At 72.8% G+C, this 56,806-nt stretch carries 48 protein-coding genes and 1 pseudogene; 37 read left to right on the top strand and 12 right to left on the bottom strand.

The window, feature by feature from the left end; translation table 11 throughout:
- The first annotated feature begins 167 nt into the window (after positions 1-167).
- The 5 genes from rpsM to truA all read left to right on the top strand — a co-directional run bounded on the left by rpsM (position 168) and on the right by truA (position 3,746).
- Positions 168-548 carry a 30S ribosomal protein S13 gene (rpsM, locus tag IE096_RS23155; RefSeq protein ID WP_126914676.1) on the top strand — a complete coding sequence of 127 codons (381 nt, stop codon included), beginning with the start codon at positions 168-170 and terminating at the stop codon, positions 546-548.
- A 71-nt stretch (positions 549-619) separates the two neighbouring features.
- A complete protein-coding gene (gene rpsK, locus IE096_RS23150; protein WP_003956432.1) occupies positions 620-1,024 on the top strand; it encodes a 30S ribosomal protein S11 in 405 nt (134 codons plus the stop codon).
- A 161-nt stretch (positions 1,025-1,185) separates the two neighbouring features.
- Positions 1,186-2,208, top strand: a complete 1,023-nt coding sequence (locus tag IE096_RS23145) for a DNA-directed RNA polymerase subunit alpha (protein WP_004946635.1) — start codon at positions 1,186-1,188, stop codon at positions 2,206-2,208.
- A 144-nt stretch (positions 2,209-2,352) separates the two neighbouring features.
- Complete coding sequence (rplQ, locus tag IE096_RS23140) at positions 2,353-2,817, top strand: 50S ribosomal protein L17 (RefSeq protein WP_126914675.1); 465 nt, start codon at positions 2,353-2,355, stop codon at positions 2,815-2,817.
- A gap of 74 nt (positions 2,818-2,891) precedes the next feature.
- Positions 2,892-3,746 (top strand): tRNA pseudouridine(38-40) synthase TruA, encoded by an 855-nt coding sequence (gene truA / locus IE096_RS23135; RefSeq protein ID WP_189454746.1) that lies wholly within the window; start codon positions 2,892-2,894, stop codon positions 3,744-3,746.
- 135 nt (positions 3,747-3,881) lie between these two features.
- Here truA and IE096_RS23130 read toward each other — a convergent pair whose 3' ends face one another.
- Complete coding sequence (locus tag IE096_RS23130; RefSeq protein ID WP_189454744.1) at positions 3,882-5,984, bottom strand: glycosyltransferase family 4 protein; 2,103 nt, start codon at positions 5,982-5,984, stop codon at positions 3,882-3,884.
- Between the two features lie 240 nt (positions 5,985-6,224).
- Here IE096_RS23130 and IE096_RS23125 point away from each other — a divergent pair, with 240 nt between their 5' ends.
- On the top strand, positions 6,225-7,007 hold the full coding sequence (locus IE096_RS23125; RefSeq protein WP_189454742.1) for a hypothetical protein: 783 nt from the start codon (positions 6,225-6,227) through the stop codon (positions 7,005-7,007).
- Between the two features lie 24 nt (positions 7,008-7,031).
- Here the strand turns inward: IE096_RS23125 and IE096_RS23120 are convergent, their stop codons facing one another.
- A complete protein-coding gene (locus tag IE096_RS23120) occupies positions 7,032-8,189 on the bottom strand; it encodes a hypothetical protein (protein ID WP_229820530.1) in 1,158 nt (385 codons plus the stop codon).
- Positions 8,190-8,244: 55 nt separating this feature from the next.
- Between IE096_RS23120 and IE096_RS23115 the strand changes: the two genes are divergently transcribed.
- The 4 genes from IE096_RS23115 to glmM all read left to right on the top strand — a co-directional run bounded on the left by IE096_RS23115 (position 8,245) and on the right by glmM (position 12,706).
- Complete coding sequence (locus IE096_RS23115) at positions 8,245-9,864, top strand: ABC-F family ATP-binding cassette domain-containing protein (RefSeq protein ID WP_189454741.1); 1,620 nt, start codon at positions 8,245-8,247, stop codon at positions 9,862-9,864.
- A gap of 250 nt (positions 9,865-10,114) precedes the next feature.
- Complete coding sequence (rplM, locus tag IE096_RS23110) at positions 10,115-10,561, top strand: 50S ribosomal protein L13 (protein WP_189454739.1); 447 nt, start codon at positions 10,115-10,117, stop codon at positions 10,559-10,561.
- A gap of 40 nt (positions 10,562-10,601) precedes the next feature.
- On the top strand, positions 10,602-11,105 hold the full coding sequence (rpsI, locus tag IE096_RS23105) for a 30S ribosomal protein S9 (RefSeq protein WP_126914669.1): 504 nt from the start codon (positions 10,602-10,604) through the stop codon (positions 11,103-11,105).
- Positions 11,106-11,347: 242 nt separating this feature from the next.
- The gene (gene glmM / locus IE096_RS23100) at positions 11,348-12,706 is read left to right on the top strand and encodes a phosphoglucosamine mutase (protein WP_189454737.1); all 1,359 of its coding nucleotides are present in this window, start codon (positions 11,348-11,350) and stop codon (positions 12,704-12,706) included.
- Positions 12,707-12,766: 60 nt separating this feature from the next.
- On the opposite strand, the gene coaA is transcribed toward glmM, so the two are convergent.
- The gene (gene coaA / locus IE096_RS23095; protein ID WP_126914667.1) at positions 12,767-13,747 is read right to left on the bottom strand and encodes a type I pantothenate kinase; all 981 of its coding nucleotides are present in this window, start codon (positions 13,745-13,747) and stop codon (positions 12,767-12,769) included.
- 252 nt (positions 13,748-13,999) lie between these two features.
- On the opposite strand from coaA, the gene IE096_RS31575 reads away from it, so the two are divergent.
- From IE096_RS31575 to IE096_RS23080, 3 genes are read left to right on the top strand one after another with little or no spacing between them, the layout of a single operon-like run.
- Complete coding sequence (locus IE096_RS31575; RefSeq protein ID WP_229820529.1) at positions 14,000-14,299, top strand: hypothetical protein; 300 nt, start codon at positions 14,000-14,002, stop codon at positions 14,297-14,299.
- A gap of 38 nt (positions 14,300-14,337) precedes the next feature.
- Positions 14,338-16,191, top strand: a complete 1,854-nt coding sequence (glmS, locus tag IE096_RS23085; protein ID WP_189454735.1) for a glutamine--fructose-6-phosphate transaminase (isomerizing) — start codon at positions 14,338-14,340, stop codon at positions 16,189-16,191.
- On the top strand, positions 16,188-16,556 hold the full coding sequence (locus IE096_RS23080) for a holo-ACP synthase (protein ID WP_189454733.1): 369 nt from the start codon (positions 16,188-16,190) through the stop codon (positions 16,554-16,556). The genes glmS and IE096_RS23080 overlap by 4 nt, the downstream gene beginning before the upstream one ends.
- 151 nt (positions 16,557-16,707) lie before the next feature.
- Here the strand turns inward: IE096_RS23080 and IE096_RS23075 are convergent, their stop codons facing one another.
- Positions 16,708-17,331, bottom strand: a complete 624-nt coding sequence (locus IE096_RS23075) for a histidine phosphatase family protein (RefSeq protein ID WP_189454731.1) — start codon at positions 17,329-17,331, stop codon at positions 16,708-16,710.
- Between the two features lie 136 nt (positions 17,332-17,467).
- Here IE096_RS23075 and IE096_RS23070 point away from each other — a divergent pair, with 136 nt between their 5' ends.
- Positions 17,468-18,412, top strand: coding sequence for a helix-turn-helix domain-containing protein (locus tag IE096_RS23070; RefSeq protein ID WP_189454730.1), 945 nt, complete (start codon positions 17,468-17,470; stop codon positions 18,410-18,412).
- Positions 18,413-18,521: 109 nt separating this feature from the next.
- Positions 18,522-21,080 carry a serine protease gene (locus IE096_RS23065; RefSeq protein WP_189454728.1) on the top strand — a complete coding sequence of 853 codons (2,559 nt, stop codon included), beginning with the start codon at positions 18,522-18,524 and terminating at the stop codon, positions 21,078-21,080.
- A 25-nt stretch (positions 21,081-21,105) separates the two neighbouring features.
- On the opposite strand, the gene IE096_RS23060 is transcribed toward IE096_RS23065, so the two are convergent.
- On the bottom strand, positions 21,106-22,545 hold the full coding sequence (locus IE096_RS23060) for an NAD(P)H-hydrate dehydratase (protein ID WP_189454726.1): 1,440 nt from the start codon (positions 22,543-22,545) through the stop codon (positions 21,106-21,108).
- Positions 22,546-22,783: 238 nt separating this feature from the next.
- On the opposite strand from IE096_RS23060, the gene alr reads away from it, so the two are divergent.
- The 4 genes from alr (at position 22,784) to IE096_RS23040 (ending at position 26,175) form a co-directional block, all read left to right on the top strand.
- The gene (gene alr, locus IE096_RS23055) at positions 22,784-23,971 is read left to right on the top strand and encodes an alanine racemase (protein WP_189454724.1); all 1,188 of its coding nucleotides are present in this window, start codon (positions 22,784-22,786) and stop codon (positions 23,969-23,971) included.
- A 1-nt stretch (position 23,972) separates the two neighbouring features.
- On the top strand, positions 23,973-25,205 hold the full coding sequence (locus IE096_RS23050; protein ID WP_189454722.1) for an alpha/beta fold hydrolase: 1,233 nt from the start codon (positions 23,973-23,975) through the stop codon (positions 25,203-25,205).
- Between the two features lie 117 nt (positions 25,206-25,322).
- Positions 25,323-25,859, top strand: a complete 537-nt coding sequence (gene tsaE / locus IE096_RS23045; protein WP_189454720.1) for a tRNA (adenosine(37)-N6)-threonylcarbamoyltransferase complex ATPase subunit type 1 TsaE — start codon at positions 25,323-25,325, stop codon at positions 25,857-25,859.
- 148 nt (positions 25,860-26,007) lie between these two features.
- Positions 26,008-26,175, top strand: coding sequence for a hypothetical protein (locus IE096_RS23040; RefSeq protein WP_189454718.1), 168 nt, complete (start codon positions 26,008-26,010; stop codon positions 26,173-26,175).
- 5 nt (positions 26,176-26,180) lie between these two features.
- On the opposite strand, the gene IE096_RS23035 is transcribed toward IE096_RS23040, so the two are convergent.
- The gene (locus tag IE096_RS23035; RefSeq protein ID WP_189454716.1) at positions 26,181-26,771 is read right to left on the bottom strand and encodes a hypothetical protein; all 591 of its coding nucleotides are present in this window, start codon (positions 26,769-26,771) and stop codon (positions 26,181-26,183) included.
- A gap of 248 nt (positions 26,772-27,019) precedes the next feature.
- Here IE096_RS23035 and tsaB point away from each other — a divergent pair, with 248 nt between their 5' ends.
- The 3 genes from tsaB to tsaD are packed head-to-tail and all read left to right on the top strand — an operon-like array spanning position 27,020 to position 29,380.
- Positions 27,020-27,688 (top strand): tRNA (adenosine(37)-N6)-threonylcarbamoyltransferase complex dimerization subunit type 1 TsaB, encoded by a 669-nt coding sequence (gene tsaB / locus IE096_RS23030; RefSeq protein ID WP_126914653.1) that lies wholly within the window; start codon positions 27,020-27,022, stop codon positions 27,686-27,688.
- 56 nt (positions 27,689-27,744) lie between these two features.
- Positions 27,745-28,239, top strand: coding sequence for a ribosomal protein S18-alanine N-acetyltransferase (gene rimI, locus IE096_RS23025; RefSeq protein WP_189454821.1), 495 nt, complete (start codon positions 27,745-27,747; stop codon positions 28,237-28,239).
- Positions 28,223-29,380 carry a tRNA (adenosine(37)-N6)-threonylcarbamoyltransferase complex transferase subunit TsaD gene (tsaD, locus tag IE096_RS23020; RefSeq protein WP_189454714.1) on the top strand — a complete coding sequence of 386 codons (1,158 nt, stop codon included), beginning with the start codon at positions 28,223-28,225 and terminating at the stop codon, positions 29,378-29,380. Before rimI ends, tsaD begins: the two co-directional genes overlap by 17 nt.
- A 22-nt stretch (positions 29,381-29,402) precedes the next feature.
- Here the strand turns inward: tsaD and IE096_RS23015 are convergent, their stop codons facing one another.
- On the bottom strand, positions 29,403-30,605 hold the full coding sequence (locus IE096_RS23015; protein ID WP_189454711.1) for a THUMP-like domain-containing protein: 1,203 nt from the start codon (positions 30,603-30,605) through the stop codon (positions 29,403-29,405).
- Between the two features lie 96 nt (positions 30,606-30,701).
- On the opposite strand from IE096_RS23015, the gene IE096_RS23010 reads away from it, so the two are divergent.
- From IE096_RS23010 to groL, 3 genes are all read left to right on the top strand, one after another.
- Entirely contained in the window at positions 30,702-31,577 is an 876-nt protein-coding gene (locus IE096_RS23010) for a polysaccharide deacetylase family protein (protein ID WP_229820540.1), read from the top strand.
- Positions 31,578-31,829: 252 nt separating this feature from the next.
- Complete coding sequence (groES, locus tag IE096_RS23005; protein WP_083105757.1) at positions 31,830-32,138, top strand: co-chaperone GroES; 309 nt, start codon at positions 31,830-31,832, stop codon at positions 32,136-32,138.
- A gap of 119 nt (positions 32,139-32,257) precedes the next feature.
- Complete coding sequence (gene groL, locus IE096_RS23000; protein ID WP_189454709.1) at positions 32,258-33,880, top strand: chaperonin GroEL; 1,623 nt, start codon at positions 32,258-32,260, stop codon at positions 33,878-33,880.
- A gap of 100 nt (positions 33,881-33,980) precedes the next feature.
- Here groL and IE096_RS22995 read toward each other — a convergent pair whose 3' ends face one another.
- Both IE096_RS22995 and IE096_RS22990 read right to left on the bottom strand, forming a co-directional pair.
- Positions 33,981-34,754, bottom strand: a complete 774-nt coding sequence (locus tag IE096_RS22995; RefSeq protein ID WP_189454707.1) for an SDR family NAD(P)-dependent oxidoreductase — start codon at positions 34,752-34,754, stop codon at positions 33,981-33,983.
- A complete protein-coding gene (locus IE096_RS22990; protein ID WP_189454816.1) occupies positions 34,751-35,515 on the bottom strand; it encodes an MOSC domain-containing protein in 765 nt (254 codons plus the stop codon). The genes IE096_RS22995 and IE096_RS22990 overlap by 4 nt, the downstream gene beginning before the upstream one ends.
- 104 nt (positions 35,516-35,619) lie before the next feature.
- On the opposite strand from IE096_RS22990, the gene IE096_RS22985 reads away from it, so the two are divergent.
- Positions 35,620-36,531 (top strand): LysR family transcriptional regulator, encoded by a 912-nt coding sequence (locus IE096_RS22985; RefSeq protein WP_189454705.1) that lies wholly within the window; start codon positions 35,620-35,622, stop codon positions 36,529-36,531.
- Positions 36,532-36,655: 124 nt separating this feature from the next.
- Here IE096_RS22985 and IE096_RS22980 read toward each other — a convergent pair whose 3' ends face one another.
- On the bottom strand, positions 36,656-36,982 hold the full coding sequence (locus IE096_RS22980; RefSeq protein WP_126914647.1) for a WhiB family transcriptional regulator: 327 nt from the start codon (positions 36,980-36,982) through the stop codon (positions 36,656-36,658).
- Positions 36,983-37,389: 407 nt separating this feature from the next.
- Here IE096_RS22980 and IE096_RS22975 point away from each other — a divergent pair, with 407 nt between their 5' ends.
- The 5 genes from IE096_RS22975 to IE096_RS22955 all read left to right on the top strand — a co-directional run bounded on the left by IE096_RS22975 (position 37,390) and on the right by IE096_RS22955 (position 43,068).
- Positions 37,390-38,001 (top strand): response regulator transcription factor, encoded by a 612-nt coding sequence (locus IE096_RS22975; RefSeq protein WP_003948568.1) that lies wholly within the window; start codon positions 37,390-37,392, stop codon positions 37,999-38,001.
- A gap of 390 nt (positions 38,002-38,391) precedes the next feature.
- Complete coding sequence (locus IE096_RS22970) at positions 38,392-38,967, top strand: sigma-70 family RNA polymerase sigma factor (protein WP_206279852.1); 576 nt, start codon at positions 38,392-38,394, stop codon at positions 38,965-38,967.
- A gap of 133 nt (positions 38,968-39,100) precedes the next feature.
- On the top strand, positions 39,101-40,603 hold the full coding sequence (gene guaB, locus IE096_RS22965; protein WP_189454703.1) for an IMP dehydrogenase: 1,503 nt from the start codon (positions 39,101-39,103) through the stop codon (positions 40,601-40,603).
- A gap of 121 nt (positions 40,604-40,724) precedes the next feature.
- The gene (locus IE096_RS22960) at positions 40,725-41,852 is read left to right on the top strand and encodes a GuaB3 family IMP dehydrogenase-related protein (protein ID WP_189454700.1); all 1,128 of its coding nucleotides are present in this window, start codon (positions 40,725-40,727) and stop codon (positions 41,850-41,852) included.
- A gap of 121 nt (positions 41,853-41,973) precedes the next feature.
- Complete coding sequence (locus IE096_RS22955; RefSeq protein ID WP_189454698.1) at positions 41,974-43,068, top strand: rod shape-determining protein; 1,095 nt, start codon at positions 41,974-41,976, stop codon at positions 43,066-43,068.
- Between the two features lie 42 nt (positions 43,069-43,110).
- On the opposite strand, the gene IE096_RS22950 is transcribed toward IE096_RS22955, so the two are convergent.
- Positions 43,111-44,379: a nucleotide sugar dehydrogenase gene (locus IE096_RS22950; protein ID WP_189454814.1), complete on the bottom strand. Its 1,269-nt coding sequence runs from the start codon at positions 44,377-44,379 to the stop codon at positions 43,111-43,113.
- 325 nt (positions 44,380-44,704) lie between these two features.
- Between IE096_RS22950 and IE096_RS22945 the strand changes: the two genes are divergently transcribed.
- The 3 genes and pseudogenes from IE096_RS22945 to IE096_RS22935 all read left to right on the top strand — a co-directional run bounded on the left by IE096_RS22945 (position 44,705) and on the right by IE096_RS22935 (position 51,233).
- Positions 44,705-46,411, top strand: a complete 1,707-nt coding sequence (locus tag IE096_RS22945) for a glycerol-3-phosphate dehydrogenase/oxidase (RefSeq protein ID WP_189454697.1) — start codon at positions 44,705-44,707, stop codon at positions 46,409-46,411.
- 307 nt (positions 46,412-46,718) lie between these two features.
- A pseudogene (locus tag IE096_RS32245) lies at positions 46,719-47,571 on the top strand (serine/threonine-protein kinase); the annotation flags it as partial.
- Between the two features lie 1,040 nt (positions 47,572-48,611).
- Entirely contained in the window at positions 48,612-51,233 is a 2,622-nt protein-coding gene (locus IE096_RS22935; protein WP_189454693.1) for a serine/threonine kinase C-terminal domain-containing protein, read from the top strand.
- Between the two features lie 59 nt (positions 51,234-51,292).
- On the opposite strand, the gene IE096_RS22930 is transcribed toward IE096_RS22935, so the two are convergent.
- Positions 51,293-52,888, bottom strand: coding sequence for a class I adenylate-forming enzyme family protein (locus tag IE096_RS22930; protein WP_189454690.1), 1,596 nt, complete (start codon positions 52,886-52,888; stop codon positions 51,293-51,295).
- Between the two features lie 132 nt (positions 52,889-53,020).
- On the opposite strand from IE096_RS22930, the gene IE096_RS22925 reads away from it, so the two are divergent.
- Genes IE096_RS22925 through IE096_RS22915 form a run of 3 tightly spaced genes read left to right on the top strand, consistent with a single transcriptional unit; the run spans position 53,021 to position 56,478 of the window.
- Positions 53,021-54,250, top strand: coding sequence for an amidohydrolase family protein (locus IE096_RS22925; RefSeq protein WP_189454688.1), 1,230 nt, complete (start codon positions 53,021-53,023; stop codon positions 54,248-54,250).
- A 5-nt stretch (positions 54,251-54,255) separates the two neighbouring features.
- Positions 54,256-55,425, top strand: a complete 1,170-nt coding sequence (locus IE096_RS22920) for an acyl-CoA dehydrogenase family protein (RefSeq protein WP_189454686.1) — start codon at positions 54,256-54,258, stop codon at positions 55,423-55,425.
- A 9-nt stretch (positions 55,426-55,434) separates the two neighbouring features.
- Positions 55,435-56,478 carry an acyl-CoA dehydrogenase family protein gene (locus IE096_RS22915; protein WP_189454684.1) on the top strand — a complete coding sequence of 348 codons (1,044 nt, stop codon included), beginning with the start codon at positions 55,435-55,437 and terminating at the stop codon, positions 56,476-56,478.
- The last annotated feature ends 328 nt before the right edge of the window (positions 56,479-56,806 follow it).

Below are 56,806 nucleotides of genomic sequence, written 5' to 3'. Positions count from 1 at the left end.
GTTTCTTCGCGCGACGCGAGCAATACATGTACATACGCAGCGCCCACCTAGCCCCGACTCGGGGTCGGTGACACCTCCGGCGGGGGCCGGGGACCTGGTCCGTACCTGGTACGGCGGCCACGGAATGGCATTGCGGAAGACCCCCGAACACCAACAGGAGCCATTCAATGGCACGCGTTTCCGGTGTTGACATCCCGCGCGAAAAGCGCGTGGAGGTCGCACTCACCTACGTCTTCGGCATCGGCCGCACCCTGGCGAAGGAGACCCTCGCCTCCACCGGTGTGAACCCGAACACCCGCGTTCGTGACCTGTCCGAGGAGGACCTGGTCAAGATCCGCGAGTACGTGGACGCCAACATCAAGACCGAGGGTGACCTCCGCCGTGAGGTTCAGGCCGACATCCGCCGCAAGGTTGAGATCGGCTGCTACCAGGGTCTGCGTCACCGTCGCGGTCTGCCGGTCCACGGTCAGCGCACCAGCACGAACGCTCGTACCCGTAAGGGCCCGCGTCGCGCCATCGCCGGCAAGAAGAAGCCGGGCAAGAAGTAGTCCACAGCGGACGCTCATCAGCGGTCTTCGCTGTAGGACCGACCACCTCCCTCTCCATTCAGGAGTAAGACATGCCCCCCAAGGGTCGTCAGGGCGCTGCCAAGAAGGTGCGCCGCAAGGAAAAGAAGAACGTCGCTCACGGCCACGCGCACATCAAGAGCACGTTCAACAACACCATCGTTTCGATCACCGACCCTTCGGGCAACGTGATCTCCTGGGCCTCCGCCGGCCACGTCGGCTTCAAGGGCTCGCGCAAGTCCACCCCGTTCGCCGCGCAGATGGCCGCCGAGTCGGCTGCCCGTCGCGCGCAGGAGCACGGCATGCGCAAGGTTGACGTCTTCGTCAAGGGCCCGGGCTCCGGTCGTGAGACCGCCATCCGTTCGCTCCAGGCGACCGGTCTCGAGGTCGGCTCCATCCAGGACGTCACCCCGACCCCGCACAACGGCTGCCGTCCCCCGAAGCGCCGCCGCGTCTGACGCTGCGCCGTTTCGCACGGTTGTTCGTAAGGTGCCGGGCGGTACGGCTCCCCTTCACGGGGGCCGTGCCGCCCGTACCCTTGCACAGTGACAACATCGGACTACCGTCCGGTGGCAGAGGGCGTCAAATAGCGGGCGCCCATGACTGAAGGATTCGCAACATGCTGATCGCTCAGCGTCCCTCGCTGACCGAAGAGGTCGTGGACGAGTTCCGTTCCCGGTTCGTGATCGAGCCGCTGGAGCCGGGCTTCGGCTACACCCTCGGCAACTCCCTGCGTCGTACGCTCCTCTCCTCGATCCCGGGTGCGGCTGTCACGTCCATCCGCATCGACGGTGTCCTGCACGAGTTCACCACCGTGCCGGGCGTCAAGGAGGACGTCACCGACCTCATCCTGAACATCAAGCAGCTGGTCGTCTCCTCGGAGCACGACGAGCCGGTCGTGATGTACCTGCGCAAGCAGGGCCCGGGTCTGGTCACCGCCGCGGACATCGCCCCGCCGGCCGGCGTCGAGGTGCACAACCCCGACCTGGTCCTGGCGACCCTGAACGCCAAGGGCAAGCTGGAGATGGAGCTGACCGTCGAGCGCGGTCGCGGCTACGTCTCCGCCGTCCAGAACAAGCAGGTGGGCCAGGAGATCGGCCGTATCCCGGTCGACTCCATCTACTCGCCGGTTCTCAAGGTCACCTACAAGGTCGAGGCGACCCGTGTCGAGCAGCGCACCGACTTCGACAAGCTGATCGTCGACGTCGAGACCAAGCAGGCCATGCGCCCGCGCGACGCCATGGCGTCCGCCGGCAAGACCCTGGTCGAGCTGTTCGGTCTGGCCCGCGAGCTCAACATCGACGCCGAGGGCATCGACATGGGCCCGTCCCCGACGGACGCCGCCCTGGCCGCCGACCTGGCGCTGCCGATCGAGGAGCTCGAGCTCACCGTTCGCTCCTACAACTGCCTCAAGCGCGAGGGCATCCACTCCGTGGGTGAGCTCGTCGCCCGCTCCGAGGCCGACCTGCTCGACATCCGCAACTTCGGTGCGAAGTCGATCGACGAGGTCAAGGCGAAGCTGGCCGGCATGGGCCTGGCCCTCAAGGACAGCCCGCCCGGATTCGACCCGACCGCCGCCGCCGACGCCTTTGGCGCGGACGACGACGCGGACGCGGGTTTCGTGGAGACCGAGCAGTACTGATCGGTTTTCGGCGACCGGCCCGCTGTGGCTGGTCGCGCCGTTCCCCGCGCCCCTTGGGGCGCGGGGTCTCCGACGGGCGACCGCCCGCTCGGATACTGACTCCGGTACCTGATACGGCCGGGGCAGACCTCTAGGAGAAATACCATGCCGCGTCCCACCAAGGGTGCCCGTCTGGGCGGCGGTGCCGCGCACGAGAAGCTGATGCTGGCGAACCTCGCCAAGTCGCTCTTCGAGCACGGCCGCATCACGACGACCGAGGCCAAGGCCCGCCGCCTGCGTCCGGTCGCCGAGCGCCTGATCACCAAGGCGAAGAAGGGCGACATCCACAACCGTCGCCAGGTGCTGCAGACGATCACGGACAAGGGCATCGTGCACGTGCTCTTCACCGAGATCGCTCCGCGCTTCGCCGAGCGTCCGGGTGGCTACACCCGTATCACCAAGATCGGCAACCGTCGTGGCGACAACGCCCCGATGGCTGTGATCGAGCTGGTCGAGGGTGAGATCGCCAAGAAGGCGACCGTCGCCGAGGCCGAGGCCGCCACCAAGCGTGCGGTCAAGGAGACCGAGGCCGCCGCCGAGGCTCCGGCCGAGGAGTCGAAGGACGCCTGACGCGTCTGACGTGTCAGTGACGGGCCCGTCCCTTAGGGGGCGGGCCCGTCCCGCATTCTGAGAGGAAACACTCGGTGAGTGACGAGGTTGAGCCCGGTTTCGTACGGGTGCGGCTGGACCTGTCGTACGACGGCAAGGACTTCTCCGGCTGGGCCAAGCAGCGCGAGGGCCAGCGCACCGTGCAGGGTGAGCTCGAGGACGCGATCCGGACCGTGACCCGGTCCAAGGAGACGTACGAGCTGACGGTCGCCGGCCGTACGGACGCGGGCGTCCACGCCCGGGGCCAGGTCGCGCACGTCGATCTTCCGGCGGAGGTTTGGGCCGAGCACGAGGACAAACTGTTGCGCCGGCTGGCCGGACGGCTGTCGCACGACGTCCGGGTCTGGCGTGCGGCGGAGGCCCCGGCCGGGTTCAACGCGCGGTTCTCCGCGATCTGGCGGCGGTACGCCTACCGGGTCGTCGACCACCCGGGCGGGGTGGACCCGCTGCTGCGGGGTCATGTGCTGTGGCACGACTGGCCGTTGGACGTGGAGAAGATGAACGCGGCGTCGCAGGCGCTGCTGGGCGAGCACGACTTCGCCGCCTACTGCAAGAAGCGCGAGGGTGCGACGACCATCCGTACGCTCCAGGAGCTGAGCTGGGTGCGGGACGCGTCGGGTGTGGTGACGGCGACCGTGCGGGCGGACGCCTTCTGCCACAACATGGTGCGGTCGCTGGTGGGCGCGCTGCTGTTCGTCGGCGACGGGCACCGGGGCGTGGACTGGCCGGGCCAGGTGCTCGCGGCCGGGGTGCGGGATTCGGCGGTGCACGTGGTGCGGCCGCACGGGCTGACGCTGGAGGAGGTCGGGTACCCGGCGGACTCGGAGCTCGCCGCGCGGAACCTCGCGGCGCGGAACAAGAGGTCGCTGCCCGGGGCGGGTTGCTGTTGAGCCCTGCGGGCGGCCGGCCCCGGTCCCGCCCTTTCCCCGTTTCTCAGGGGGCTGCCGCCCCCTGACACCCCCGCAGAGGTCAGGGGGCCGGGGCCGGAGCCTCGGGAAACGGTGAAAGGGCGGGACCGGGGCTCTCTACCCCTCGGCGCCGGTCGCCGTCACGGCCAGATCGCTGGTCACCGTGAAGTACGGCCGCATGCCCGCGACCGTCGGATGAATGTCCGTCTTGTTGCGGTCGACGATGTCCCCCACGAGGCGGCCGATCCTGATCGGCGCCGCGTCGGGGGCGAGCCGTAGCGCGAGGTCCCACGTCGCGCTCTCCTCCCCGGTGCGGGCCGCGCGAAGGCGGTCGTACGGCAGCGTCGCCCTGAAGGCCGCGCCGTTCAGGATCTCGATTTCCGCTGTCACCTCCGAGGCCGCCTCGCCACGTGGGGTGCCGACCAGCGCGGGCGCGGGCTTCCCGTCGGTGAACTCCGCGCCGTACAGCGTGCCTTCGACCGTCAGCGCCTCCTCCGTCGTCCTCAGCGCGCGCGCCTCCGCGTGGCCGTCGCGGTGCCAGGCGCGCAGGGCGAGGTAGCCGTCGACGGTGGAGTAGGGAATCCACCAGGTGAACGGTGAGCCCGGGAGCGGTTCCAGGGTCAACAGGCGGCGGCCTTCGGGGAGATGGGCGACGACACGACGGCGGGCGCGGTCGTCGGCGCGTACGACGTGGAGGTCCCAGCGGCCTTCGCCCAGGCGGAGTTCGGTCCGCTTCAGGACGGCGGTCCAGGGGGCGTCTGCTTCGGATGGTGGCTTCAGGGGTACTGCGGCCGGCTTGTTCTCCTTGCGTCGTGTGACGGTCAGGGAGAGGTTTTCCCCGCTGACGCCCTTCGGGTCCACCGAAACGACGATGTCTCCCTCGGAGTTGACGCGGCAGGAGGCGACCGGGCGCAGCGGCTTGCGGACGACGATGTCCTTGAGGACCTTCTTCTCGCGCGGGGGCGCGGCCTGGCGGCGCAGTGGCCGGACGATCCTGCCGACGGTCCGGCGCAGGCGCCGGCTGAGCGGGGGCCGGGCCGGTCTCGTGGTGGCGGTGGCCTGTTCGTCGCCGGTGCGGCGGGGGCCGCCGAGGTCGTCGATGAGCTCCAGGTAGGCGTCGGCGATGCGTTCGGGCGCGTAGCGCCGGGCGGAGACGAGCGCGGCGGCGCCCATGGCGCGGCGGAGTTCGTCGTCCTCGATCAGTTTGAGCAGGCCCTTGGCGATGGCGTCGCTGTCGCCGACGGGGACGAGCAGGCCGTCCTCGCCGTCGCTGATGATCTCGCCGGGGCCGTGGGGGCAGTCGGTGGCGACGACGGGGACGCCGCAGCCCATGGCCTCGACGATCGTCATGCCGAAGGACTCCTCGCGGGAGGTCACGGCGGCGATGGAGCCCTTGGCCCATTCGGTTTCGATGGGGGAGTGGGCGCCCATGAGCGTCAGTGACTCGTTGAGGCCGAGTCTGTCGATCTGGGCGCGGAGTTTGGCCTGTTCGGGGCCGCGGCCGTAGAGACGGAGCTTCCAGTCGGGGTGGGCGGCGGCGACGGAGGCCCAGGCGTTGATCAGCAGGTCGTAGCGCTTGACGGGGATGAGCCGTCCGGCCGCGACCACCAACTTGCTGTCCGGGTCGGCTGGTTCGACCTCGGACGGCGGGCAGCCGTTCGGGATGCATACGATCTTCGTTTTGATGCCCGGGAGTTGCTCCCGGTGGGTGACGGCGTCCGCCTCGGAGACGGTGGTGTGGGCGTCGAGGTGGGGGATGGACGCGTCCTGGTAGGCGCGGATGGCGGCCTCGTGGGTGCCGTAGATCCGGTGCTCCTGGCCGATCCGCAGATAGCGGTCCTGGCCGAACTCGGCGAGGTACATCACGAGTCCGGGGCGGGTGGCGATGACGACGTCCGCGTCGGTGGCGGCGAGGTGCGCGGCGACCCGCTGGTCGGTGAGCGCGCTGAAGTGCGCGCCCTTGGCCTCGACGGGCGGGATGTACCGGCTGTCCTGGCCGAGGAGGGGGTCGTCGAGGTCGGCGCCCTTGTCGGGGCGCTGGTCGATGAGGCACCGCAGCCGTACTCCGGGGTGGAGGTTCAGCCGGGGCTTCTCGCCGCTGCGGATGACGGACACGATCTCGACGTCGTGGCGGGCGGCGAGGGCGCCCGCCACATTGAAAGTGGAGCGGATGGTTCCGCCGATGCCGTAGGCGTTCTGCAAAAGGAAAGAGATCTTCATGGCGCCCTTGGGTGTTCGGCCCGACCGGACGGGGCTCCGTGCGGCTCGAACCGCCGGTGGGACCGTAGGGAGGGGCTTCCGTTGGCTGCGCAGCCTACATTGTGGCCTGGGTCACGTCGCAAGGAGCCATGAGGGGCGCCGCTCGGCGAGCGCCGCGAACTGGAGGGCAGGGCGGACGTCATGAGGGTGGACCTGGTGAGGGTGAAGGGTAAACGGAGACTGACGGCTTCCCCCGTAGGGGTGTTGACGGCCCTCCTGTTGCTGACCGGCTGCGCCGGCGTCGGCGGAGGCAGGCCCGGTGAGGGCAAGGACGAGGCCCGGAGCGCCGAAGCGCCGTCGGTCGTCCGGGTGTTCAGCGCCGATCAGCTCAAGCACGTGGCGCTGGACGCCCGTGAGGTGCCCGGTTTCGTCCTCGAACGGGCCTCCGAAGGCAGCGCCGGGCACGGGTTGCCCGGCACGGACCGGCCCGCCTGCCGGCCGCTGGTGCTGGCCCTGGGGCCCCGGCAGGAGCCCGCGCCCATGGCCTCCCTCGTACGGACGTTCTCCAAGTCCTCGCGGGAGCACGGCTTCCAGGGTCTGCTGGGGACGGTCCGGGTGTCCACCTACGCGGACGACGGGGCGCGCGTCACGCTCCGGGAGCTGCGCCGGGCCGTGTCCGACTGCGCGGGGGGCTTCGCGATGCGCACGGGGGAGGGGCAGCCCCAGCGGTTCGAGGCGGTGAAGGAGCTGCCCGCGCCCCGGCTCGGGGAGGAGGCGCTGGCGTACCGCATGGTCAACGCGGCGGAGGGGGCGCCGACCCTGGTGACGGTGGTGCGCAGCGGATCCACGCTGTCGATGTTCTTCGCCACCCACCTTTCCGACCCCGGGGCGGTGGAGATCCCGCCGGCGCTGGTCGCGGCGCAGGTCGCGAAGGTCGAGCGGCTGCTGCGGGCGGAGCGCCCGCCCACCGTGCCGCCCGCGGGCGGCGACCCGGCGGAGGGCGGCGAGGGCGCCGAGGAGGGGGACGGCGAGGTCCAGGAGTGAGGAGCGGCGGTCGGGCCTGGCTCGTCAGGCCTTGTTCTTGGGCGAGTCCGACGGCTTGGCCGTGGGGTTCCCGGACGGCTTGGGCGAGGCCGCCGCGGCCGCCTGGGCGTTGGCGCGGGCCATGATGCGGCGGAAGGTGTAGCCCGCGACGTCCCGCCCGGCCTGGAGGGCCTTGGTGTCGTCGGGTGTGACGGCGGAGCCGTTGGTGAACCCGGCGATGGTGAAGTACGCGTAGCGGCCCTCGGCGTTGGCGCTCAGCCTGCAGGCGGTGCCCTGGCAGAAGGACGCCGCGTCGTCCCCGGTGAGGGGGGCGATGTTGCCGGTGGACTGCTCCTTGGCCTTGTCGGCGGCGGCCTTGGTGTCGAAGACGGCGACGCCGACGGTGACGGCGACCCCGTCCCGTACGTAGGTGGAGCGCAGCACCTGGCGGCAGCCGTTGTCGGCGAGGACCTGGCCCAGGCCGCCCTGGGCGACGGAGGCGCAGTCGGTGGCGGTGTCCTGGGCCGCGCGCTTGTAGACGCGCTTGTCCAGCGACGGCTTGGAGTGCGGGAAGAGCGTCTTGACGGTGAGCGGGGCGGTGTCCTTCTCCTGGCTGGATATGAACTCGCGCGGGTTGGGCGGCGGGGTCACGGCCTTGGAGAACGTCGGCTCGGGGGTGCCGGCGGAGGCGCTGGGCAGCTTCTCGGCGGCGGGGAGGTTCTTGTCGCCCTTGTCGGACAGCACCACGGCCGTGGCGACGATCGCGGCGACAGCGGCGGTGGCCAGCGCGCCGCCGCCGATCAGCAGCCACTTGCGGCGGCGGTCCCGGTCGGCGGTGTCGGCCAGCGCGGCCCAGTCGGGCGTGCCGCCGCCCTGCGGCTGAGCCCAGGGCGATGGCGCCTGCGGCTGTGCTCGGGTCGGCTGCTGGGCGGGCGCATACGGCTGCTGGGGCGGCAGCGGGGCGGCCTGCGGGGCTGCTGGGGCGGGGTGCCCCGGCTGCGGCGGCTGGGGTTGCACCGGCTGCTGCGGCTGGGGTTGCGCCGGCTGCTGCGGCGGCAGCGCCGGAGCCGGCTGCCCGGGGGGCGGCCCGAACTGCCCGGGCTGGGGCTGCCCGGGCTGCTGGGGCGGCGGCGCCCCCCACGGCGTGGTGTGCGGCCCGGAATCCCCCTGGGCCCCGTACGGCCCACCCTGCCCAAAGCTCATGGCGTGCATCGTAAACCGGTTGGTCGCCGCCCCGGGAGCGGCGAGAATCGCCCTCATGGGACATGTGGAAGCGGCACACCTCGAGTACGACCTCCCCGACGGGAGGCGGTTGCTCGACGACGTGTCCTTCCGGGTGGGGGAAGGGGCCGCCGTGGCCCTCGTGGGGGCCAACGGCGCCGGCAAGACCACCCTGCTGCGGATGATCTCCGGCGAGCTCAAGCCGCACGGCGGCTCGGTCACCGTCTCCGGCGGCCTGGGCGTGATGCCGCAGTTCGTGGGCTCCGTCCGGGACGACCGTACGGTCCGTGACCTGCTGGTCTCCGTCGCCCAGCCCGGCATCCGGCAGGCCGCGCGGGCGGTCGACGAGGCCGAGGCCGCGATCATGGAGCGCGACGACGAGGCCGCGCAGATGGCCTACGCCCAGGCGCTCAGCGACTGGGCCGAGGCCCGGGGCTACGAGGCCGAGACCACGTGGGACATGTGCACCATGGCCGCCCTCGGCGTCCCCTACGAGAAGGCCCAGTGGCGCCAGGTACGCACCCTCTCCGGCGGTGAGCAGAAGCGGCTCGTCCTGGAGGCCCTGCTGCGCGGCACGGACGAGGTCCTGCTGCTGGACGAGCCGGACAACTATCTGGACGTCCCCGGCAAGCGCTGGCTGGAGGAGCGGCTGCGCGAGACCAAGAAGACCGTCCTCTTCGTCTCCCACGACCGCGAGCTGCTGGCCCGCGCCGCCGAGAAGATCATCAGCGTCGAGCCGGGCCCGGCCGGCAGCGACGTCTGGGTGCACGGCGGAGGCTTCGCCACGTACCACGCGGCCCGCAAGGAGCGCTTCGCCCGCTTCGAGGAGCTGCGCCGCCGCTGGGACGAGAAGCACGCCCAGCTGAAGAAGCTGGTGATCACGCTGCGGCAGGCGGCGGCGGTCAGCCATGAGATGGCCTCCCGCTACGCCGCCGCCCAGACCCGGCTGCGGAAGTTCGAGGAGGCGGGCCCGCCGCCGGAGCCCCCGCGCGAGCAGGACATCCGGATGCGGCTGCGCGGCGGGCGCACCGGCGTCCGGGCCGTGACCTGCGCCGGGCTGGAGCTGACCGGTCTGATGAACCCGTTCGACCTGGAGGTCTTCTACGGCGAGCGGGTCGCGGTGCTGGGCAGCAACGGCTCGGGCAAGTCCCACTTCCTCCGCCTCCTGGCCGGGGAGGACGTGGCGCACACGGGCACCTGGAAGCTGGGCGCCCGCGTCGTGCCCGGGCACTTCGCCCAGACCCACGCCCACCCCGAGCTCATGGGCCGCACGCTGGTGGACATCCTGTGGACGGAGCACGCCAAGGACCGGGGCGGTGCGATGTCGGTGCTGCGCCGGTACGAGCTGGAGAAGCAGGGCGACCAGGCCTTCGAGAGGCTCTCCGGCGGCCAGCAGGCCCGCTTCCAGATCCTGCTCCTGGAGCTCTCCGGCACCACGGCGCTGCTGCTGGACGAGCCGACGGACAACCTGGACCTGGAGAGCGCGGAGGCCCTCCAGGCGGGGCTGGAGGCCTATGAGGGGACGGTCCTGGCCGTCACCCACGACCGCTGGTTCGCTCGCGCGTTCGACCGCTTCGTGGTCTTCGGGGCGGACGGGCGGCTGCGGGAGGTGCCGGAGCCGGTGTGGGACGAGGCCCGGGTGGCCCGGGCGCGCTAGTCCGATGGCCGGGTCCGGGCGCCGGTGGGACCATGTGTTTTGACCCCAACGGTCGGGTCCCGGTACTCTACGAGTTCGTTATGCGTATTGGCTTGGTCGTTCTCACGCGAGGGGCCCTTACGCTGGTCTGCCGGTCTGATCGCCAGCGGCCTGCACGCGGGTTGCGTCCCCGTTGTGCGGCCCCTGCTGTGTGATCTCCTCTGGCGGATTGTGTCAGGACCCACTCACTGAAGAAGCGAAGGCTACGACCGTGCGTACGTTCAGCCCCAAGCCCGGCGATGTCCAGCGCCAGTGGCACATCATCGACGCGCAGGACGTCGTCCTGGGCCGTCTGGCCTCTCAGGCTGCCTCCCTGCTGCGCGGCAAGCACAAGCCTGTGTACGCCCCGCACATGGACATGGGTGACTTCGTCGTCATCATCAACGCCGACAAGGTGCACCTGTCCGGCAACAAGAAGACCCAGAAGATGGCGTACCGCCACTCTGGCTTCCCGGGTGGTCTGCGCTCCGTCCGTTACGACGAGCTGCTCGACAAGAACCCCGAGAAGGCCGTCGAGAAGGCGATCAAGGGCATGCTGCCCAAGAACTCCCTCGGCCGTCAGATGCTCTCGAAGCTGAAGGTGTACTCGGGCTCCGAGCACCCCCACGCTGCCCAGCAGCCGGTTCCGTTCGAGATCACCCAGGTCAAGCAGGGCTAAGTCCCGGCCACCGCCGAACCAGAAAGTCTGAGGAGAACCAGTGGCTGAGACCACCGCCGAGATGCCGGTCGAGGGCGTCGAGGAGTACACCACCGAGACCGAGGTCGTTGAGTCGGAGTACACCTCCGAGTCCCTCGCGTCCCGCTTCGGCGACCCGCAGCCGGCCGCCGGCCTGGGCCGTCGCAAGAACGCCATCGCCCGCGTCCGGATCGTTCCGGGCACCGGCAAGTGGAAGATCAACGGTCGCACCCTTGAGGACTACTTCCCCAACAAGGTGCACCAGCAGGAAGTCAACGAGCCCTTCAAGGTGCTCGAGCTCGACGGCCGCTACGACGTCATCGCCCGCATCGCGGGTGGCGGTGTCTCCGGTCAGGCCGGTGCCCTGCGCCTCGGCGTGGCCCGCGCGCTGAACGAGGCCGACGTTGACAACAACCGCGGCCCGCTGAAGAAGGCCGGCTTCCTCAAGCGCGACGACCGTGCGGTCGAGCGCAAGAAGGCCGGTCTCAAGAAGGCCCGCAAGGCTCCGCAGTACAGCAAGCGCTAAACAGCGGCTTCGCTGCATTGCTCGAACGCCCCGGCGACACGGTTCCGTGCCGCCGGGGCGTTCGGCCATTGTCGGGCCGGGGCGAAATACGGCGTTGGCGCCATGCGGGCGCCGTAGGCGTAAATACGCCGGATGCGGCGTATATCTGATGACTGGAGGCGCCGCCCCGGTCCAGGACTCGACACCTCAAGCAAGGGGGCTCGTACCGGGCCCCGCACTCCCGCGTTTTTCGGAGGACACCAGTGGGACGACTCTTCGGTACGGACGGTGTGCGCGGCGTCGCCAACGCGGATCTGACGGCCGAGCTCGCGCTCGGTCTGTCGGTGGCGGCGGCGCACGTGCTCGCCGAGGCGGGCACGTTCGAGGGGCATCGCCCGGTGGCGGTGGTCGGCCGTGATCCGCGGGCGTCCGGGGAGTTCCTGGAGGCCGCCGTGGTGGCCGGTCTCGCCAGCGCGGGCGTCGACGTGCTGCGGGTGGGCGTGCTGCCCACGCCGGCCGTCGCCTACCTGACCGGCGCCCTCGGCGCCGACCTCGGCGTGATGCTCTCCGCGAGCCACAACGCGATGCCCGACAACGGCATCAAGTTCTTCGCCCGCGGTGGCCACAAGCTCGCCGACGAGCTCGAGGACCGTATCGAGCAGACCTACCGGGCCCACGCCTCCGGCGAGCCCTGGGACCGGCCCACCGGTGCCGGCGTCGGCCGCGTCAAGGACTACGACCAGGGCTTCGACAACTACGTCGCCCACCTCATCGGCGTCCTCCCCAACCGCCTCGACGGCCTCAAGGTCGTCATCGACGGCGCCCACGGCGCGGCCTCCCGGGTCTCCCCCGAGGCGTTCTCGCGCGCCGGCGCCGAGGTCGTCACCATCGGCACCGAGCCCGACGGCCTCAACATCAACCACGAGTGCGGCTCCACCCACCTGGACAAGCTGCGCGCCGCCGTCGTCGAGCACGGCGCCGCCCTGGGCGTCGCCCACGACGGCGACGCCGACCGCTGCCTGGCCGTGGACCACAAGGGCAACGAGGTCGACGGCGACCAGATCCTCGCCGTCCTGGCCCTGGCGATGCGCGAGGCGGACTCGCTGCGCAAGAACACCGTCGTCGCCACCGTCATGTCCAACCTGGGCTTCAAGCTCGCCATGGAGCGCGAGGGCGTCCAGCTCGTCCAGACCGCCGTCGGCGACCGCTACGTCCTGGAGGAGATGAAGGCGAACGGCTTCGCCCTCGGCGGCGAGCAGTCCGGCCACGTGATCGTCCTGGACCACGCCACGACGGGCGACGGCACGCTCACCGGCCTGATGCTGGCCGCGCGCGTGGCCGCCACCGGCCGCTCGCTGGCCGACCTCGCCGGCGTCATGGAGCGCCTGCCGCAGGTCCTCATCAACGTCCGGAACGTCGACAAGTCCCGCGTGGGCACCTCGCAGGAGCTGGCGGCCGCCGTCAACGCCGCCGAGCGCGAGCTGGGCACGACGGGCCGGGTGCTGCTGCGCTCGTCCGGCACGGAGCCGCTGGTGCGCGTCATGGTCGAGGCCGCGGACCACGAGCAGGCGCGGAAGGTGGCCGAGCACCTGGCCGACGTCGTGAAGACGACGCTGGGCTGATCAGCTCCTCGCAAACGCCGGAGGGGGCCGACTTGGCGTCGGCCCCCTCCGGCGTTTTCGTCAGAGCTTCCGCAGCGACAGCCGCTGCACCTTGTGGTCCACGCCCTTCCGCAGGATCAGGTTCGCCCGTCCCCGCGTGGGCGCCACGTTCTCCAGCAGGTTCGGCTTGTTGATCGTCCGCCAGTTGCGCCGCGCGTAGTCCAGCGCCTCCTCCTCCGACACCTGGGTGTACCGGCGGAAGTAGGAGTCGGGGTCGTGGAAGGCCGTGGCGCGCAGCTTCTTGAAGCGGTCGTAGTACCAGCGCTCGATGTCCTCCGCGCGCGCGTCCACATAGACGCTGAAGTCGAAGAAGTCGGCCAGGCTCACCCTCGTACGGCCGTCCTCGCCGGGGCGCGCCGGCTGGAGGACGTTGAGGCCCTCGATGATCAGGATGTCCGGGCGGTGCACGGTCAGCCGCTCGTCCGGCACGATGTCGTAGATCAGATGGGAGTAGACGGGCGCCGACACCTCGTCCTTCCCGGCCTTCACATCCGCGACGAAGCGGGTCAGCGCCCGGCGGTCGTAGGACTCGGGGAAACCTTTCCGCGACATCAGGCCCAGCCGCTGGAGCTCGGCGTTGGGCAGCAGGAAGCCGTCCGTCGTGACCAGCTCCACGCGCGGGTGCTCGGGCCAGCGGGCCAGCAGCTCCCGCAGCAGCCGGGCCGTGGTCGACTTGCCCACCGCCACGCTGCCCGCCACGCCTATGACGAACGGCGTGCCGCGCTGTGCCCCTTTCTCCCCCAGGAAGGTGTTGAGGGCGCCGCGCAGGCTGCCCGTGGCGCCCACGTAGAGGTTGAGCAGGCGGGAGAGCGGCAGGTAGATGTCCCGGACCTCGTCCAGGTCGATGACGTCGCCCAGGCCGCGCAACCGCTCGACCTCCTCGGCGGTCAGCGGCAGCGGGGTGTTCTCGCGCAGCGCGCTCCACTCCGTCCGGGTGAGGTCGACGAAGGGGGAGGAGTCCGCGCGGCGTCGGTGCCGCGGCTGGTCGGTCGTGGTGGGCACGGGCCCATTGTGCGCGCCGTCGGCGCGGTGATCACCTCCGGGTGGCGGTTCCACGGCGGAGCGTGGCGGTGGGCCGGGCGTGTGACGAGGGCGTTCCGAGCGTGCTCCGAGTGTGCTCCAAGTGGTGTGGCCCTCGTGGCGGACGGGGACGGTGTGGTGCCAGTGGGTGAAGTTCGCGCTGGGGTCTGTACTTACTCGCGAGTCAGGAATAGCGTCCAGCCTCCTGTCCCTCTCCCCACGCGGGGGGTTCCGTTGTTCGTTCTCCAGCTCGTGCTCCGCCGTGCCAGGAGGGGCGTACGACGTGTCGTACGCCCCCGCCGTGACGTTCACACGCCCGTCGGCGCGCCCGCCGCCGGGGCCGTGGCCCCGCGCGACGCCTTCGCCGACCGGGTGCGCGGCGATCTCACCGCCCAGCTGCCGGACGAGGACCTCGGCCAGGACCTCGGCGACTGCCTCGACCGGTACGTTCTCGGCAGCAAACCGCGCTGCGAGGAGGTCGAGTACCTGGAGCTGGTCCAGGACGCCATCGACCGGATCGAGCGCGGGCGTTGACCCACGGGGGCTGACACCGGGGCCGTACGCTTCCGTCCATGTGCGGAATCGTTGGCTATGTGGGAGGGCAGTGCGCCCTCGATGTCGTATTGGCGGGGCTGCGGCGGCTGGAGTACCGCGGCTATGACTCGGCCGGGGTGGCGGTCCTGGCCGACGGCGGGCTGGCCTCGGCGAAGAAGGCCGGCAAGCTCGCGAACCTGGAGAAGGAGCTGGCCGACCGCCCCCTCCCCTCCGGCTCGACCGGGATCGGCCACACGCGCTGGGCCACCCACGGCGGCCCCACCGACGTCAACGCCCACCCGCACCTGGACAACGCGGGCCGCGTCGCGGTCGTCCACAACGGCATCATCGAGAACTTCGCGGAGCTGCGGGCCGAGCTGGCCGAGCGCGGCCACGACCTCGCCTCCGAGACGGACACCGAGGTCGTCGCCCACCTGCTGGCGGAGTCCTTCTCCTCCTGCGGCGACCTGGCCGAGTCCATGCGCCAGGTCTGCCGCCGGCTGGAGGGCGCCTTCACGCTCGTCGCCGTCCACGCCGACGACCCGGACCTGGTCGTGGGCGCCCGGCGCAACTCCCCGCTCGTGGTGGGCGTCGGCGACGGCGAGAACTTCCTCGCCTCCGACGTCTCCGCCTTCATCGCCCACACCCGGGACGCCATCGAGCTCGGCCAGGACCAGGTCGTCGAGCTGCGCCGAGACGGCGTCGTCGTCACCGACTTCGACGGCGCCCCCGCCGACGAGCACACCCGCGCCTACCACGTCGACTGGGACGCCTCGGCCGCCGAGAAGGGCGGCTACGACTACTTCATGCTCAAGGAGATCGCCGAGCAGCCGAAGGCCGTCGCCGACACGCTGCTGGGCCGCATCGACGCGTCGGGCTCGCTGACGCTGGACGAGGTCCGCATCCCCGCCTCCGTGCTGCGGGAGGTCGACAAGGTCGTCATCGTCGCGTGCGGCACGGCGTACCACGCGGGGCTCATCGCCAAGTACGCCATCGAGCACTGGACCCGCATCCCCTGCGAGACGGAGCTGGCCAGCGAGTTCCGCTACCGCGACCCGATCCTCGACCCGCGCACGCTGGTGATCGCCATCAGCCAGTCCGGCGAGACCATGGACACGCTGATGGCCCTGCGGCACGCGCGCGAGCAGGGCGCGAAGGTGCTCGCCATCTGCAACACCAACGGCTCGACGATCCCGAGGGAGTCGGACGCGGTCCTGTACACCCACGCCGGCCCGGAGGTGGCCGTCGCCTCGACGAAGGCCTTCCTGACGCAGCTCGTCGCCTGCTACCTGGTGGCGCTGTACCTCGGCCAGGTGCGGGGCACCAAGTGGGGCGACGAGATCCTCTCCGTGATCCGCGACCTGTCGGAGATCGCGGGGGAGGTGGAGGAGGTCCTGGAGACGATGGAGCCGGTCCGTGAGCTGGCCCGCTCCCTCGCCGACAAGAACACGGTCCTCTTCCTGGGCCGGCACGTCGGGTACCCCGTCGCGCTGGAAGGGGCGCTGAAGCTCAAGGAGCTCGCGTACATGCACGCCGAGGGCTTCGCGGCGGGCGAGCTCAAGCACGGTCCGATCGCGCTGATCGAGCGGGACGTCCCGGTCGTCGTGGTCGTCCCCTCGCCGCGCGGCCGGTCCGTCCTCCACGACAAGATCGTCTCCAATATCCAGGAGATCCGCGCCCGGGGCGCCCGCACGATCGTCATCGCCGAGCGCGGCGACACGGCCGTACGCCCCTACGCTGACCACCTCATCGAGATCCCGGCCACGCCGGTGCTGCTCCAGCCGCTCGTCGCGACCGTCCCCCTCCAGGTCTTCGCCTGCGAGCTCGCCACGGCCCGCGGCAACGAGGTCGACCAGCCGCGCAACCTCGCGAAGTCGGTGACCGTCGAATGATCGTGGGAGTCGGGATCGACGTCGCGGAGATCGACCGCTTCGACGCCGCGCTCCAGCGGACGCCGGGAATGGCGGACCGCCTCTTCGTGGAACGCGAGCTGTACCTGCCGGGCGGCGAACGCCGAGGCATCGCCTCGCTCGCCGCCCGCTTCGCCGCGAAGGAAGCCCTGGCCAAGGCCCTGGGGGCGCCACCGGGGCTCCTCTGGACGGACGCCGAGATTGTCACGGAGTCGAGCGGCCGGCCGTCTCTCGTCGTCACGGGCACGGTCGCGGCCCGCGCGGAGGCGCTCGGGGTCCGCAGCTGGCACATCTCGCTGAGCCACGACGCGGGGGTGGCCTCGGCGGTGGTGATCGCGGAGCAGTGAGGGGGGCTGCGCGGCAGGATGTCCGTGCGCCGGCTTGTGAAGCCCGGCCCGGACTCGCACCCCCGTGGCGCGTCCGGGCCGGGCTCCCCCCCCCGTGCTCGTGCTGCGATCTTGGTACCTCAAGTCGGCTTGAGGTCAAGGGTGTCCGCCCTCACACCCGTAGTTCCGGCGGGAAGCCCGTCCAGCGCAGGTCCTCCGGCAGGTGGCTCATGTCGTTGTGGATCATTACCGTCGCCGGGCGGTCCGGGGCGTAGCGGATGACCGTCAGGGACGCGTTGCCCTGGTTCATGCCCATCCAGCGCCAGGCCGGGGCGTCGTGCGCGGCGCGCACCAGCCAGGCCACGAGGAAGTTGTGGGTGACCACGAGTTCGTGGCGCGGCTCGGTGCCCTCCACCGGGCCCGTGAACTCCGCCAGGGCCTCGCGGGCCAGGGCCGGGCCCCGGTGCAGCTCCTCGTCCGGGAAGCCGGCGAGACGGGCCAGCAAGGTGTCGGCGAACCGCGGCGGCAGTTCCTCCCGTCGCGGTACGTAGGGGACGTAGTCGCCCGCCGTCTCCGTGCTCCGCGTCGGGACGCCGTCGAGTTGCCCGGCGATCAGTTCGGTCGTCTGCCGGGCGCGGGGCAGCGGGCTGTGGTGGATCGCGGAGAGCGGGGCGGAGGCGAGGCGTCGGCCGAGGTGTTCAGCCTGGCGGCGGCCCGCCTCGGTCAGGGCGCTCTCGTCCGGTAGCGCCTCGCCGTGCCGGACGAGGTAGAGGTAGCGCGCGGCCATGGCGGCCATGAGGCCTCCTTAGCGACGACGTCCGTGGACGACGTCCGTGATCGACTGTTTTCGGCGTGGACGCCGGGACCCCCGCCCCGGGTTCCAGGATGTCCGAGTTGACTCTCCAGCGACGGGAGACACCACGGTGGCGGACATGGACGACGACACCACCCTCTACTCCATCGGGGAACTGGCCCGGCTGACCGGCCTGACGGTCAAGACCATCCGGTTCTGGTCCGACACGGGGGTCGTGCCGCCGACCGACCGCACACCCGCGGGCTACCGGCTCTACGGACCGGACGCCCTGGCCCGGCTCGGCCTCGTCCGCACGCTGCGCGAACTCGGCGTCGGGCTCTCCGCCGTCCAGCGCGTGCTGGGGCGGGAGGTCTCCGTGGCCCAGATCGCGGCCGTGCACGCCGACGCCCTGGACCGGCAGATCCGCACCCTGCGGATGCACCGGGCCGTGCTGCGGGCCGTGGCCGTCCGCGGGTCGACACCGGAGGAGATGGAGACCATGCACAAACTCGCACAACTGTCGGAGCTCGAACGCCGCCGTCTGATCGACGACTTCATCGACAACGCCTTCGAAGGCGTCGACGTCGGCCCGGACTTCCTGGCCATGCTGCGCGACGCGATGCCGATGCTGCCGGACGACCCCACGCCCGAGCAGGTCGACGCCTGGATCGAGCTGGCCGGGCTCGTCCAGGACGACGGTTTCCGCGCCGCGCTGCGCAGGGCCGCGGCCGACCAGGTCCGGGCCCGTGACGAGGCCGGGGCGCTCGACCCCCACGCGGGCTGGCAGCTCGCCGAGCTGGTCCGGGTGCGCACGGCCGCGGCCCGGGAGGCCGGGACCGAGCCGGAGTCGCCCGCCGCGCGGCCGGTCGTCGACGAGCTGACGCGTGCCTACGCCGAACTGGCCGGCCGGGCGGACGGGCCCGCGTTCCGGGCCTGGCTGCTGGAGCGGCTGGAGATCGGTGACGAGTCGGGCTACGAGCGGTACTGGCGGCTCGTCTCCGTGATCAACGGCTGGCCCGAGCCGGCCATGGGCCCCGCCGTGAAGTGGCTGATCGCTGCCCTGCGGGCGTACGACGCACAGTAGGACGTCCCGCACCGCGTAAACCAGCCGTTCCCCCGACTCCGCCCCAACCACTGGCGTATCGTCAGGTGCTCGTCAGACCAGGGGCGGAGGCGGAGGGGGCGGTTCGGTCGTGCACCCGGCGAGGGAGCGCATCGCGGCGGTGTTCGGGCGGAGTCAGGGCAGCGGTTACCTCCTGACGCCGGACCTGATCCTGACCGCCGCGCACGTGGTCGCGGACTGCGACGCCCCCGTGGTCGTCGTGCCCGGCGGCGTCGGCAAGGTGCGCTGCCGGGTGGTGTGGGCGCGCGACGACCGGCGGCGCTGCGACGTGGCGCTGCTGGCCGCCGAGCGCGACGTGGTGACGGAACAGGCGCTCCCGGACTTCGAGCCGCTGGTCTGGGGGCGCTCGTACGACCTGCGGGCCTGGCCCGGCGCGACGGCCATCGGCTATCCGCAGGTCCAGCGGGACGGGGCGGACGCGCTCGACACCGAGCAGATCGTGGGCACGCTGAAGCCCGGCAGCAATCTCCTCAGCGGGCGGTACGTCCTCGACAGCGACCACGGCGCGCCGGCGCCGCCGGGCGACGGCGGCTCGCCCTGGGCCGGGATGTCGGGGGCCGCCGTCTTCGTGGGCGGCGCGCTCGCCGGGATCGTCTGCGCCGACCCCGCCGGCTGGCGGCACGGACGGCTGACGGTGACGCCGTCCGAGACGCTCTGGCAGGACTTCCGTTTCCTGCGGGAGTGCCTGGTCGCCGGGCACAGGCCCACCTCGCGCTCGCTCGCCTCGCCCCGGCAGCTGGAGGTCGAGGCGTTCGAGCGCCGGCTCCGGGAGTACATCGTCGGCAGGTCCGGGGAGCTGACCGTCATCGGGCTGACGCTGAGCGACGGCGAGGCGGAGACGTGGCCGCTCGACGCGACGTACCTCAGCCTGGAGCTGACGGGCGCCTCCGGGGACACCGGGGGCGGGCCCCTGCCCTCCCCGCGACGGGCCGAGGAAGCGCTCGCCGGGCACAAACGGGTGCTGCTGCGGGGCGCCGCCGGATCCGGGAAGACGACGCTGCTGCAGTGGCTGGCCACGGTCACCGCACGTGGCGACCTGCCGCCCGGCCTGGGCCACCTGAGCGGCTGCGTACCGCTGACGCTGCCCCTGCGCACCCTCATACGAAAGGGTGAACTGCCCCGCCCGGAGGACTTCCTGGACGCCGTGGCCGCGCCGCTCGCGGGGCTGCCCGCCGCGCGGGGCTGGGCGACCGGGCGGCTGGACGAGGGCACGGCGCTGCTGCTGATCGACGGTGTGGACGAGGTCCCCGAGGCGGACCGGCGCCGCACCCTGGCGTGGGTGAAGGACCTGCTGGCCGCCTACCCCGAGGCGCGCTACGTGATCACCACCCGTCCCTCGGCGGTCCGGGAGGGCTGGCTCGCGGACGCGGGCTTCGCGGAGCTCGAACTCCTCCCGATGAGCCGCGCCGACGTCCTGGCCTTCATCGAGCGGTGGCACGACGCGGCCGGGCAGCGCGAGGACGAGCGGTTACGGGCGTTCGGCGACGCGCTGAGCGCCGCCGTGGTCGCCAAGCGGGACCTCGGCCGGCTGGCCACCAATCCGCTGATGTGCGCGATGATCTGCGCCCTCAACCGCTCCCGGCGCGGCTATCTGCCGCACGGCCGCATGGAGCTCTACCGCGCGGCGCTGGACCTGCTGCTGGTCCGGCGGGACCGCGAGCGCGAGATCGCGGTCGGCCTGGAGGGCCCGGAGCTGGAGCAGGCGCAGACCGCACTCCTCCAGAAGATCGCCTACTGGCTGACGAGGAACGGCCGTTCGGAGATCGAGTGGCACAAGGCGGTGGAGATCCTCGAACGCGCCCTGCCCGCGATGCCCGCCGTCGCGGCGCGCGGCAGCGCGGAGGAGATCCTGCGCCACCTGGTCGTCCGCAGCGGTGTGCTGCGGCAACCCACCAGCGGGACGCTGGACTTCATCCACCGTACGTTCCAGGACTACCTCGGCGCCCGGGCCGCCGTCGACGACTGGGACTTCGACCTGCTCGTCAACCACGCCCACGACGACCAGTGGGAGGACGTCCTGCGCATGGCCGTCGGCCACGCCCCGCCGCGCGCCCGCGCGGAGCTGCTGGGGATGCTGCTGGAGCGGGGCGACAAGGAGGACACCCACCGGCACCGGCTGCATCTGCTGGCCGCGGCCTGCCTGGAGCAGGCGCCGGAGGTCGCCCCGGACGTGCGGACGCGCGTCGAGCGGGCGGCGGCGGAACTCGTCCCGCCGCGCGACGTGGAGGCCGCACGGGCGCTCGCCGGGGCGGGCAGCGCCGTACTGGACCTGCTGCCGGGCCCGGAGGGCCTGCCGGACGAGGTGGCGTACGCGGTGGTCGTGACGGCCACGATGCTCGGCGACGACCGGGCCATCCCCTTGCTGGCGCGGTACGCGACGCATCCGTCGCTGCGGGTGCGGGCCCAGCTGGCGTGGGCGTGGGACCGGTTCGACACGGACCACTACGCGGACGCGGTGATCGGCCGGCTGACGTACGAGGACGCGGGGGAGGGGGAGCTCCGGTTCGTGGTGAAATCGGACGCCCAGGTCGACGCGTTCCTGCGGCTGGGCGGCCGGCCCAGGGTGCAGATCGTCGAGGAGGGGATGAGCGGCGAGGGGGTCCAGCGCCTGCGCGATGCCCTGCGCTGACCTCCGGCGCCCGCGCGTCACCTCGTCACCCCGTCACGACGTCCAGCCACACCCGCCGCAGCTCCTCCGCCACCCCCAGCGACGTGATCGGCGCGCTTCCGAGCGCGCGCGCCGCCAGGCCGTGGAGGTACGCCCCCACCGAGGCCGCGTCGCGGGCGTCCAGGCCCGCGGCGAGCAGGGAGCCGGTCAGGCCGGCCAGGACGTCGCCGCTGCCCGCGGTGGCCAGCCACGGGGTGCCCGTCGGGTTGACGCGGATCGCTCCAATGCCGTCGGCGACGAGGGTGGTCGAGCCCTTGAGCAGGGCCGTCGCCCCGAAGCGGTCCGCCAGCGCCCGTACGGCCGACAGGCGGGACGCCTCGACCTCCTCGCGGGAGAGGCCGAGCAGCGCGGCCGCCTCTCCCGCGTGCGGGGTCAGGAGGGTCTCGGCCCGGCGCGCCCGTACGGCCTGGGGGTCCAGCAGGCGCAGGCCGTCGGCGTCGACGAGTACGGGGACGTCGGAGGACAGGACGTCCACCAGGGCCTGGCGCGCCTCGGGGCCGTCCCCGAGGCCGGGGCCGATCACCCAGGCCTGCACGCGGCCGGCCTTCGCCGGGGGGCCCGCCGTCACCAGCGTCTCCGGGAAGCGGGCGATCACGGCGTCGGTGGCCGGGCCCGCGTAGCGCACGGCGCCCGCGCCGCCGCTGAGCGCGCCCGCCACGGCGAGGACGGCCGCGCCCGGATAGCGAGCCGATCCGGCCACGATGCCGACTACACCGCGTCGGTATTTGTCGCTCTCCGCTTGCGGGTGGGGGAGCAGATCGGCCACGTCCGCGTGCTGGAGGGCCTCGACGTCCGGTTCGGACGGCAGCCACGGGCCGAGGCCGATGTCGACCAGGCGCAGCGCGCCCGCGTGCTCGCGGGCGGGGTCGACGAGCAGGCCCGGCTTGTACGTGCCGAAGGTGACGGTGGCGTCGGCGCGCACCGCCGCGCCCGGGGCCTCGCCGGTGTCGGCGTCGACGCCGCTGGGCAGGTCCACGGCGACGATCAGGGCGCCCTCGGCCGCCGCGACGAGCTCCTGGGCGGGCTCGCGCAGGGGGCCCTTGCCGCCGATGCCGACGATGCCGTCGACGACGAGGTCGGCGCGGCGGACGGCCCCCACGCCTTCGCGGGCCGTGACCGCGCGGCCGCCCGCGTTCCGGAGCGCGAGCAGGCCACCGGGGTGGGCGCGGTCCGGGGTGAGCAGTACGGCCGTCACGCCCGCGCCGCGGCGGGCCAGGCGGGCGCCGGCGTAGAGGGCGTCGCCGCCGTTGTCGCCGCTGCCGACGAGGAGGGCGACGCGGGCGCCGTAGACGCGGCGGCCCAGGAGGTCGGCGCAGGCCGCCGCCAGGCCCGCCGCCGCGCGCTGCATGAGCGCGCCTTCCGGGAGCGTTGTCATGAGGGCGCGCTCGGCGGCCCGTACGGTGTCCACGCTGTGGGCAGTCCTCATAGGGGTCAGCCTGCCGCACTGCGGCCGTGTGCGACACCGGGCGGCGGCGGTTCGGCACCGCCGGTCACGTCGGCAGTGGCTGGTCGCCGCCGCGGCGGGAGTTCTTTCCCCGATCCCGCCCCTTCCCGGAACCGGGGGCTCCGCCCCCAGCCCCCGGGGCCCGGGGCGGAGCCCCCGGGAAACGGTGAAAGGGCGGGGCAGGGGCCTCCTCCGGCCCCGGCCTGAGAGACTGGCTGCGATGACTGAGACACCGATGCGCGCCCGAGCCGTGGTCGACCTGGCCGCCCTGCGGGCCAACGTACGCGCTCTGCGCGCCCGCGCCCCCCGGGCGCAGCTGATGGCCGTCGTCAAGGCGAACGCCTACGGCCACGGCGCGGTGCCCTGCGCCAGAGCCGCCCGTCAGGCCGGAGCCGAGTGGATCGGCACGGCCACCCCGCACGAGGCGCTCGCCCTGCGCGCCGCCGGTGACACGGGCCGGCTGATGTGCTGGCTGTGGACGCCGGGCGACCCGTGGCGGGAGGCCCTGGAGGCCGACATCGACGTCTCCGTCAGCGGCCTGTGGGCGCTGGAGGAGGTCACCGCCGCGGCCCGCGCGGCCGGCCGCGTCGCCCGCGTGCAGCTGAAGATCGACACGGGTCTCGGCCGCAACGGCTGCCAGCCCGGCGACTGGGAGAAGCTCGTCGCCGCCGCGCGCGACGCCGAGACGGCCGGGCTGATCAAGGTCACCGGCATCTGGTCGCACTTCGCCTGCGCCGACGAGCCGGGCCACCCCTCCATCCGGGCCCAGCTGACCGTCTTCAAGGACGCCATCGCCTACGCCGAGGGCCAGGGCCTGGCCCCCGAGGTCCGGCACATCGCCAACTCCCCGGCCACCCTCACCCTCCCCGAGACCCACTTCGACCTCGTGCGCACCGGCGTCGCGATGTACGGGATATCCCCGAGCCCCGAGCTGGGCACCCCCGAGGAGCTGGGGATCCGGCCGGTGATGACGCTCTCCGCCTCCCTCGCCTCGGTGAAGCGGGTGCCGGGCGGGCACGGCGTCTCGTACGGCCACCTGTACACGACCCCCGGTGAGACGACCCTCGCGCTCGTCCCCGTCGGCTACGCGGACGGCATCCCGCGGTCCGGCTCCGGCACCGGCCCGGTGCTGGTGGGCGGCAAGTGGCGGACGGTGGCCGGGCGGGTCGCGATGGACCAGTTCGTGGTCGACCTGGGCGGCGACAGCGCGGCCCCGGGCGACGAAGCGGTGCTTTTCGGCCCCGGCGACCGGGGCGAGCCGACCGCCGAGGACTGGGCGCGGGCGACCGGAACCATCGCCTATGAAGTCGTCACGCGCATCTCCGCGCGTGTGCCGCGCGTCTATGTCGGAGACAACGACGTCAGGGACAACGACGTCGATGACACGTCCGAGGACACGGGGGACTGACATGAGCGAGGGCGGCGGCGACAGTACGGGCACGGTGGCGGCGGGGGCCGTGGAGGCCCTGGGCGGCGCCGCCCGGCGACGGGGGGCGGGCATCGCGGGGTTCGCGGGCGCGGCCGTCGGGGTCGTCGCCGCCGGAGCCGCGGTCGGGGTCGCCGTGGAACGGCTCACCGTCGGACGCGGCATGCGCCGCAAGGCGCGGCTCGCCCTCGACTCGGCCGGCCCGTACGGGACGCTGCGCGGCACCGTGGGCACGGCCCTGGCCGAGGACGGCACCGAGCTCCACTACGAGGTGGACGAACCGGAGGCCCCCGGCAAGGGGAAGGGCTTCTTCGGGCGCCGCGCGGAGCCGCCGCTCACGGTCGTCTTCAGCCACGGCTACTGCCTGAGCCAGGACTCCTGGCACTTCCAGCGCGCCGCGCTGCGCGCCGCCGGCGTCCGCGCCGTCTTCTGGGACCAGCGCAGCCACGGCCGCTCCGCGCGCGGCAAGGGCCAGCGCGAGGCGGGCGAACCGGTCAGCATCGACCTGCTCGGCCGCGATCTGAAGGCCGTCGTCGACGCGGCCGCCCCCGAGGGACCGCTGGTGCTGGTGGGGCACTCGATGGGCGGCATGACCACGATGGCCCTGGCCGCCCACTACCCGGAGCTGATCGCCGAGCGGGTGGTCGGCGCCGCGTTCATCGGCACGTCCTCCGGCCTGATGGGCGAGGTGACGTACGGGCTGCCGCCGGTGGGGATGAGCCTGCTGCGACGGACGGTCCTGCCGGGCGCGTTCAGGCTGATGCTGACCCGGACGGAGCTGGTGGAGAAGGGGCGGCGGGCCGTCGCCGAGCTCATCGGCGGGATCATCAAGCGCTACTCGTTCGGGTCGCGGGACGTCGACCCCGTGGTGGCGCGGTTCGCCGAGCGGATGATCGAGGCGACGCCGGTGGACGTGGTCGCCGAGTTCTACCCGGCCTTCGCCGAGCACGACAAGGTGGATGCGCTGGCGGAGTTCGCGGGGCGGCCGGTGCTCGTCCTGGCGGGCGAGAAGGACATGGTCACGCCGAGTGAGCACAGCCGGGTCATCGGCGAGGCGCTGCCGGACGCGGAGCTGGTGATCGTGCCGGGGGCGGGGCACCTGGTGATGCTCGAAGTTCCGGATCTGGTGTCCGGCCACCTGGCCCGGTTGGTGGGCAGGCGTTCCGCAGGGCGGAACGGGTGGGCACAAGCTGCCCACCGGGCCGCACCCGAATAGCGACGTGGCTGACGCCGTCGTTCCGGCGTTGTGCCCACCCTCCCCCAGCTACCGCTGGGAGGTGCCCCCAGCCCTGCGGAACGATTGCCCACAACGCGGGCGTTACCATCGGCGGATATGAGTACCCCGCAAGACACCTCCGCGCCGCAGGCGACGCCGCTCACCGTCAAGTCCGCCGAAGACATGCGGGAGTTGGGCCGCCGCCTCGCCGCGCTGCTGCGCCCCGGTGATCTCGTGCTGCTCTCCGGGGAGCTGGGCGCCGGCAAGACGACGCTGACCCGGGGGCTGGGCGAGGGGCTCGGGGTGCGCGGTGCCGTCACGTCCCCGACCTTCGTCATCGCCCGGGTGCACCCGCCGCTGGGCGCCGGCCCGGCCCTCGTCCACGTCGACGCCTACCGGCTGTCCGGCGGGCTGGACGAGATGGAGGACCTGGACCTCGACGTCTCGCTGCCCGAGTCGGTGATCGTCGTGGAGTGGGGCGACGGCAAGGTCGAGGAGTTGTCCGAGGACCGGCTGCGGGTCGTGATCGAGCGCGCGGTGGGCGCGGACGCCCCGGCCGAGGGCGACGCCGACGCCGACGACGTGCGCAGCGTGACCGTCACCGGTGTCGGCGCCCGCTGGGCGGGCGTGGACCTCTCGCCGCTGGGGCGCTGAACGGCGCTCGTTCCGACAAGCCGTCGGCAAGATGTTGCGCGCGCGACACCGGGCGTGGTCACATGGAGGGCAGGAGGGTCGGTTAGGTCTACCTAAGTAGGTGGACCGTGGCGCCTCCGACCGGCCCGAGCCGCCCCAGGAGGCATTCATGTCGGCCCACGAGCCCGAGCCCACCCCCGCCGTCGAGGAGCACCCCCTGTCGGTGCGCGACCTCCTGGCGTCCTGTGCCGCCGCCGACGCCGTCTCCACGCCCCCGAAGGCGCCGGAGCCCGCCGCCGACGGCGCGGACGACGACGAGGCGCGCGACGCCGCCTGAACGAGTTACGGGACGACGACGACCGGCGTCTTGTTCACCGCGAACTCCCACATCGCCCGCCCGTCGGCCGGCTGCTCGCGGATCGCGCCCGTCTTCTTCGCCGGGTCCGGCTTGGGCGACGAGCCGTCCACGGCCGCGCTGAAGCCGAAGACGACCCCGGCGGCGTCCCGGTGGAAGACCACCACGTGCTCGACGGGCGTCCCGTCCGAGCCGGTGATCGTGGGCGTGCGCGAGGTGACCGCGTAGCTGCCCGGCGGCGGGTTCACGGTGCTGGGCGCGATCTCGAACGTCCGCGTGGCCTTGCCGTCCGAGCCGACCAGCCACACCCGCTTCTGCGCGAGCGCGTAGACGACGCGCAGGCCGGTGCCGGACTCCTCCGGGACCGCGTTCGGCGCCTTGCCCTGCTCCTGCCCGGCTCCGCCGGCGGCCTGGTCCTTGCCCTGCTCCCCGTCCTTCGCCTTGCCGGCGGTCCGGCCCGAGGCGTGCGCGACGGGGTGATCGGGCGCGGCCTCCGCCTGGACGGCCAGGAAACCGACGCCGGCCAGGGCCGCCGCGGTGAGCGTGGCCACGATGATCCCCGAGCTGCTACGTGCCACGCTGCGCACCTTTCGTCCCGCGTGCTGCTGTGTTGCTGTGTGCTGTCGCCACTGTCCCGCCGCCGGCCCGGCGCCGCCGTCCCGGCCCGTGGGTACCCGGCCCGTGCGGACCGGCAGTGTCGCGGCTTCGTACGGCCATGCGTACGGCCATGCGGCTGACCGTAGCACCCGCTCGCGCCCCCGCCGCGCCCCCGGCTCGGGGCCCATGCGCGCGCCGCCCGCCCCATGGTGCGCCGTAGGCTTGTCACGTGCTGCTGCTCGCTCTGGATACCGCCACCCCCGCTGTCACCGTCGCCCTCCACGACGGCGAGTCCGTCGTCGCCGAGTCGACCCAGGTGGACGCCCGCCGGCACGGGGAGCTGCTGCTGCCCGCCGTCGACCGGGTGCTCCGCGAGGCGGGTACGAAGCTCGACGCCGTCACCGGGATCGTCGTGGGCGTGGGCCCCGGCCCGTACACCGGCCTGCGCGTCGGCATCGTCACCGCCGCCACCTTCGCCGCCACCCTGTCCGTCCCCGTCCACGGCCTGTGCACCCTCGACGGCATCGCGTACGCGGCCGGGCAGCAGGGGCTGACGGGCGAGTTCGTCGTGGCGACGGACGCCCGCCGCAAGGAGGTGTACTGGGCGCGCTACGCGGACGCCCGGACCCGGATCACCGAGCCCGCCGTGGACCGCCCCGCCGAGCTCACCGAGCGCCTGGCGGGCCTGACCGCCGTCGGCGCGGGCGCGGTGCTCTACCGGGACGCCTTCTCGGACGTCCGCGAGGAGCTGCCGCAGCACCAGTCGGCGGCCGCGCTGGCGGCGCTGGCCGCCGAGAAGCTCCGCACGGGCGGCGAGTTCCTGCCGGACCAGCCGCTGTACCTGCGCCGCCCCGACGCCCAGGTGCCGGCCAACTACAAGGTGGTCACCCCGCAGTGACCGGGCCAGCCGAAGCGGCCGCCGCCGCAGCAGCCTCCGCCATCCGCGTCCGCGAGATGCGCTGGTGGGACATCGCGCCCGTGCTGGAGCTGGAGCGCACCCTGTTCCCCCACGACGCGTGGTCCAAGGGCCTCTTCTGGTCGGAGCTCGCCCACGCGCGCGGGGCGAACGCCAACCGCCGCTACGTCGTCGCGGAGGTCGTCGGCGAGTCCGAGCAGGCCAGGGTCGTCGGCTACGCGGGCCTCGCCGCCGTCGACGGCACCGGCGACGTGCAGACCATCGCCGTGGCCAAGGAGCACTGGAGCACGGGCCTCGGCGCCCGGCTGCTGACCGAGCTCCTCACCACCGCGAACGCCTTCGAGTGCCGTGAGGTGCTGCTGGAGGTGCGCGTCGACAACACCCGCGCCCAGCGCCTCTACGAACGCTTCGGCTTCGAGCCCGTGGGCGTGCGCCGCGGCTACTACCAGCCCGGCAACATCGACGCGCTCGTGATGCGTCTCTCCGATCCCCTGTCCGCAGTGCAAGGAATGTCCCATGGCTCGCAAGACTGACGAACCCCTCGTCCTCGGCATCGAGACCTCGTGCGACGAGACCGGCGTCGGTATCGTCCGCGGCCACACGCTGCTCGCCGACGCGGTCGCGTCCAGCGTCGACGAGCACGCCCGCTTCGGCGGCGTCGTCCCGGAGGTCGCCAGCCGGGCCCACCTGGAGGCCATGGTCCCGACCATCCAGCGCGCCCTGAAGGAGGCGGGGGTGAGCGCGAAGGACCTCGACGGCATCGCGGTCACCGCCGGCCCCGGCCTCGCGGGCGCCCTGCTCGTCGGCGTCTCCGCGGCGAAGGCGTACGCCTACGCGCTGGGCAAGCCCCTCTACGGCGTCAACCACCTCGCCTCGCACATCTGCGTGGACCAGCTGGAGCACGGCGCCCTGCCCGAGCCCACGATGGCCCTGCTGGTGAGCGGCGGCCACTCGTCCCTGCTGCTGGCGCCCGACATCACCTCGGACGTCCGGCCGCTCGGCTCGACGATCGACGACGCGGCCGGCGAGGCCTTCGACAAGATCGCCCGGGTGCTGAACCTCGGCTTCCCCGGCGGCCCGGTCATCGACCGCTACGCGCGCGAGGGCGACCCCGACGCCATCCGCTTCCCGCGCGGCCTGACCGGCCCCCGCGACCCGATATACGACTTCTCCTTCTCCGGCCTGAAGACCGCCGTGGCCCGCTGGATCGAGGCCAAGCGCGCGGCCGGCGAGCACGTTCCGGTCGCGGACGTCGCCGCCTCCTTCCAGGAGGCGGTCGTCGACGTCCTGACCCGCAAGGCCGTTCGCGCCTGCAAGGACCACGGCGTGGACCACCTGATGATCGGCGGCGGCGTCGCCGCCAACACCCGCCTGCGCGCCATGGCCCAGCGCCGCTGCGAGGACGCGGGCATCACCCTGCGCGTGCCGCGCCCGAAGCTGTGCACCGACAACGGCGCGATGGTGGCGGCGCTGGGGGCGGAGATGGTGGCCCGTGGCCGCGCGGCGTCCTCCTGGGACCTGTCGGCGGACTCCTCGCTGCCGGTCACGGAGACGCACGTGCCGGGCGAGCACGACCACGACCATGACGACGAGCACGGCCATGGGCACGGTCACGGCCACGCGCACGACCACGACCACGTGCACGAGCTGAGCAAGCAGAACCTCTACGACTGACGGGCGGCCCCGCCGGTCCGGGTCACGCCCGGGCCGGCTGCCCCAGCAGCATGGCCGGCGCGCCCGCCACGCGCGTCAGCACGATCACGCAGGAGTTCGCACCCGCGAGCTTGAGCTTCTTGCGGAGCTCCTCCGGCTCCACCGCCGAGCCCCGCTTCTTGATGACGGCGACGCCGATCCCGCGCTCCCGGACGATCGCCTTGAGCCTCTTCAGGTTGAACGGCAGCACGTCCGTGATCTCGTACGCCGCCGCGTAGGCGGAATCCCGCAGCTCGTCGCTCGTCACATACGCGATCGTCTCGTCGATCAGCCCGCCGTCGCCCAGCTCCGCCGCGGCCTCCGCCACCAGGTGGGCGCGGATGACCGCGCCGTCCGGTTCGTAGAGGTAGCGGCCCACGGGCCGCACGGCCGGGTCCGGCAGGCCCCGGCCCACCAGGGACGCGCCGCCCGGCAGCAGGGTCGCCCGCCGCGCGGCGGGGTCCGTGCCGAACCACAGCACGGCCTCCTTCACATCGCCGCCGTCCGAGATCCACTCGGCCTCCGCGTCCTCGGGGATCGCCTCGTGGGGCACCCCGGGGGCGATCTTCAGCGCGGCGTGCGGAGCCTTGCGGGCCGCCTCGACCGCCCAGGACAGCGGGGGCGAGTACGCCTCCGGGTCGAAGATCCGGCCCCGGCCGCCACGCCGCGCCGGGTCGACGAACACGGCGTCGTAGGACGAGGTGTCGATCTCGGTGACGTCCGCGCAGCGCACCTCGATCAGTTCGGCCAGGCCCAGGGCGGCCGCGTTGGCGCGGACGACCTCGCAGGTCAGGGGGTCGCGGTCGACGGCCAGCACCTCGATGCCGGCGCGTGCCAGCGCGATCGCGTCACCGCCGATGCCACAGCACAGATCAGCGAGTCGGCGCACGCCGAGCGCGGAGAAACGCTGTGCCCTGTAGGCGGCGACACCGGCCCGGGTGGCCTGCTCGACGCCGTTCGGGGTGAAGAACATGCGGTACGCGTCCTCGGCGCCGAACTTGGCGACCGCGCGCTGCCGCAGCCGGGCCTGTCCCAGGGCCGCCGACACCAGGTCGGCGGGGTGGTCGCGGCGCAGCCGGGTCGCCGTGGCGAGCTCCTGGGCGGGGTCGTGGTCGCGCAGCTCGTCGAGGAGGGCGCGGCCCTCGTCGGTGAGGAGGGCGGCGAAGGCGTCGGTGGCGGGGGCGTTCGGTGCGGGCACGTGTCTCATTCTCGCGCCACTCCTCGTACGGCGGTGAGCCGGAGGAGGGCGAGGGGGCCCGCGCGGCCATCGAACGGATGAACAACAATCGGGTGTGTGAGCCCTGTGAGCCCGTCTGTTTCCGGCCGAATACGCGTCGGCGCCTCCGTACGTACCGCCGCCCTCGCCTCCGCCGCCCTGCTGCTGGCCGGCGTCCTGGCCGGATGCTCCGGCTCCTCCTCCGGCGGCCCCGCGAAGCCGCACCGGGCGACCGGGACGCCCACCGCGCCCGCCACCGCCTCCCCGGCGGACCCCGGCGCGTACCGCCGCTGGGGCCTGGACAAGCCGCTGGCCGCGCCCCCGGCCCCGCCCGCGAAGAAGCTCACCGACGGGTTCAAGGCGGGCGCGAAGCCGCAGGTGATCCGGCGTATCCCCACGCAGGACAAGGTCGTCTTCGTGACCTTCGACGACGGGGCCGAGAAGGACCCGGCATTCCTGAGGATGGCGGCGGACCTCAAGGTGCCGTTCACGATGTTCCTGACGGACGACATCGCCCGCGCGGGCGCCGGCTACGGCTACTTCGACAAGCTCCGCGCCCTCGGCAACGGCATCGACAACCACACCCTCTCCCACCCCAATCTGCGCACCCTCTCGGCCGAGGCGCAGAAGCGCGAGATCTGCGGGCAGCAGGATTCCCTCCAGAAGCGGTTCGGCAGCCGCCCGGCCCTCTTCCGCCCGCCCTACGGCAACTACAACGACGCCACGCTCACCGCGGCCGCCGGCTGCGGGGTGCGCGCGGTCGTGCTGTGGACGGCGACGATGCAGATCAACGACATGCGCTACGCGGAGGGCGGCGGGCTGCGGCCCGGCGACATCGTCCTGGCCCACTTCCGCGGGCCCCAGGAGCTCAAGGGCACCACGATGACCCAGATGGTCACCAACATGCTGCGCAGCATTCAGGCGCAGGGCTTCACGGTGGCCCGTCTGGAGGACTATCTGTAGTGCGGGCGCCGCGCCGCGAAGGGCGTAGGAGTACCGCCCCGCCGACGGGGTAGATCAAAGCTCGCCGCACGCCGAATTGGCACTCCGCTTGACCGAGTGCTAACCGCGTCATAGTCTCGGCTCCGTTGGCACTCTCCACCGGTGAGTGCCAAACGTAGCGACGGGCACGTTCCGGCACCCGCGACGACGGGACTCCTGGTCGCCACCTCAGACAGTTAACCCCGTGAGATCTCCGAAGGGGGAGGTCGGATCGTGACGACCGCCAGCTCCAAGGTTGCCATCAAGCCGCTTGAGGACCGCATCGTGGTCCAGCCGCTCGACGCCGAGCAGACCACGGCCTCCGGCCTGGTCATTCCGGACACCGCCAAGGAGAAGCCCCAGGAGGGCGCTGTCCTGGCCGTGGGCCCGGGCCGCTTCGAGAACGGCGAGCGCCTGCCGCTCGACGTGAAGGTCGGCGACGTCGTGCTCTACAGCAAGTACGGCGGCACCGAGGTGAAGTACAACGGCGACGAGTACCTCGTCCTCTCGGCCCGCGACGTCCTCGCGGTCATCGAGAAGTAGTTCACCCGAGGCTCCCCGAGCCTTCGAAGCTTGTGAACAGTGCCCCTGGTTCCCGCGCCTGCACAGCCGGGCGCCGGGGGCGCGGTTCGTTTTGAGACACGGCGAAGGATACGTAACCCATGGCCAAGACCCTGAAGTTCGACGAGGACGCCCGTCGCGCCCTTGAGCGCGGCGTCAACAAGCTCGCCGACACCGTGAAGGTGACGATCGGTCCCAAGGGCCGCAACGTCGTCATCGACAAGAAGTTCGGCGCCCCCACCATCACCAACGACGGTGTGACCATCGCCCGCGAGGTCGAGCTCGACGACGCGTACGAGAACCTGGGCGCCCAGCTCGTCAAGGAGGTGGCGACCAAGACCAACGACATCGCGGGTGACGGCACCACCACCGCCACCGTGCTGGCCCAGGCGCTGGTCCGCGAGGGTCTGCGCAACGTCGCCGCCGGCGCCTCCCCGGCCTCCCTGAAGAAGGGCATCGACGCTGCGGTCAAGGCCGTCTCCGAGGAGCTCCTGGCCACCGCCCGTCCGATCGACGACAAGGCCGACATCGCCGCCGTCGCCGCGCTCTCCGCGCAGGACAAGCAGGTCGGCGAGCTGATCGCCGAGGCCATGGACAAGGTCGGCAAGGACGGTGTCATCACCGTCGAGGAGTCGAACACCTTCGGTCTGGAGCTGGACTTCACCGAGGGCATGGCCTTCGACAAGGGTTACCTCTCGCCGTACATGGTCACCGACCAGGAGCGTATGGAGGCCGTCCTCGACGACCCGTACATCCTGATCCACCAGGGCAAGATCTCCGCCATCCAGGACCTCCTCCCGCTGCTGGAGAAGATCATCCAGGCCGGTGGCTCCAAGCCGCTGCTGATCATCGCCGAGGACGTCGAGGGCGAGGCCCTGTCGACCCTGGTCGTGAACAAGATCCGTGGCACCTTCAACGCCGTGGCCGTCAAGGCCCCGGGCTTCGGCGACCGCCGCAAGGCGATGCTCGGCGACATGGCCACCCTCACCGGTGCCACCGTCATCGCCGAGGAGGTCGGCCTCAAGCTCGACCAGGCCGGTCTGGACGTGCTGGGCACCGCCCGCCGCGTGACCGTCACCAAGGACGACACCACGATCGTCGACGGCGGCGGCAACAGCGCGGACGTCGCGGGCCGCGTCGCCCAGATCAAGGCCGAGATCGAGACCACCGACTCGGACTGGGACCGCGAGAAGCTCCAGGAGCGCCTCGCCAAGCTCGCCGGTGGCGTCTGCGTCATCCGCGTGGGCGCGGCCACCGAGGTCGAGCTCAAGGAGCGCAAGCACCGTCTGGAGGACGCCATCTCCGCGACCCGCGCCGCGGTCGAGGAGGGCATCGTCTCCGGTGGTGGCTCCGCGCTGGTCCACGCCGTCAAGGTCCTCGAGGGCAACCTCGGCAAGGAGGGCGACGAGGCCACCGGTGTCGCCGTCGTCCGCCGCGCCGCCGTCGAGCCGCTGCGCTGGATCGCCGAGAACGCCGGCCTCGAGGGCTACGTCATCACCTCCAAGGTGGCCGAGCTCGAGGCGGGCCAGGGCTTCAACGCCGCGACCGGCGAGTACGGCGACCTGGTGAAGGCCGGCGTCATCGACCCGGTCAAGGTCACCCGCTCCGCCCTGGAGAACGCCGCGTCCATCGCCTCCCTGCTGCTCACGACCGAGACCCTGGTCGTCGAGAAGAAGGAAGAGGAGCCCGCCGAGGCCGGTCACGGTCACGGCCACGCCCACTGACGCACCTTCGCCCATCCGGGTGATACGGCCGGGGCCCGGCCTTCCCTCGTGGGGAGGCCGGGCCCCGGCCCGTTCTCGCGTCACCCGCCGGTTCGCGCCGTCAGTTGGGCCCGTAGCGACGGCCTGTCGTCGCGCTGGCGCGCGAGACCGCGCGGCGCGGGGCCAGCTTCAGCAGACCCGTCAGCGCCTTGTAGCGCGGGTCGGGGATGGACAGCGCCTTGCCCCGGGCCAGGTCCTTCAGCGCCGCGTCGACCAGCTTGTCGGCGTCCAGCCACATCCAGCCGGGCACGTTGTCCGTGCCCATGCCGGCCCGCTGGTGGAACTCCGTCCGGACGAAGCCGGGGCAGAGCGCCATCATCCGCACCCCGCTGCCCGCCAGGTCCCGCGCGGCGCCCTGGGTGAACTGCACCACCCACGCCTTGCTCGCCCCGTACGTTCCCCGGGGGACGAACGCGGCGACCGAGGCCACGTTGACCACGCCACCGCGCCTGCGCTCCCGCATCCCGGCCGCCGCGGCCGAGGTCAGCCGCAGCACCGCCTCGCAGTGCACCTTGAGCATCGTCAGCTCGTCGGCCATCGCGACCTCGAGATAACGGCCCTTGTTGCCGAAGCCCGCGTTGTTGACCAGCAGGTCCACCGGGTTCTTGCGGTCCGAGAGCCGGGCCTCGACCGCCGCGATGTCCTTCTCCTGCGACAGGTCGGCGCGGAGCACCTCCACCTCCACGCGGTGGCGGTCGTGGAGCTCCGTCGCCTGCTCGCTCAGCCGCTTCTCGTCGCGGGCCACGATGACCAGATTGTGCCCGTCGGCCGCCAGCCGCCGGGCGAAGGCCGCGCCGATGCCCGCGGTGGCTCCCGTGATCAGTGCAGTCGTCATACGGGAACGTTAGTGCTCGGCACACCCTCCCGGTTGCCTTCCCCCTCCTCCGGCCGCCCGGCCGGACGCCCGCCGGCGCGATTTCGACGGTCCCGGTAGGCCAGGGCCTTCTCCAGCAGTTCGGGGTGGAGGGCGTCGCCCGCCGCGAGGAGACCGGCCCGCAGCGACTGATCCGTCGTCAGCGCGCGGAAGGCGTAGGAGACGGTCACCTCGTGCGCGGGGCGGTGGACGACGTCGACGCGGTCGCCCGCGCGGATCTCCCCGGGCTCCAGGACGCGCAGGTACGCCCCGGGCGCGGCCTCCTGGGTGAAGCGGCGCATCCAGCCCGACTCGCCCAGCCACTCGGCGAAGGTGCGGCAGGGGATGCGCGGCGAGGTGACCTCCAGCAGCAGATCCGTACCTATGCGCCAACGCTCTCCGATGCGCGCGCCGTTGACGTCGATCCCGGTGGTGGTGAGGTTCTCCCCGAAGGCGCCGTGGGGCAGCGCGCGGCCCAGCGCCCGCTCCCAGCCGTCGAGGTCCTCCCGGGCGAAGGCGTAGACCGCCTGGTCGTTCCCGCCGTGGTGGCGGAGGGAGACGACCGCGTCGCCCGCGAGGCCGCTGCCCGCCGTGCCCTTCGGGCCGGGGGCGGCCACGGCGACCGGGCCGGGCACGGGACGCTTGTCGATGCCGCTCGCGAGGCCGCCGGCGAAGGCGCCCTCGTGGCCCGGGCGGTCGCCCGCCGTCAGGGCCCGGCCGATGTTGACGGAGAGCAGTCGCATGGGGGAAGTCATGGCGCGGTCCATGCGATCAGCCTAGGCGGAGCCCCTCAAAGCGTCGAGCGATTATTTCGCGTCAGCCCCAAGGGTGTCTTATGCTCGGTTCTATGATCGAGGCACGTCATCTGAGGGTGCTGCGCGCGGTGGCCGCCACCGGTTCGTTCTCGGCCGCGGCCCGGGAGCTCGGCTGCACCCAGCCCGCCGTCAGCCAGCAGATGAAGGCCCTGGAGCAGTCGGCGCGCACGCCCCTGCTGGTCCGGACGGGCCGGGAGATGCGGCTGACCGAGGCGGGCGAGGCGCTGGTCCGCCACGCCACGGGGATCCTGGCCGGGCTGACGGCCGCCGAGGAGGAGATCGCGGCCATCGCCGGACTGCGGGCCGGCCGGGTGCGGCTGGTGTCCTTCCCCAGCGGCAGCTCCACGCTCGTGCCCACCGCGCTCGCCGAGATGCGCGCCGCCCACCCGGGCACCCAGATCTCCCTCGTCGAGGCGGAGCCGCCGCGCTCGGTGGAGATGCTCCGCGAGGGCGACTGCGAGATCGCGCTCGCCTTCCGCTACCCCGACGTGCGCGGCGCGGACCCGGCGGCCGGCGCGGAGTGGGACGACCTGGTCGTCCGGCCGCTGCTGACCGACCGCCTCATCGGCGTGGTGCCCGAGGGGCACCGGCTGGCCGGGGCGGAGCGGATCGGGATCGCCGAGCTGGAGCGGGAGCCGTGGATCGCGGGCTGCCCGCGCTGCCGGCGGCATCTGGTGGAGGTGTGCGAGAGCGCGGGCTTCACGCCGCGCATCGACTTCGCGACGGACGACTACCCGGCGGTCTTCGGACTGGTCGGGGCCGGTCTCGGGGTCGCGGTCATGCCCGAGCTGGCGCTGGAGTCGCTGCGGCCCAAGGGCGCGCGGACGGTGCCGGTGGAGCCGGTGGTGCACCGGGAGATCGTCGCCCTCACCCTCCCGGACCTGGCCAGGGTCCCGGCGGTCGGGGCGATGCTCGACCGCCTCACGGCGGCCGCGGCCCGCTGACCCCTCCGACGCCGGGCGCGGACGTCCGGCCGTCGGGCGTGGGTGCCGGCGCGGCGGGTTCGGGGGGCGTACGTGCGGGGGCGGCCGCCGGCCCCGGGGGCGGGCGGTGGAGCGGCCGGGGCGCTCACGCGGTCATCGCGCCCGCGCCCGCGCCGCTCGCCGAGATGGGCCGGTGCCTCGCGCGCCCCATGAGCTCCTCGCGCTCGTCCTCGGTCAGCCCGCCCCAGACGCCGTAGGGCTCCCGCACCGCCAGCGCGTGCGCCGCGCACTCGGCGCGTACGGGACAGCGCATGCACACCTCCTTCGCGGAGGTTTCCCGGGCGCTGCGCGCCGCGCCGCGTTCGCCCTCGGGGTGGAAGAACAACGAGCTGTCGACCCCTCGACACGCCGCCAGGAGCTGCCAGTCCCACAGGTCGGCGTTGGGACCGGGAAGGCGGGAGAAATCTGCCATTGCTTATCCCCTCGAAACGATCTGTCCGATGCAGTGCCCGTGCCCGTACATCTGTCGTGACTGTCGTGTGAGCAGATGAAAATATGACTCATTGCTGAATCTAGCCACAGACACCGGTAAATGGGAAGAAATGCGGGTCCGACTGGGCAAATGGGGCATAGCTTGGCCGATGGAGCGGGCGCCCCCCGTGCGCCCTGCTCCGTGTCCGCGCCCTCACGTAGAGTGCCGAACACGGCCGACCAAGCCCGTAACTCTTTCGGGTGACCGTCGTTGAGAGTGCGGAGGCGGTTGACGCATGAAGCAGTCGGGCGGGTGGCAGGGCCCGGGTGCCGTCGACCGCGCAAGGTGACGACCAGTACCAGCCTCTGGAGGCTCAAGGTGACGCGCATCAGCTGCGGAGGGCGGCCATGACATCCGTCCTCGTCTGCGACGACTCCCCGCTTGCCCGAGAAGCGCTCCGTCGCGCGGTGGCGACCGTGCCCGGCGTCGAGCGCGTGACCACGGCGGCCAACGGCGAGGAAGTCCTCCGCCGCTGGGGCGCCGATCGTTCGGACCTCATTCTCATGGACGTACGCATGCCCGGACTCGGCGGTGTGGAGACAGTGCGCCGGCTGCTCTCCGCCGATCCCGGCGCGCGCATCATCATGCTCACGGTCGCCGAGGACCTCGACGGGGTCGCACTGGCGGTCGCCGCCGGAGCGCGCGGCTATCTGCACAAGGACGCCTCGCGCGCCGAGCTGCGCGCCACCGTGACCCAGGCGCTCGCCGACCCCACCTGGCGGCTCGCCCCCCGGCGGCTGCGCTCGGCCGAGATGGGCGCCGCGCCCACCCTCACCGCGCGGGAGATCCAGGTGCTGGAGGGCATGAGCCACGGCCGCTCCAACGCGGAGATCGGCCGCGAGCTCTTCCTCTCCGAGGACACGGTGAAGACCCACGCGCGACGGCTGTTCAAGAAGCTGGGCGCCTCGGACCGGGCGCACGCGGTGGCCCTCGGCTTCCGCTGGGGCCTGGTCCGCTGAGGCGGTGTGGCGCGCGGCGTCTCGAGGTCACGGTGCGCGCCACCCCGGCGGGTGGTGCCCACCGCGACCCCCGTGGCGCGCACCGCGTCCTCGCCGCCCCACCGGCCCGACGCCGAAACCTCGAGGGATGCCGCATCCTTGAGGTGTGACTCCTCCCCGGCGGAGGCCGAGGTTTCTCGCTCGGCCAGAAGAGACCTCATGACGGACAAGCCCTGCCACGTGCCGCACGGCACGGGTGCAAGCTATCGGTGGAGTCGTGAGTGCTGGGGCGGGCATACCCGAAAGGGGGAGGCGCTAGACGTGAGTGCGAGGACACCGACGCGTAACGGTTCGATGCACAACCACGAGGGCGGTGCCACGGAGCATCCGGCGCCGGGGCACCATGGACCGATGCGCGACGACGACACCACCGCCATTGGCGCGCTCGTGGCCCGTGCGGTGGAGGGCGACCGGCAGGCCACCCACGATCTGCTCGCCCTGGTGCACCCCCTCGCCCTGCGCTACTGCCGTACGCGCCTCTCGCGGCTGCCGGGCGACGCCCGGCACTTCGTGGACGACCTCGCCCAGGAGGTCTGTCTCGCCGTCCTGTGCGCCCTGCCGCGCTACCGCGACACCGGGCGCCCCTTCGAGGCCTTCGTCGTGGCCATCGCCGCGCACAAGGTCGCCGACCTCCAGCGCGCCGCCATGCGCCATCCCGGCAGCACGGCGGTGCCCTCCGACGAGATGCCGGAACAGCCCGACGACTCGCTCGGGCCCGAGGAGCGGGCACTGCTCAGCAGCGATGCCGAGTGGGCGAAGAAGCTGCTCGCCAACCTCCCGGAGAACCAGCGCGAGCTCGTGCTGCTGCGCGTCGCCGTCGGACTGACCGCCGAGGAGACCGGGCAGATGCTGGGAATGTCACCCGGCGCCGTCCGGGTCGCCCAGCACCGTGCGCTCAGCAGGCTCAGGGCGCTCGCCGAACAGTAGGAGCGAGGCGTGTCGCGGGTGTTCTCGTAGGAAAATCCAAGTGACGCGAGCCTCAGAGCTCGTGGAATGGGACACCCGCCACGGCCGTTAGCATGGTAGTCCTCGCTGGGGCAAGACCATTTGGGAAGGTGTCATGACTGACAACGTCGACGGAATGCCCGGGAAATTCGCGATGCTCGGTCTGACATATGACGACGTCCTGCTGCTGCCGGGCGCCTCCGAGGTCCTGCCGAACGGCGTGAGCACCGCCTCCCGGGTCTCGCGCAACGTACGTGTGAACATCCCGCTGCTGTCCGCCGCCATGGACAAGGTGACCGAGGCGCGCATGGCCATCGCCATGGCCCGCCAGGGCGGCGCGGGCGTGCTCCACCGCAACCTCTCGATCGAGGACCAGGCCAACCAGGTCGACCTCGTCAAGCGCTCGGAGTCCGGCATGGTCTCCGACCCGATCACCGTCCGCCCGGACGCCACGCTGGCCGAGGCCGACGCGCTGTGCGCCCGCTTCCGCATCAGCGGTGTGCCGGTCACCGACCCGTCGGGCAAGCTCCTGGGCATCGTCACCAACCGTGACATGGCCTTCGAGATGGACCGCGGCCGCGCGGTGCGCGAGGTCATGACCCCGATGCCGCTGGTCACCGGCAAGGTGGGCATCTCCGGCGAGGACGCCATCGAGCTGCTGCGCCGCCACAAGATCGAGAAGCTGCCGCTGGTGGACGACGCCGGTGTGCTCAAGGGCCTTATCACGGTCAAGGACTTCGTCAAGGCCGAGAAGTACCCGAACGCCGCCAAGGACGCCGAGGGCCGCCTGGTCGTCGGCGCCGCGGTGGGCGTCGGCGCCGAGGCCTTCGAGCGCGCCCAGGCGCTCGTCGAGGCCGGCGCGGACTTCCTGGTCGTCGACAGCGCCCACGGCCACAGCCGGGGCATCCTCGACATGATCGCCAAGATCAAGTCCAACATCAGCGTCGATGTCGTCGGTGGCAACGTCGCCACCCGTGACGGCGCCCAGGCCCTGATCGACGCGGGCGTGGACGGCGTCAAGGTCGGTGTCGGCCCGGGCTCGATCTGCACCACCCGCGTCGTCGCCGGCATCGGCGTCCCGCAGGTCACCGCGATCTACGAGGCCGCCCAGGCGTGCCACGCGGCGGGCGTCCCGCTGATCGGCGACGGCGGCCTGCAGTACTCGGGCGACATCGCCAAGGCCATCGCCGCCGGCGCCGACACGGTGATGCTCGGCTCGCTGCTCGCGGGCTGCGAGGAGTCGCCGGGCGAGATGGTCTTCATCAACGGCAAGCAGTTCAAGTCCTACCGCGGCATGGGCTCGCTGGGCGCCATGCAGTCCCGCGGCCAGGCGCGTTCCTTCTCCAAGGACCGCTACTTCCAGGACAACGTCCTCTCCGAGGACAAGCTGGTGCCCGAGGGCATCGAGGGCCAGGTGCCCTACCGCGGCCCGCTGTCCTCGGTCGCCCACCAGCTCGTCGGCGGCCTGCGCGCCTCCATGGGCTACGTCGGCTCGGCCGACATCCAGGAGCTCAAGGACAAGGGCCGCTTCGTGCGGATCACGTCCGCGGGCCTCAAGGAGAGCCACCCGCACGACATTCAAATGACGGTGGAGGCGCCGAACTACTCCCGTCGGTAGTAGTCGGAGCTTCGCACAGAAGTCCGTCGGAGCCCGCGACCGCTCAGGCCGCGGGCTCCGCCGCGTCGGGGATACTGGTATGCGGCAGACGGAGCGCCAAGGAAAGTGAAGGGCCACACACGTGACTGAGATCGAGATCGGGCGCGGCAAGCGCGGCCGCCGGGCGTACGCGTTCGACGACATCGCCGTCGTCCCGAGTCGCCGTACCCGCGACCCGAAGGAGGTCTCGATCGCCTGGCAGATCGACGCCTACCGCTTCGAGCTGCCGTTCCTGGCCGCCCCCATGGACTCGGTCGTCTCGCCCGAGACCGCCATCCGCATCGGTGAGCTGGGCGGCCTGGGCGTGCTCAACCTCGAGGGTCTGTGGACCCGCTACGAGGACCCGGAGCCGCTGCTCGCCGAGATCGCCGAGCTGGACGAGACCGCCGCGACCAAGCGCCTCCAGGAGATCTACGCCGCTCCGATCAAGGAGGAGCTGATCGGGCAGCGCATCAAGGAGGTCCGCGACTCCGGTGTCGTGACCGCCGCCGCGCTCTCCCCGCAGCGCACCGCGCAGTTCTCCAAGGCCGTCGTCGACGCCGGCGTGGACATCTTCGTGATCCGCGGCACGACCGTCTCCGCCGAGCACGTCTCCGGCGCCGCCGAGCCGCTGAACCTCAAGCAGTTCATCTACGAGCTCGACGTCCCGGTGATCGTCGGTGGCTGCGCCACCTACACCGCCGCCCTCCACCTGATGCGCACGGGCGCGGCCGGTGTCCTCGTCGGCTTCGGCGGCGGCGCCGCGCACACCACCCGCAACGTCCTGGGCATCCAGGTCCCGATGGCCACCGCCGTGGCCGACGTGGCTGCCGCCCGCCGGGACTACATGGACGAGTCCGGCGGCCGCTACGTCCACGTCATCGCCGACGGCGGCGTGGGCTGGTCCGGCGACCTGCCGAAGGCCATCGCCTGCGGTGCCGACGCCGTGATGATGGGCTCCCCGCTGGCCCGCGCCACCGACGCCCCCGGCCGTGGCTTCCACTGGGGCATGGAGGCCGTCCACGAGGACGTGCCGCGCGGCAAGCGCATGAACCTGGGCACCGTGGGTTCCACCGAGGAGATCCTCCTCGGCCCCTCGCACACCCCGGACGGCTCGATGAACTTCTTCGGCGCGCTGCGCCGCGCGATGGCCACCACGGGCTACAGCGAGCTCAAGGAGTTCCAGCGCGTCGAGGTGACGGTCGCCCCGTCGCAGCACGACAAGCGCTGACGCTTCGTCTTCCAAGGCCCGGCCCGCTGGGGGTTCTCCCCGGCGGGCCGGGCCTTTCGCATGGCCTGCCCCCGACGTCAGCGCCGTATAAGCATTCGATCGTAGGGAATACTGGCGACTTATGGCGCAAAGCAAGTCGTTCAGCGGCAGGGACATGGGTATCGACCTCGGCACCGCGAACACGCTGGTGTATGTCCGGGGGAAGGGAGTGGTGCTCAACGAACCCTCGGTCGTCGCGGTCAACGCCGAGGACGGCAGCGTGCTGTCGGTCGGCTCCGAGGCCAAGGAGACCATCGGCCGTACCCCCTCGAACATCGTCGCCATCCGCCCGATGCGGGACGGCGTCATCGCGGACTTCGAGATAGCCGAGCGGATGATGCGGCACTTCATCAAGAAGGTCATGGGCAACCGCCGCTTCTCCCGCCCGCGCGTCGTGGTGTGCGTGCCCTCGGGCATCACGGGCGTCGAGCGACGGGCGGTCATCGAGGCCGCGTCGCAGGCCGGTGCCCGGCAGGTGCACCTGGTCGAGGAGCCCATGGCGGCCGCGATCGGCGCGGGGCTGCCGGTCAGCGAGCCGACCGGCTGCATGGTCGTCGACATCGGCGGCGGCACCACCGAGGTCGCGGTGATCTCGCTGGGCGGGATCGTCACCGCGCGCTCGGTGCGCACGGCGGGCGACGCCATGGACGCGGCGATCATCTCCTACGTCAAGAAGGAGTACGCCCTCGCCATCGGTGAGCGCACCGCCGAGGAGATCAAGCTGAGCATCGGTTCGGCCTCGCCGACCGGCTACGCGGACGCGGGCGGCGGCGACCCGGAGGAGACCCAGGGGCTGCGCCCCGGCGACCGGCTGACGGTGCGCGGCCGGGACCAGGTCAGCGGTCTGCCCAAGACGCTGGAGCTGACGGCCGACGAGATCCGCCACGCGCTCGCCGAGCCGGTGGACGCCATCGTGATGGCGGTGCGCCAGACGCTCGACGAGACCCCGCCGGAGCTCTCCGGCGACATCATGGAACGGGGCATCGTGCTCACCGGCGGTGGCGCGCTGCTGCGCGGCCTGGACGTCCGGCTGAGCCGGGAGCTCGACATCCCCGTGTTCGTCGCGGACGAGCCGCTCGACTGCGTCGCCGTCGGCACCGGCCGCTGCGTGGAGAACTTCGCCTCGATGCGCACGGTGCTGGACGCCCAGCCACGCCTGCTGTCGGGCCGGCTGTAGCCCCGCCCGGCCCCGGCGCGCGTGTTGCGGCCGGGGCGCGTTTCACAGCCGGTGCGCCGCTCCGGTGGGGCTCGCGCCCCGGGTGTCCAGCAGCAGCTGGGCCTTGACCGCGAGCCCCTGGAGGTCGTACGTGCGGTGGTGCTGGAGAAGCACCGTCAGATCGGCGGCGGCCGCGGCCTCGTAGAGGCAGTCGGCGCGCGGCACGGGCTGGCCCATGACGCGCCACTGGGCGGCGTAGGGGTCGTGGTAGCTGAGCAGGGCGCCCATCTCGATCAGCCGGGAGGCGATCTCGCGGGCCGGTGAGCCCTCCTGGTCGCCGATGTCGGCCTTGTAGCTGACGCCCAGCAGCAGGATCCGGGCGCCGCGCGCGGATTTGCCGTGCTCGTTGAGGAGCGTGGCGCAGCGCTGGATGACGTAGCGCGGCATCCGCCCGTTGACCTCCTGTGCCAGCTCCACCATGCGCAGCGGGTAGCCGAGGCTGCGGCCCTTGTAGGAGAGGTAGTTGGGGTCGATGGGGACGCCGTGGCCGCCGACGCCGGGGCCGGGGCGGAACGCCTGGAAGCCGAAGGGCTTGGTCTCCGCGCAGCGCAGGACGTCCCAGAGGTCGACGCCGATGTCGTGGCAGAAGACGGCCATCTCGTTGGCGAGCGCGATGTTGACGTGCCGGTAGTTGGTCTCCAGGACCTTGACCGCCTCGGCCTCGCGGCAGCCGCGCGCGCGGACGACCTTCTCGCAGATGCGCCCGTAGAAGGCGGCGGCGGCCTCGGTGCAGGCGGGGGTGAGGCCGCCGATGACCTTGGGGGTGTTGGCCAGGCCGTGGCGGCGGTTGCCGGGGTCGAGGCGGCTGGGGGAGTAGGCGAGGTGGAAGTCCTGGCCGGCGCGGAGCCCGGAGCCGGATTCCAGGATGGGGCGCAGCAGGTCCTCGGTGGTGCCGGGGTAGACGGCGGACTCCAGGATCACGGTGGTGTGCGGCCGGAGCCGGGCCGCGAGGGCGCGGGCCGCCGCGACGACGGCGTCGAGGTCGAGTGCCCGGTCCTCGCCCAGCCGGGTGGGGGCGCAGATCACGGCCGTGCGGACCCTGCCGAGCTCGGCGTCCTCGGTGGTGGCGCGGAAGCCGGCGGAGACCATGCGGCGGATCAGGCTCGCGGTGAAGCCGTCGGCGCCCTCCGGGGGCAGCCGTCCGGCGCGGAGCTCGGCGACGGTGCGGGCGTCGGTGTCGTAGCCGACGGTGGGGATGGCGGCGGCGGTGGCGGCCTGGGCGAGCGGGAGCCCGAGGTGACCGAGGCCGATGACGGCGAGATCTGCGGGCATGGCGGGCATGGCGCGATGCGGTCCTTCCCGGAGGTGACGTCCGGAGGCGGTGTCCGGTGGGTTCCGGTTCCGGATGAACCCGGATAAAGCGACCCGGTACATCAGCTTAGGGGGATATATGACTGTTATCCGGTATTTGTGGGTCACATCCACCGGGGCCGCGTCGCGGCGGACGGTCCGGAGGCGGTCGTGGCGCGGCCGGAACGGCCGATCTGGGGCAGCATCGAAGCAGGACGCGTCACGACGTTCGGTCCCGGCTCCGTCCGCGCGGCCCCCGGCAGCGGTGGCGGCAGCGGCGGCGGGAGCGGCCAGGCGGGAGGCAGTGGTGAGGACAGCGACACTCGGCCCGGCCGAGCGCGGCGAGGCTCTCGCCCGAATGGCGGAGCGGGAACTGGACATCCTCGTCGTCGGCGCGGGCGTCGTCGGCGCCGGCACCGCCCTGGACGCGGTGACCCGCGGGCTGGTGACCGGCCTCGTCGAGGCGCGGGACTGGGCGGCCGGCACGTCCAGCCGGTCCAGCAAGCTCATCCACGGCGGGCTGCGCTATCTGGAGATGCTCGACTTCGCCCTCGTGCGCGAGGCCCTCAAGGAGCGCGGGCTGCTGCTCCAGCGGCTGGCCCCCCACCTCGTGCGGCCGGTGCCCTTCCTCTACCCGCTCCAGCACAGGGGCTGGGAGCGCTTCTACGCCGGCGCGGGCGTGGCCCTCTACGACACCATGTCCCTCTCCTCGGGCCACGGCAGAGGGCTGCCCGCCCACCGCCACCTCACCCGCCGGAAGTCCCTGCGGGTCGCGCCCTGCCTGCGCAAGGACGCGCTGGTCGGCGCCCTCCAGTACTACGACGCCCAGATGGACGACGCGCGCTACGTCACCACCCTCGTGCGCACCGCCGCCGCCTACGGCGCCGACGTCGCCAACCGGGCGCGGGTCGTGGGCTTCCTGCGCGAGGGCGAGCGCGTGGTCGGCGCCCGGGTGCGGGATCTGGAACAGGGCGGCGAGTTCGAGATCCGCGCCCGGCAGATCGTCAACGCCACCGGGGTGTGGACGGACGACACCCAGCAGCTCATCGCCGAACGCGGCCAGTTCCACGTGCGGGCGTCCAAGGGCATCCACCTGGTCGTCCCCAAGGACCGGATCCACTCCACCACCGGGCTCATCCTGCGTACCGAGAAGAGCGTGCTCTTCGTCATCCCCTGGGGCCGCCACTGGATCATCGGCACGACGGACACCGACTGGGACCTGGACAAGGCCCACCCCGCCGCCTCCAGCGCCGACATCGACTATCTGCTGGAACACGTGAACTCGGTGCTCGCCGTGCCGCTCAGCCGCGACGACGTCCAGGGCGTCTACGCCGGGCTGCGCCCCCTGCTGGCCGGCGAGTCGGACGCGACCAGCAAGCTCTCGCGCGAGCACACGGTGGCCCACCCCGTGCCGGGGCTGGTGGTCGTGGCGGGCGGCAAGTACACCACCTACCGGGTGATGGCGAAGGACGCCGTCGACGAGGCCGTGCACGGGCTCGCCCAGCGGGTGGCCGACTGCGTCACCGAGGACGTCCCGCTCGTCGGCGCCGAGGGGTACAAGGCCCTGTGGAACGGGCGCGCCCAGCTCGCCCGGCGCACCGGGCTGCACGTCGCGCGGATCGAACACCTGCTCAGCCGCTACGGCTCGCTGGTGGACGAGGTGCTGTCCTACGTCACCGCCGACCCCGCGATGGGCGAGCCGCTGGGCGGTGCCGAGGACTATCTGCGGGCGGAGGTCGTCTACGCCGCCTCCCACGAGGGCGCGCGCCACCTCGACGACGTCCTCACCCGGCGGACGCGGATCTCGATCGAGACCTTCGACCGCGGCACGCGCAGCGCCCGCGAGGCCGCCGAGCTGATCGCGCCCGTGCTGGGCTGGGACGCGGCCCAGGTCGACAAGGAGGTCGAGCACTACGAGAAGCGCGTGGAGGCCGAGCGCGAGTCGCAGCGGCAGCCCGACGACCTGACGGCGGACGCGGCCCGGCTGGGCGCGCCGGACATCCAGCCGGTCTGACGGGCCGTCCGGGGCCATACGTGTCCTTTACAGGTACGCGCTGCGCGCATGAGCGCTGTGTGACAGCCCGGCAGCTTCGGGAACCGCCCGTCGCCCAACCGTGTCCTGTGGGAGTGACAGGTCCTGTTCAGGGGAACGGGCGACGACGCCACCGCATCCCGTCGTCCTCGGCACCGCCCCGGCGCGCGTCGGCACACGCTCCTCACCAGGGCTCTCGGACCCTGGCCTTCCGCTGGTCCGCGGATGAGAGACAATGGTCCCTCTGCCAGGGTCGGTTGGTCGCAGAGCTGATTGCCAGAGGGGACGCATGTCGGAGGCGGAGCAGACGCAGGGCACGGCAGGGCGCCTCCTCGCCGGGCGATACCGCCTCGGGGACGTCCTCGGGCGCGGTGGCATGGGCACGGTCTGGCGGGCGACGGACGAGACCCTGGGCCGCGTGGTCGCGGTCAAGGAGCTGCGCTTCCCGTCCAACATCGACGAGGACGAGAAGCGCCGCCTGATCACGCGCACGCTGCGCGAGGCCAAGGCCATCGCCCGGATCCGCAGCGCCGGCGCGGTCACCGTCTACGACGTCGTCCACGAGGACGACCGTCCGTGGATCGTCATGGAGCTCATCGAAGGCCGCTCGCTCGCCGACGTCATCCGCGAGGACGGGCCGCTGAAGTGGCGCCGGGCCGCCGAGGTCGGGCTCGCCGTCCTCGACGTGCTGCGCGCCGCGCACCGCGAGGGCATCCTCCACCGCGACGTGAAGCCCTCCAACGTCCTCATCGCGGACGACGGCCGCGTCGTCCTCACCGACTTCGGCATCGCGCAGGTCGAGGGCGACCCGTCGGTCACCTCGACGGGCATGCTCGTCGGCGCCCCCTCGTACATATCCCCCGAGCGCGCCCGCGGCCAGAAGCCCGGCCCGCCCGCCGACCTGTGGTCGCTCGGCGGCCTGCTGTACGCGGCCGTCGAGGGCGCCCCGCCGTACGACAAGGGCTCCGCGATCGCGACCCTCACGGCCGTCATGACCGAGCCCCTGGGACCGCCGCGCAACGCCGGCCCGCTGGCGGAGGTCATGTACGGGCTGCTGGCCAAGGACCCGCAGAAGCGCCTGGACGAGGCGGGGGCGCGGGCGTTGCTGACGGACGCCGTCAACGCCCCGGACGAGCGGCTGCCCAAGCCGCCCGAGCCCCAGCCCGACCTGGAGGCCACCCAGGCCATCGCCGTGCCGTCCATACCGGAGAAGCCGGTCCGCGCGGCGGCTCCGGCGCGGCCGAAGAAGGAGCGCGGCGGGTACGGCTACGACGACGCCCGGTCGTCCGCGCCGACGTCCCGGGGCCCGGCTTCCTCGGGGCCGACGGGATCCTCGGCCGCCGCGTCCTCCTCGTCGTCCCGCTCGTCCTCCGCCGGAGCGGGTTCGCGTTCCTCGTCGGCGCCGTCCTCCCGGGCCGGAGGCGTGTCCGGTGGGGCGTCCGGCTCGCCGTCCGTGCCGTCGCGGGGCGCCTTCCGGCCCCTGCGGGACGCGGACACGGGCTCGTCCGTCACCGCCGAGCCCGAGGGCGCCGGGCAGCCGGTCAGGCTGCGGGTCGGCAGCGTCGCCGCCGGCGCCAGGGGCGCCCGCGACGCCCGTGGCACGACCTACGGCCGCGCCTCGCTCATGGACATCGTGCCGCGCCGCGTGCTGCTCGTCGCCGCGGTCGTGGTCGTCCTCGCCGTCATCGGCACGGTGATCGCCATCGCCGTGAGCGGCGACAAGGACGACAGCGGCAAGAACGGTTCGTCCACGAAGCACAAGAAGGCCGCGATCGTCTCGACCGCACCGGTGTACACCGCCCCGGACGGCCACGGTGGCCGGGACGGCCTCGACGGCTTCTCGCGCGCGAACTGACGCGCGCCGGCGCGCGCGTCGCCGTGTGACGCGGTGTGACGCCGTGTGAGCTCCCGGGACGGGAGGGACACGCGCGCATACCGGGCCGGACTGGTGGGGACGTACTGAGCCGTACGCGCCCTAAGGGGCGGGTTCGGCACGTATCGTGAGTCGTCGTGGACCGTACGCAGTCGCGATACGCCGCAAGGCACCGCTGAACGACCGGTTCTGACTGCCGGTCGGCGCGCCGGGGTGCCGCGGGTCGGGGTGCCTCGGGGGGCCTCGGTGCGTGTCGAGGGGTGTCGGGGCGGGCCGTGCGACGGCGGATCGCACGAGTGGGGAGGCGTCGTGGACGACTACGCGGGCCGGGTGCTCGCCGACCGCTACCGTCTGCCGTTGCCCCCGTCCGAGGCGTTCGAGCTGGTGGAGACCCGGGCCTTCGACACCTACAGCGGCCAGGAGGTCCTGGTCCGGCAGGTCCCGCTGCCGGAGGTCGTGGACGCGGAGGTCCTGGACGGCTCCCACAGCCCCGGCGCCGCCCGGGGCCCGGCCGGGCCGACGGCCGGAGGTGCGGGAGCGCGGCGTCCTTCCTCGGGGCCCGGCGACCCGGCCGTGCGCCGCGCGCTGGTGGCCGCCACCGCCGCCGCGCAGATCCCGGACCACCCCCGGCTCGACCAGGTCTTCCACGTCTTCGCCGAGGCGGGCAGCCTCTGGATCGTCAGCGAGCTCGTCTCCGCCCGCCCGCTGGCCGCCCTGCTCGCCGAGCGCACGCTCTCCCCGCACCGCGCGGCCGAGGTGGCCGCCGACGTCCTCACGGCCCTGCGCGCCCTCCACGCCCAGGGCTGGACCCACCGCAACATCACCGCCCGGACCGTCCTCATCTGTGACGACGGCCGTGCCATCCTCACCGGCCTCGCCGCGGGCGCGGCCGAGGAGGCGCTGTGCGGCTACGACCCGGTCCCGGAGGCGGCGGCCCGGGGCGAGCGGCCGCGCCCCTCGCCGTACGGGCCGGGGAGCGGAGCTCCCGGCGGCCCGGGCCCGCGCGCCGGGGGCGTCCCCCGGCAGGGCGGCGGCGCCGCGACGGGCGCCACCGCGCCCTCGGGCGCCGTCGAGCCCCACGGCGCGGGGGACGAGCCGGACGAGGCCCGGAACGCCCGCGCGGCCCGCTCCGGCGCGATCGCCGCCTACCACGCGGCAGCCCGCGCCGCCGCGCGCGCGGCGGCCGAAGGCGCCGCCCGCCCGGCCGCCGGCGCCTCCACCTGGGGCGGCGGCAACGCGTCCAGCGGCACCGCCCCCGCCCCGGAGACCACCCGCCCCTGGACCCCGGACGGCCTGGTGCGCGGCGGGGCGGGTGCAGGTGGGGCGAGTACCGGTGGGGCTGGTGCCGGTGGGGCGAAAACCGGTGGCGCGCGCGGTCCCGGGGTGCCGGGGCAGGGCGGGCGGCCCGGCGTATCCGCCCAGGGCAAGCCCGGCGCGCCGGGCCGGGGTGCTCAGCCCGGCGTACCCGCTCAAGGCGGGCCCGCCGCGCCGGGGCAGGGCGGGCCCGGGCAGGGTGGACCCGCCAATGGTTCGGCGGCGGCCTCGCCGGGGCGGTCCTCGAACGGCTGGGGGCACCCCAAGGGCCCGGCCGACGCGCTCGCCGCCGAGCGTGCCCGGCAGGCGCGGATGGTCGTGGTGGGCGCCGTCACCGAGCGTTGGGCGCCCGAACAGGCCTGGCCGGTGCAGGAGAACTGGCAGCTCGCGCCCCCCGTCGGCCCCGCCGCCGACCTGTGGGCCCTGGGCGCCCTGCTCTTCCGCGTCGTCCAGGGCCACGCCCCCTACCCCGAGGAGAGCACGGCCGAGCTCGTCCAGGTCGTCTGCGCGGAACCGCCCGCGTACGCCGAGGAGTGCGGCGCGCTGCGTCCGGTCGTCGAGTCGCTGATGCGGAAGGATCCCGCCGAGCGGCCCGAGTTCGAGGAGCTCCGTGGCTGGCTCCGCTCGCTGATCCGGTCGGCCCCGGAGCCCGAGCTCGGCAGCCGGACCGTCACCGTGCCGTCGATCGGGGCCCCCGCCCCCGGCGATCCGCGTCGGCTTCCGGTCGTCCGCCGGCGCGGCGAGCTGGTCCGGGGGCGGCGCGTCCGCGCGTCCGCCCGGGGCGCGACGGCCGCCCAGGCCCCGGAGCATGCCCACGGGCGGCACAAGCGGACGGCGGCCGAGCGGCGCGGGGAGCCGCCCCGCGCGCGGGAGAGGAGCGGCCTCCACACCACGGGCCATCTGCGGGAGGAGCGCGTGCCCGCGACGGCCTCCCCGCTGCGGCTGGGCAGGCTGCTGCTCGGCCTGATCCTGCTCGCCCTCGTCGGGGCCGTGCTGTACGCGGTGCTGTTCATGCCGCGCGCGGAGGAGGGCACGGGGCGCGCCCCGGTGGACCGTACGGGCGCGGCCGGTGCGCTGAGCGCGGCGCCGGGCGGCTCCGCCCCCGCCGGTACGGCGGGCCGGGCCTCCACCGACGGCGCCGGTGCGGGTGCCGGTTCCGGTGCCGCGAAGGGCTTCGCCCTGCGCAAGGACGCCAAGGGCTTCGCCGTGGCCGTCGCCGAGGACTGGCAGCGACGCGGCGAGAACGCGCGCGGCCAGGTCGTCTACGCCGGTGGGGACTACGAGCTGATCGTGGTGCCGGGCCGGGACACGGTGGCCGAGTTCGGCGGCGACCCCATGGCCTACCAGCAGGACAGGGAGCCCGAACTGGCCCCGTACCGTGCCTCGTCCTGGTCGGGCTCCTCCGGCCTGCGGCGCGTCGACGTCGGCGGGACGGCGACGGCGGAGGGCACGTTCCACTGGAACGACAGTGGCGGCCGCCAGATCTACGTGCGCAACGCCGCGATGATCCTGGGCGACCGCTATCACCTGCTCCAGGTGCGCGGCCCGATGGACGAGCAGCGGTCGGTGGACACCTTCTTCGACCAGGCCATGGCCACGTACCGGGCCTCCGGCTGACCACGTGACGGACCCGGGCGCGGGCTCGGGCCCGGACCTGGGCTCGGGCCCGGCGTCGCTCAGTCGGCGAAGCGCTCGCGCAGCGTCTTCTTGAGGACCTTGTGCAGGGTGTCGTCGCGGGGCAGCGCGTCGACGAGCTCCAACTGCTCGGGCAGTTTGTGCACGGCCAGTCCGGCGGCGCGCAGATGGGCCGTGACGGCTTCGAGGGTCAGCGGCCGGGCGCCCGCCGGCTGCTGGACGACGGCGCAGACGCGTTCCCCGCGCAGCGCGTCGGGCAGACCGATGACGGCGGCGTCCTCGACGCCCGGGTGGTCGTGGAGGAACCCTTCGACCTCCTGGGCCGAGATGTTCTCGCCCTTGCGGATGATGATGTCCTTCACCCGGCCGGTGAGGACGAGGTGGCCGTCCTCGGTGAGCCGGCCGAGGTCCCCGGTGCGGAGGAAGCCGTCCTCGTCGAACGCCTCGGCCGTCTGCGCCGGGTCGAGGTAGCCCCGGCAGACGGCCTCGCCGCGCAGCCGTATCTCCCCGTCCGCACCGGTGGGGACGGGGGCGCCGTCCCGGCCGACGACCCGGACCTCCATGCCGGCGGCCGGCCGTCCCTCCGTGGCGGCCAGCTTCTCCTCGGGGTCGTCCGGGCACCCCATGGTGATCATCGGCGCCTCGGTCATCCCGTAGCCGTGGGCGAGCCGGCAGCCCAGTTCGCGGACCACGTCGTGGTGGAGCGCGGGCGGCCGGGGCGCTCCGCCGCCGGCCATGAGCCGGAGCGTGGGGAGCAGCCTACGGGCGGGGTTCTTGCGCTGCTCGGCGAGGAACATCGCGTAGAACGCGGTCGAGCCGCCGGCCACGGTGACACCGTGGCGCCGGTAGGCGGCGAGCGAACCGGGCAGCGAGAAGTGCTCCACGAGCAGTGCCGGGAAGCCGCGCAGGAGCAACGCGACGGTGTATTCGGGCCCGGCCACGTGGGCGTAGGGGAAGGCCATGGAGCCGACATCGTCGGGGGTGAGCCGGAGCGTGTCGGCGAGGCAGGCGCCGGCGGCGACGAGGGCGCGGTCCGTGTGCAGGACGCCCTTGGGGCCCGCCGTGGTGCCGGACGTCCAGAAGATCCAGCGGACGGCCGTGCCGTCGGCCGGAGGGGGCGGGAGGATCGCCGGGTCGGCTTCCGGGAGGGCGTCGTGGGCCAGGAACACCAGGGGCGGCGTGGGCAGGGTCAGGGCGACGCGGTGGGCCATCGGCGTGTGGTCGAAGCCGCGCCACAGCCCGGGGACGGCGAAGTACTCGGCTCCGGCGGCCCTGAGCGCGTGCCCGACCTCGTGGTCGCGGCAGGCGGGGACGAGGGGGCTCTGGACGGCGCCCAGCCGGGCCAGCGCGAAGGCCAGGACGACGGTTTCGACGCGGGTGGGTAGCTGCCAGGCGATCCGGCTCCCGGGGCCCACGCCGAAGGTGTGGAGCCAGGCGGCGACGCGCTCGGCGCGGGAGCGCAGCCCGCCGAAGGTCATCCGCCGGTCGCCGCCGGGCGCTCCGTCCCGCGCCTCCCGCGCGGGCTCGTCGGCCTGGACGAGCGCGAGGGCGTCCGGGGTGAGCTCCGCGCGGCGCTCCAGGAGCTCCCAGAGCGTGCGGGAGGCCGCCAGTTCCCGGGCGTCGGTGCCGTTCCGCATGAGCAGCGCCTCTCGATCTGACGGTATGTCATACCGGGCCGGAGCGTAGGCGGTCGCGCCTTGTTGGTCCAGGGGGCGAGGGCTAGCCTCCTAGTGAACTGACGGAGTGTCAGATTTGGCGAAGGGGCATCCATGGAGCTGCCGCGCATCGTCAGCGTCGACGACCATGTGATCGAGCCGGCCCATCTCTTCGAGACCTGGCTGCCGGCGAAGTACCGCGACCGCGGCCCGCGTTCCCTGACCGCCGGGATCGGGGAGCTGGAGTACGTAGGGGGCACCTACCGCGTCACCATGGACCCGGACGGGCCCCCTACCGACTGGTGGGTCTACGAGGGCCTCCGCTTCCCCTACAAGCGCGTCATCGCGGCCGTCGGTTTCTCGCGGGACGAGATGACCCTGGAGGGCATCACGCGGGAGGAGATGCGCCGGGGGTGCTGGGACCCGAAGGCGCGGCTGGCGGACATGGACCTGGGGCACGTCGAGGCGTCCCTGTGCTTCCCGACCTTCCCGCGCTTCTGCGGCCAGACCTTCGCGGAGGCCCAGGACAAGGAGGTCGCGCTGGCCTGTGTGCGGGCCTACAACGACTGGATGGTCGAGGAGTGGTGCGGCGACAGCGGCGGCCGGCTGATCCCGCTGTGCCTGATCCCGCTGTGGGACGTGGAACTGGCCGTGGCCGAGATCCGGCGCAACGCGGCACGCGGCGTGCGGGCCGTGACCTTCAGCGAGATCCCCACGTACCTCGGCCTGCCGTCGATCCACTCCGGCTACTGGGACCCCTTCTTCGCCGCCTGCGAGGAGACGGGGACGGTGGTGTGCATGCACATCGGGTCCTCCTCCCAGATGCCCGCCGCCTCCCCCGACGCGCCCCCGGCCGTCCAGGCCACGCTGTCCTTCAACAACGCCATGGCCTCGATGTCGGACTTCCTCTTCAGCGGCGTCCTCGTCCGCTTCCCCCGGCTGAGACTCGCCTACAGCGAAGGACAGATGGGCTGGATCCCCTACGCCCTGGAACGCGCCGACGACGTCTGGCGCGAACACCGCGCCTGGGGCGGCGTTCGCGATCTGATCCCCGAGCCGCCGTCGACGTACTACTACCGGCAGATCTACTGCTGCTTCTTCCGCGACAAACACGGCATCGACTCGCTCGACACGGTCGGCCGCGACAACGCCACCTTCGAGACCGACTACCCCCACGTGGATTCGACGTGGCCCCACACGAAGGAAGTGGCTCTCGACCACGTGCGGGGCCTCGACGAGGAGACCGTCCACAAACTGATGCGCGGCAACGCCATCCGCATGCTCGGCCTTGACCTCGACCGCGACCTCGACCTTGGTCTCGACCTCGACGAACCGGGGAGCTGAGCCCGGTGGACCTCGACCGCACCGCCGAAGAGGAGGAGTTCCGCCGGGGGCTCCGCGCCTGGCTGGACGCGACGCTGCCCGAGCTGCCCCCCAAGCCGTCACCGGACGACTGGCCCGCCCGCCGCGCCTACGACTGCGCCTGGCAACGGGCGCTGTACGACGCCGGATACGCCGGCCTGCACTGGCCCGCCGACTCCGGCGGCCGTGGCGCCCTCCCCGGCAAGCACCTGATCTTCCTGGAGGAGACCGAACGGGCGGGCGCCCCCTATGTCGGCGCCAACTTCGTCGGCCTCCTCCACGCGGGCCCCACCATCGCGACCGAGGGGACCGCCGCCCAGCGCGCCCGGTGGCTCCCGCCCATCCTGCGCGGCGAGGAGGTGTGGTGCCAGGGCTTCTCGGAGCCGGACGCCGGTTCCGACCTGGCCTCCCTGCGCACCCGCGCGGTCCGTGACGGCGACGCCTATGTCGTCACCGGCAGCAAGATCTGGACCTCGCACGCCGAGGTGGCCGACTGGTGCGAACTGCTCGTCCGCACCGGCCCCCCGGACTCCGGCCGCCGGGGCCTGACCTGGCTCGCCCTGCGCATGGACGCCCCCGGGGTGACGGTCCGCCCGCTGCGGACCCTCGCCGGGTCGGCGGAGTTCGCCGAGGTGTTCCTCGACGGGGCGCGCGTGCCGCTCTCCCATCGCGTCGGCGCCGAGAACGACGGCTGGCGCGTCACCATGGTCACGCTCTCCTACGAGCGCGGCACCGCCTTCGCGGGGGAAGTCGTCGCCTGCCGCCGCACCCTCGTGCGGCTGGCCCGCGCGGCACGGGAGAACGGGCGCTGGGACGACCCCGCCCTACGGCGCCGGCTCGGCCGCCTCAACGCCGAATTCGGCGCGCTGTGGCGGCTCGTCCAGTGGAATACGAGCGAGGCGGAAGCGGCGCTGCGCGCGGGCGGCGACGGGGTGCCCGGTGTCGGTGCCTCCGTCTTCAAACTGCGCTATTCCCACGCACGACAAGAGCTCTACGACGCGGCCGCCGACGTCCTGGGGCCGCTCTCCCTGGACGCCGATCACGAGTGGACCACCGGGCGCCTCACGTCCCTCGCCTACACCATCGCCGCCGGTACCTCCCAGATCCAGCGGAACATCATCGCCGAGCGTGTCCTCGGCCTTCCCAAGGGGCGGTGACCCAAGGGCATGGACTTCCGGCCGAGCCATGACCAACGCGCGCTGATCGCGGGAATGCGGACACTTCTGTCGGCGCGATTCCCCCGGGAGAAACTCCGGGAGGCCGTCGATGCCGAAGTGCCGGAAACCACTCTCGACCGTTCACTGTGGCGGGAGTTGGGCACGTGCGGATTCTTCTCCCTGAGGCTCGCGGAGAAAGACGGTGGAGCCGGCCTGGGCCTGCCCGAGTCGGTGTTCCTCTTCGAGGAGGCGGGCCGCCATCTGCTCCCCGGCCCGCTCGTCGCCACCCACTTGGCGGCCGGACTGATCCCCGGCGTCGCCGAGGGCGAGACGGTCGTGACGGCCTTGGAGGGGCCCGGCATGGTCGAGCATCTCGCCATAGCCGATGTCGTGCTCGTCCTGGACGGGGACCGTGGCTGTCTCGGGGTGCTGGAGGTGACGGACGGTCACGGGCCGAGCGTCCTGGCGGGCCGCCCGGTGCGGTCGGTGGACCCCACGACGCCCCTCCATCACGTGGTGTCGACGCCCGAAGGGGCGCGGGCTTTGCCGGGCGCGGGCGTCGGAGGCGGCGGGCTCGCCGGGGACGATGCCGCTCGCCTCCTGCGGGAGGCGGCGCTGCTGACCGCGGCGCAGCAACTCGGGAGTGCCGGCCGGACTCTGGACATGGCCGTCTCCCACGCGAAGAACCGCAGACAGTTCGGCCGCCCGATCGGCGCCTTCCAAGCCGTGCAGCACCTGTGCGCGCAAATGCTCGCCCGTACGGAACTCGCACGCGTAAGCGTATATGCGGCGTCACTCACGGCCACCGAAATCGATATCGCCGGAGCCCGGCTGCTTGCGGACGAGGCGGCCGTGCGGAATGCCCGTGACTGTTTGCAATTGCATGGCGGCATGGGCTTCACCTGGGAAGCGGATGTCCATCTCCACCTGAAGCGGGCCTGGCTGCGGCGGGCGCAGTGGCGGCCGACCGAGGACGCCGAGGAGTCGCTGGCCCGGGCCCTGCTCGCCACGCCGGGAGAATCGCCCGGAGAAAATCGCGAACCATTCGAATGACGCGGGGTAATCGACCTCGGTCGAAATGCCGCCCTTGCCACCCGGAATGATCACGCTGCGTCGATATCGAGTTGTGTTCTTCGCGTGACTCGTCACCGTATGGAGTCGCGCCGGGTTTCGGGTACTCTCCGTGAGATGCGAGTGGTTCAGGGGCGCAATAAATCCGGTCCCGCCGAAGAAGCGGTGCCGGGTGAGGAAACGCCCTTCGTCCTTGTCGGCCCGGAGGCGGGAACGCCCCGGTGTCCGAACCCCTCAAGCGCGCGTCGCACAGTATGCAGTAGGCGCGCTCCTTCGCGCCGGAATATGCCCGAAGCGCTTGTCGGGGTGA

Source organism: Streptomyces abikoensis (assembly GCF_014648775.1).
Lineage (GTDB): Bacteria > Actinomycetota > Actinomycetes > Streptomycetales > Streptomycetaceae > Streptomyces > Streptomyces abikoensis.
The sequence above is the reverse complement of the archived record's forward strand: the minus strand, read 5'-3'. Positions and strand labels throughout refer to the sequence as shown.

Coding starts and splice junctions, on each gene's coding strand:
- IE096_RS23120 (WP_229820530.1), bottom strand. CDS start 8,189: ATGAGCTTTGGGCAGGGTGGGCCGTACGGGGCCCAGGGGGATTCCGGG.
- groL (WP_189454709.1), top strand. CDS start 32,258: ATGGCCAAGACCCTGAAGTTCGACGAGGACGCCCGTCGCGCCCTTGAG.
- IE096_RS23075 (WP_189454731.1), bottom strand. CDS start 17,331: ATGGCCGCCATGGCCGCGCGCTACCTCTACCTCGTCCGGCACGGCGAG.
- IE096_RS22925 (WP_189454688.1), top strand. CDS start 53,021: ATGGAGCTGCCGCGCATCGTCAGCGTCGACGACCATGTGATCGAGCCG.
- IE096_RS23040 (WP_189454718.1), top strand. CDS start 26,008: ATGTCGGCCCACGAGCCCGAGCCCACCCCCGCCGTCGAGGAGCACCCC.
- tsaD (WP_189454714.1), top strand. CDS start 28,223: ATGGCTCGCAAGACTGACGAACCCCTCGTCCTCGGCATCGAGACCTCG.
- rplQ (WP_126914675.1), top strand. CDS start 2,353: ATGCCGCGTCCCACCAAGGGTGCCCGTCTGGGCGGCGGTGCCGCGCAC.
- IE096_RS22995 (WP_189454707.1), bottom strand. CDS start 34,754: ATGACGACTGCACTGATCACGGGAGCCACCGCGGGCATCGGCGCGGCC.
- IE096_RS22950 (WP_189454814.1), bottom strand. CDS start 44,379: ATGCCCGCAGATCTCGCCGTCATCGGCCTCGGTCACCTCGGGCTCCCG.
- IE096_RS22975 (WP_003948568.1), top strand. CDS start 37,390: ATGACATCCGTCCTCGTCTGCGACGACTCCCCGCTTGCCCGAGAAGCG.
- IE096_RS23130 (WP_189454744.1), bottom strand. CDS start 5,984: ATGAAGATCTCTTTCCTTTTGCAGAACGCCTACGGCATCGGCGGAACC.
- rimI (WP_189454821.1), top strand. CDS start 27,745: ATGCGCTGGTGGGACATCGCGCCCGTGCTGGAGCTGGAGCGCACCCTG.
- IE096_RS23080 (WP_189454733.1), top strand. CDS start 16,188: ATGATCGTGGGAGTCGGGATCGACGTCGCGGAGATCGACCGCTTCGAC.
- IE096_RS23070 (WP_189454730.1), top strand. CDS start 17,468: ATGGACGACGACACCACCCTCTACTCCATCGGGGAACTGGCCCGGCTG.
- guaB (WP_189454703.1), top strand. CDS start 39,101: ATGACTGACAACGTCGACGGAATGCCCGGGAAATTCGCGATGCTCGGT.
- glmS (WP_189454735.1), top strand. CDS start 14,338: ATGTGCGGAATCGTTGGCTATGTGGGAGGGCAGTGCGCCCTCGATGTC.
- IE096_RS22985 (WP_189454705.1), top strand. CDS start 35,620: ATGATCGAGGCACGTCATCTGAGGGTGCTGCGCGCGGTGGCCGCCACC.
- IE096_RS22955 (WP_189454698.1), top strand. CDS start 41,974: ATGGCGCAAAGCAAGTCGTTCAGCGGCAGGGACATGGGTATCGACCTC.
- IE096_RS23145 (WP_004946635.1), top strand. CDS start 1,186: ATGCTGATCGCTCAGCGTCCCTCGCTGACCGAAGAGGTCGTGGACGAG.
- IE096_RS23050 (WP_189454722.1), top strand. CDS start 23,973: ATGAGCGAGGGCGGCGGCGACAGTACGGGCACGGTGGCGGCGGGGGCC.
- IE096_RS22970 (WP_206279852.1), top strand. CDS start 38,392: ATGCGCGACGACGACACCACCGCCATTGGCGCGCTCGTGGCCCGTGCG.
- IE096_RS22930 (WP_189454690.1), bottom strand. CDS start 52,888: ATGCGGAACGGCACCGACGCCCGGGAACTGGCGGCCTCCCGCACGCTC.
- IE096_RS22980 (WP_126914647.1), bottom strand. CDS start 36,982: ATGGCAGATTTCTCCCGCCTTCCCGGTCCCAACGCCGACCTGTGGGAC.
- IE096_RS23060 (WP_189454726.1), bottom strand. CDS start 22,545: ATGAGGACTGCCCACAGCGTGGACACCGTACGGGCCGCCGAGCGCGCC.
- IE096_RS22915 (WP_189454684.1), top strand. CDS start 55,435: ATGGACTTCCGGCCGAGCCATGACCAACGCGCGCTGATCGCGGGAATG.
- tsaE (WP_189454720.1), top strand. CDS start 25,323: ATGAGTACCCCGCAAGACACCTCCGCGCCGCAGGCGACGCCGCTCACC.
- rpsM (WP_126914676.1), top strand. CDS start 168: ATGGCACGCGTTTCCGGTGTTGACATCCCGCGCGAAAAGCGCGTGGAG.
- alr (WP_189454724.1), top strand. CDS start 22,784: ATGACTGAGACACCGATGCGCGCCCGAGCCGTGGTCGACCTGGCCGCC.
- IE096_RS23115 (WP_189454741.1), top strand. CDS start 8,245: ATGGGACATGTGGAAGCGGCACACCTCGAGTACGACCTCCCCGACGGG.
- IE096_RS22990 (WP_189454816.1), bottom strand. CDS start 35,515: ATGCGACTGCTCTCCGTCAACATCGGCCGGGCCCTGACGGCGGGCGAC.
- IE096_RS23015 (WP_189454711.1), bottom strand. CDS start 30,605: ATGAGACACGTGCCCGCACCGAACGCCCCCGCCACCGACGCCTTCGCC.
- rpsK (WP_003956432.1), top strand. CDS start 620: ATGCCCCCCAAGGGTCGTCAGGGCGCTGCCAAGAAGGTGCGCCGCAAG.